61 protein-coding genes, 1 pseudogene and 1 other annotated feature (1 of these 63 running past the window's edge) are annotated in these 54341 nt (G+C 62.7%); of the genes and pseudogenes, 25 read left to right on the top strand and 37 right to left on the bottom strand.

Features of this window, described 5'->3' with window-relative positions:
• Both B7X90_RS04085 and B7X90_RS04080 read left to right on the top strand, forming a co-directional pair.
• Positions 1-334 carry the final stretch of a hemolysin family protein gene (locus B7X90_RS04085; RefSeq protein ID WP_292621911.1) on the top strand. Its footprint begins 608 nt before the window's first position, so only the last 334 of its 942 coding nucleotides appear in the window; its start codon lies beyond the left edge, outside the window; the stop codon is at positions 332-334.
• Between the two features lie 9 nt (positions 335-343).
• Positions 344-1225 carry a LysR substrate-binding domain-containing protein gene (locus B7X90_RS04080; RefSeq protein ID WP_292621908.1) on the top strand — a complete coding sequence of 294 codons (882 nt, stop codon included), beginning with the start codon at positions 344-346 and terminating at the stop codon, positions 1223-1225.
• Positions 1226-1251: 26 nt separating this feature from the next.
• Here the strand turns inward: B7X90_RS04080 and B7X90_RS04075 are convergent, their stop codons facing one another.
• Positions 1252-2031 carry an inositol monophosphatase family protein gene (locus tag B7X90_RS04075; RefSeq protein WP_292621906.1) on the bottom strand — a complete coding sequence of 260 codons (780 nt, stop codon included), beginning with the start codon at positions 2029-2031 and terminating at the stop codon, positions 1252-1254.
• A gap of 167 nt (positions 2032-2198) precedes the next feature.
• Between B7X90_RS04075 and B7X90_RS04070 the strand changes: the two genes are divergently transcribed.
• On the top strand, positions 2199-3158 hold the full coding sequence (locus B7X90_RS04070) for a helix-turn-helix domain-containing protein (RefSeq protein ID WP_292621903.1): 960 nt from the start codon (positions 2199-2201) through the stop codon (positions 3156-3158).
• A gap of 41 nt (positions 3159-3199) precedes the next feature.
• Complete coding sequence (locus B7X90_RS04065) at positions 3200-3547, top strand: hypothetical protein (protein ID WP_292621900.1); 348 nt, start codon at positions 3200-3202, stop codon at positions 3545-3547.
• On the opposite strand, the gene B7X90_RS04060 is transcribed toward B7X90_RS04065, so the two are convergent.
• Positions 3544-4479, bottom strand: a complete 936-nt coding sequence (locus tag B7X90_RS04060; RefSeq protein WP_292621897.1) for a ribose-phosphate pyrophosphokinase — start codon at positions 4477-4479, stop codon at positions 3544-3546. The genes B7X90_RS04065 and B7X90_RS04060 overlap by 4 nt on opposite strands.
• Before the next feature lie 103 nt (positions 4480-4582).
• Between B7X90_RS04060 and B7X90_RS04055 the strand changes: the two genes are divergently transcribed.
• The 3 genes from B7X90_RS04055 to gltX all read left to right on the top strand — a co-directional run bounded on the left by B7X90_RS04055 (position 4583) and on the right by gltX (position 8130).
• Entirely contained in the window at positions 4583-6250 is a 1668-nt protein-coding gene (locus B7X90_RS04055; RefSeq protein WP_292621895.1) for an NAD+ synthase, read from the top strand.
• A gap of 78 nt (positions 6251-6328) precedes the next feature.
• Positions 6329-6775, top strand: a complete 447-nt coding sequence (locus B7X90_RS04050) for a hypothetical protein (protein WP_292621893.1) — start codon at positions 6329-6331, stop codon at positions 6773-6775.
• 26 nt (positions 6776-6801) lie between these two features.
• Positions 6802-8130, top strand: coding sequence for a glutamate--tRNA ligase (gene gltX, locus B7X90_RS04045; protein WP_292621891.1), 1329 nt, complete (start codon positions 6802-6804; stop codon positions 8128-8130).
• Between the two features lie 140 nt (positions 8131-8270).
• On the opposite strand, the gene B7X90_RS04040 is transcribed toward gltX, so the two are convergent.
• The gene (locus B7X90_RS04040; protein ID WP_292621888.1) at positions 8271-8570 is read right to left on the bottom strand and encodes a hypothetical protein; all 300 of its coding nucleotides are present in this window, start codon (positions 8568-8570) and stop codon (positions 8271-8273) included.
• Between the two features lie 69 nt (positions 8571-8639).
• The gene (locus tag B7X90_RS04035) at positions 8640-9095 is read right to left on the bottom strand and encodes a peptidylprolyl isomerase (protein ID WP_292621886.1); all 456 of its coding nucleotides are present in this window, start codon (positions 9093-9095) and stop codon (positions 8640-8642) included.
• A gap of 111 nt (positions 9096-9206) precedes the next feature.
• On the opposite strand from B7X90_RS04035, the gene mgtE reads away from it, so the two are divergent.
• Positions 9207-10655 carry a magnesium transporter gene (gene mgtE / locus B7X90_RS04030; protein ID WP_292621882.1) on the top strand — a complete coding sequence of 483 codons (1449 nt, stop codon included), beginning with the start codon at positions 9207-9209 and terminating at the stop codon, positions 10653-10655.
• A 116-nt stretch (positions 10656-10771) separates the two neighbouring features.
• Positions 10772-11179: a DUF1489 domain-containing protein gene (locus tag B7X90_RS04025; protein ID WP_292621985.1), complete on the top strand. Its 408-nt coding sequence runs from the start codon at positions 10772-10774 to the stop codon at positions 11177-11179.
• Between the two features lie 9 nt (positions 11180-11188).
• Here B7X90_RS04025 and B7X90_RS04020 read toward each other — a convergent pair whose 3' ends face one another.
• From B7X90_RS04020 to B7X90_RS04000, 5 genes are all read right to left on the bottom strand, one after another.
• Positions 11189-12685 carry a SulP family inorganic anion transporter gene (locus tag B7X90_RS04020; RefSeq protein WP_292621879.1) on the bottom strand — a complete coding sequence of 499 codons (1497 nt, stop codon included), beginning with the start codon at positions 12683-12685 and terminating at the stop codon, positions 11189-11191.
• 65 nt (positions 12686-12750) lie between these two features.
• Positions 12751-12806 (bottom strand) — a sequence feature (sul1 is cis-regulatory element that is thought to sense ions involved in sulfur or methionine metabolism; They are found in Alphaproteobacteria).
• 49 nt (positions 12807-12855) lie between these two features.
• Positions 12856-13560, bottom strand: a complete 705-nt coding sequence (locus B7X90_RS04015) for a DsbA family oxidoreductase (RefSeq protein ID WP_292621877.1) — start codon at positions 13558-13560, stop codon at positions 12856-12858.
• Complete coding sequence (gene nudC, locus B7X90_RS04010) at positions 13557-14438, bottom strand: NAD(+) diphosphatase (RefSeq protein ID WP_292621875.1); 882 nt, start codon at positions 14436-14438, stop codon at positions 13557-13559. The genes B7X90_RS04015 and nudC overlap by 4 nt, the downstream gene beginning before the upstream one ends.
• Entirely contained in the window at positions 14438-15733 is a 1296-nt protein-coding gene (locus B7X90_RS04005; protein WP_292621872.1) for a serine hydrolase domain-containing protein, read from the bottom strand. Before B7X90_RS04005 ends, nudC begins: the two co-directional genes overlap by 1 nt.
• A gap of 2 nt (positions 15734-15735) precedes the next feature.
• Positions 15736-16800 (bottom strand): A/G-specific adenine glycosylase, encoded by a 1065-nt coding sequence (locus B7X90_RS04000; RefSeq protein WP_292621869.1) that lies wholly within the window; start codon positions 16798-16800, stop codon positions 15736-15738.
• Positions 16801-16829: 29 nt separating this feature from the next.
• On the opposite strand from B7X90_RS04000, the gene B7X90_RS03995 reads away from it, so the two are divergent.
• The 6 genes from B7X90_RS03995 to B7X90_RS03970 all read left to right on the top strand — a co-directional run bounded on the left by B7X90_RS03995 (position 16830) and on the right by B7X90_RS03970 (position 23262).
• Positions 16830-17420 carry a DUF721 domain-containing protein gene (locus tag B7X90_RS03995; RefSeq protein WP_292621866.1) on the top strand — a complete coding sequence of 197 codons (591 nt, stop codon included), beginning with the start codon at positions 16830-16832 and terminating at the stop codon, positions 17418-17420.
• Positions 17417-18121 carry a thioredoxin domain-containing protein gene (locus B7X90_RS03990; protein ID WP_292621863.1) on the top strand — a complete coding sequence of 235 codons (705 nt, stop codon included), beginning with the start codon at positions 17417-17419 and terminating at the stop codon, positions 18119-18121. The genes B7X90_RS03995 and B7X90_RS03990 overlap by 4 nt, the downstream gene beginning before the upstream one ends.
• A gap of 259 nt (positions 18122-18380) precedes the next feature.
• Positions 18381-19130: a thioredoxin domain-containing protein gene (locus B7X90_RS03985; protein WP_292621861.1), complete on the top strand. Its 750-nt coding sequence runs from the start codon at positions 18381-18383 to the stop codon at positions 19128-19130.
• Between the two features lie 31 nt (positions 19131-19161).
• On the top strand, positions 19162-22602 hold the full coding sequence (smc, locus tag B7X90_RS03980; protein ID WP_292621859.1) for a chromosome segregation protein SMC: 3441 nt from the start codon (positions 19162-19164) through the stop codon (positions 22600-22602).
• A gap of 116 nt (positions 22603-22718) precedes the next feature.
• On the top strand, positions 22719-23024 hold the full coding sequence (locus B7X90_RS03975; protein ID WP_292621856.1) for a BrnT family toxin: 306 nt from the start codon (positions 22719-22721) through the stop codon (positions 23022-23024).
• Positions 22984-23262: a BrnA antitoxin family protein gene (locus tag B7X90_RS03970; protein WP_292621853.1), complete on the top strand. Its 279-nt coding sequence runs from the start codon at positions 22984-22986 to the stop codon at positions 23260-23262. Before B7X90_RS03975 ends, B7X90_RS03970 begins: the two co-directional genes overlap by 41 nt.
• Here B7X90_RS03970 and soxR read toward each other — a convergent pair.
• The gene (gene soxR, locus B7X90_RS03965; RefSeq protein WP_292621850.1) at positions 23259-23699 is read right to left on the bottom strand and encodes a redox-sensitive transcriptional activator SoxR; all 441 of its coding nucleotides are present in this window, start codon (positions 23697-23699) and stop codon (positions 23259-23261) included. The genes B7X90_RS03970 and soxR overlap by 4 nt on opposite strands.
• Before the next feature lie 125 nt (positions 23700-23824).
• Here soxR and B7X90_RS03960 point away from each other — a divergent pair, with 125 nt between their 5' ends.
• A complete protein-coding gene (locus B7X90_RS03960; RefSeq protein ID WP_292621848.1) occupies positions 23825-24670 on the top strand; it encodes an arylamine N-acetyltransferase in 846 nt (281 codons plus the stop codon).
• On the opposite strand, the gene ubiA is transcribed toward B7X90_RS03960, so the two are convergent.
• The gene (ubiA, locus tag B7X90_RS03955; RefSeq protein WP_292621982.1) at positions 24649-25563 is read right to left on the bottom strand and encodes a 4-hydroxybenzoate octaprenyltransferase; all 915 of its coding nucleotides are present in this window, start codon (positions 25561-25563) and stop codon (positions 24649-24651) included. The genes B7X90_RS03960 and ubiA overlap by 22 nt on opposite strands.
• A gap of 46 nt (positions 25564-25609) precedes the next feature.
• Here ubiA and B7X90_RS03950 point away from each other — a divergent pair, with 46 nt between their 5' ends.
• Genes B7X90_RS03950 through B7X90_RS03940 form a run of 3 tightly spaced genes read left to right on the top strand, consistent with a single transcriptional unit; the run spans position 25610 to position 27968 of the window.
• Positions 25610-26299 carry a 16S rRNA (uracil(1498)-N(3))-methyltransferase gene (locus B7X90_RS03950; protein ID WP_292621846.1) on the top strand — a complete coding sequence of 230 codons (690 nt, stop codon included), beginning with the start codon at positions 25610-25612 and terminating at the stop codon, positions 26297-26299.
• Complete coding sequence (locus B7X90_RS03945) at positions 26296-27669, top strand: glutamate--cysteine ligase (protein ID WP_292621844.1); 1374 nt, start codon at positions 26296-26298, stop codon at positions 27667-27669. The genes B7X90_RS03950 and B7X90_RS03945 overlap by 4 nt, the downstream gene beginning before the upstream one ends.
• Positions 27669-27968: a putative quinol monooxygenase gene (locus tag B7X90_RS03940; protein ID WP_292621842.1), complete on the top strand. Its 300-nt coding sequence runs from the start codon at positions 27669-27671 to the stop codon at positions 27966-27968. Before B7X90_RS03945 ends, B7X90_RS03940 begins: the two co-directional genes overlap by 1 nt.
• Before the next feature lie 3 nt (positions 27969-27971).
• On the opposite strand, the gene B7X90_RS03935 is transcribed toward B7X90_RS03940, so the two are convergent.
• From B7X90_RS03935 to B7X90_RS03915, 5 genes are all read right to left on the bottom strand, one after another.
• On the bottom strand, positions 27972-29306 hold the full coding sequence (locus B7X90_RS03935; protein WP_292621841.1) for a DUF1295 domain-containing protein: 1335 nt from the start codon (positions 29304-29306) through the stop codon (positions 27972-27974).
• Between the two features lie 43 nt (positions 29307-29349).
• Positions 29350-30708: a PQQ-like beta-propeller repeat protein gene (locus tag B7X90_RS03930; protein WP_292621839.1), complete on the bottom strand. Its 1359-nt coding sequence runs from the start codon at positions 30706-30708 to the stop codon at positions 29350-29352.
• Positions 30709-30730: 22 nt separating this feature from the next.
• A complete protein-coding gene (locus tag B7X90_RS03925) occupies positions 30731-31504 on the bottom strand; it encodes a tetratricopeptide repeat protein (protein WP_292621836.1) in 774 nt (257 codons plus the stop codon).
• Positions 31505-31644: 140 nt separating this feature from the next.
• Entirely contained in the window at positions 31645-32811 is a 1167-nt protein-coding gene (locus B7X90_RS03920; protein ID WP_292621834.1) for a glycosyltransferase, read from the bottom strand.
• Complete coding sequence (locus tag B7X90_RS03915) at positions 32808-33662, bottom strand: alpha/beta hydrolase (RefSeq protein ID WP_292621832.1); 855 nt, start codon at positions 33660-33662, stop codon at positions 32808-32810. The genes B7X90_RS03920 and B7X90_RS03915 overlap by 4 nt, the downstream gene beginning before the upstream one ends.
• A gap of 73 nt (positions 33663-33735) precedes the next feature.
• On the opposite strand from B7X90_RS03915, the gene B7X90_RS03910 reads away from it, so the two are divergent.
• Positions 33736-35160 carry a protein adenylyltransferase SelO gene (locus B7X90_RS03910; protein ID WP_292621830.1) on the top strand — a complete coding sequence of 475 codons (1425 nt, stop codon included), beginning with the start codon at positions 33736-33738 and terminating at the stop codon, positions 35158-35160.
• A 127-nt stretch (positions 35161-35287) separates the two neighbouring features.
• Positions 35288-36703, top strand: coding sequence for a succinylglutamate-semialdehyde dehydrogenase (gene astD, locus B7X90_RS03905; protein WP_292621829.1), 1416 nt, complete (start codon positions 35288-35290; stop codon positions 36701-36703).
• On the opposite strand, the gene B7X90_RS03900 is transcribed toward astD, so the two are convergent.
• The gene (locus B7X90_RS03900) at positions 36700-36921 is read right to left on the bottom strand and encodes a hypothetical protein (RefSeq protein WP_292621828.1); all 222 of its coding nucleotides are present in this window, start codon (positions 36919-36921) and stop codon (positions 36700-36702) included. The two genes, astD and B7X90_RS03900, sit on opposite strands and share 4 nt — an antisense overlap.
• A gap of 110 nt (positions 36922-37031) precedes the next feature.
• Positions 37032-37505 (bottom strand): glycine zipper 2TM domain-containing protein, encoded by a 474-nt coding sequence (locus B7X90_RS03895; RefSeq protein WP_292621826.1) that lies wholly within the window; start codon positions 37503-37505, stop codon positions 37032-37034.
• Between the two features lie 209 nt (positions 37506-37714).
• On the opposite strand from B7X90_RS03895, the gene rarD reads away from it, so the two are divergent.
• Positions 37715-38605 (top strand): EamA family transporter RarD, encoded by an 891-nt coding sequence (gene rarD / locus B7X90_RS03890; protein ID WP_292621823.1) that lies wholly within the window; start codon positions 37715-37717, stop codon positions 38603-38605.
• On the opposite strand, the gene pyrC is transcribed toward rarD, so the two are convergent.
• Positions 38602-39639 carry a dihydroorotase gene (pyrC, locus tag B7X90_RS03885; RefSeq protein ID WP_292621822.1) on the bottom strand — a complete coding sequence of 346 codons (1038 nt, stop codon included), beginning with the start codon at positions 39637-39639 and terminating at the stop codon, positions 38602-38604. The genes rarD and pyrC overlap by 4 nt on opposite strands.
• Before the next feature lie 39 nt (positions 39640-39678).
• Here pyrC and B7X90_RS03880 point away from each other — a divergent pair, with 39 nt between their 5' ends.
• Entirely contained in the window at positions 39679-40413 is a 735-nt protein-coding gene (locus tag B7X90_RS03880; protein WP_292621820.1) for a folate-binding protein, read from the top strand.
• Here the strand turns inward: B7X90_RS03880 and B7X90_RS03875 are convergent.
• Entirely contained in the window at positions 40397-40999 is a 603-nt protein-coding gene (locus tag B7X90_RS03875; RefSeq protein ID WP_292621819.1) for a helix-turn-helix domain-containing protein, read from the bottom strand. The genes B7X90_RS03880 and B7X90_RS03875 overlap by 17 nt on opposite strands.
• A gap of 37 nt (positions 41000-41036) precedes the next feature.
• Between B7X90_RS03875 and B7X90_RS03870 the strand changes: the two genes are divergently transcribed.
• Complete coding sequence (locus B7X90_RS03870; RefSeq protein WP_292621817.1) at positions 41037-41921, top strand: metal-dependent hydrolase; 885 nt, start codon at positions 41037-41039, stop codon at positions 41919-41921.
• A 37-nt stretch (positions 41922-41958) separates the two neighbouring features.
• Here B7X90_RS03870 and B7X90_RS03865 read toward each other — a convergent pair whose 3' ends face one another.
• The 3 genes and pseudogenes from B7X90_RS03865 to rplU form a co-directional block, all read right to left on the bottom strand.
• The gene (locus tag B7X90_RS03865) at positions 41959-42447 is read right to left on the bottom strand and encodes a GNAT family N-acetyltransferase (protein WP_366409662.1); all 489 of its coding nucleotides are present in this window, start codon (positions 42445-42447) and stop codon (positions 41959-41961) included.
• A gap of 231 nt (positions 42448-42678) precedes the next feature.
• Positions 42679-42916 (bottom strand): annotated as a pseudogene (locus B7X90_RS03860) (bL27 family ribosomal protein).
• Positions 42917-42944: 28 nt separating this feature from the next.
• Entirely contained in the window at positions 42945-43241 is a 297-nt protein-coding gene (rplU, locus tag B7X90_RS03855) for a 50S ribosomal protein L21 (protein ID WP_084279133.1), read from the bottom strand.
• A gap of 248 nt (positions 43242-43489) precedes the next feature.
• Here rplU and B7X90_RS03850 point away from each other — a divergent pair, with 248 nt between their 5' ends.
• The gene (locus B7X90_RS03850) at positions 43490-44020 is read left to right on the top strand and encodes a hypothetical protein (RefSeq protein WP_292621812.1); all 531 of its coding nucleotides are present in this window, start codon (positions 43490-43492) and stop codon (positions 44018-44020) included.
• Here the strand turns inward: B7X90_RS03850 and B7X90_RS03845 are convergent.
• The 14 genes from B7X90_RS03845 to B7X90_RS03780 all read right to left on the bottom strand — a co-directional run.
• Positions 44017-44460: a molybdenum cofactor biosynthesis protein MoaE gene (locus tag B7X90_RS03845; RefSeq protein WP_292621810.1), complete on the bottom strand. Its 444-nt coding sequence runs from the start codon at positions 44458-44460 to the stop codon at positions 44017-44019. The two genes, B7X90_RS03850 and B7X90_RS03845, sit on opposite strands and share 4 nt — an antisense overlap.
• A gap of 1 nt (position 44461) precedes the next feature.
• Entirely contained in the window at positions 44462-44698 is a 237-nt protein-coding gene (locus B7X90_RS03840) for a MoaD/ThiS family protein (RefSeq protein WP_292621809.1), read from the bottom strand.
• Between the two features lie 4 nt (positions 44699-44702).
• Positions 44703-45707, bottom strand: a complete 1005-nt coding sequence (gene moaA / locus B7X90_RS03835; protein ID WP_292621807.1) for a GTP 3',8-cyclase MoaA — start codon at positions 45705-45707, stop codon at positions 44703-44705.
• Positions 45704-46459, bottom strand: coding sequence for an SDR family oxidoreductase (locus B7X90_RS03830; RefSeq protein WP_292621980.1), 756 nt, complete (start codon positions 46457-46459; stop codon positions 45704-45706). Before B7X90_RS03830 ends, moaA begins: the two co-directional genes overlap by 4 nt.
• A gap of 2 nt (positions 46460-46461) precedes the next feature.
• Complete coding sequence (locus B7X90_RS03825; protein ID WP_292621804.1) at positions 46462-46848, bottom strand: dihydroneopterin aldolase; 387 nt, start codon at positions 46846-46848, stop codon at positions 46462-46464.
• A gap of 456 nt (positions 46849-47304) precedes the next feature.
• Positions 47305-48252 carry a class I SAM-dependent methyltransferase gene (locus B7X90_RS03820; protein WP_292621803.1) on the bottom strand — a complete coding sequence of 316 codons (948 nt, stop codon included), beginning with the start codon at positions 48250-48252 and terminating at the stop codon, positions 47305-47307.
• Positions 48245-49651 (bottom strand): threonine synthase, encoded by a 1407-nt coding sequence (gene thrC, locus B7X90_RS03815; protein WP_292621802.1) that lies wholly within the window; start codon positions 49649-49651, stop codon positions 48245-48247. Before thrC ends, B7X90_RS03820 begins: the two co-directional genes overlap by 8 nt.
• Positions 49652-49731: 80 nt before the next feature.
• Positions 49732-50319 carry an SURF1 family protein gene (locus B7X90_RS03810; protein WP_292621801.1) on the bottom strand — a complete coding sequence of 196 codons (588 nt, stop codon included), beginning with the start codon at positions 50317-50319 and terminating at the stop codon, positions 49732-49734.
• A complete protein-coding gene (locus B7X90_RS03805) occupies positions 50319-50690 on the bottom strand; it encodes a DUF983 domain-containing protein (protein ID WP_292621800.1) in 372 nt (123 codons plus the stop codon). The genes B7X90_RS03810 and B7X90_RS03805 overlap by 1 nt, the downstream gene beginning before the upstream one ends.
• Positions 50690-51511 (bottom strand): cytochrome c oxidase subunit 3, encoded by an 822-nt coding sequence (locus B7X90_RS03800; RefSeq protein WP_292621977.1) that lies wholly within the window; start codon positions 51509-51511, stop codon positions 50690-50692. The genes B7X90_RS03805 and B7X90_RS03800 overlap by 1 nt, the downstream gene beginning before the upstream one ends.
• An 80-nt stretch (positions 51512-51591) precedes the next feature.
• Positions 51592-52221 (bottom strand): cytochrome c oxidase assembly protein, encoded by a 630-nt coding sequence (locus tag B7X90_RS03795; protein ID WP_292621799.1) that lies wholly within the window; start codon positions 52219-52221, stop codon positions 51592-51594.
• Position 52222: 1 nt separating this feature from the next.
• Positions 52223-52408: a hypothetical protein gene (locus B7X90_RS03790; protein ID WP_292621798.1), complete on the bottom strand. Its 186-nt coding sequence runs from the start codon at positions 52406-52408 to the stop codon at positions 52223-52225.
• Positions 52408-53334: a heme o synthase gene (locus tag B7X90_RS03785; protein ID WP_292621796.1), complete on the bottom strand. Its 927-nt coding sequence runs from the start codon at positions 53332-53334 to the stop codon at positions 52408-52410. The genes B7X90_RS03790 and B7X90_RS03785 overlap by 1 nt, the downstream gene beginning before the upstream one ends.
• 166 nt (positions 53335-53500) lie before the next feature.
• Positions 53501-54341 (bottom strand): cbb3-type cytochrome c oxidase subunit I (locus B7X90_RS03780; protein ID WP_292621795.1); only part of this gene is annotated, 841 nt, incomplete at its 5' end.

The following is a 54341-nucleotide window of genomic DNA, read 5'->3' as shown; positions in this document are numbered from 1 at the left end:
CCTTGTCGAAGAGATCATCGGCGAGATCGAGGATGAGCACGATGACGCGCCGGAAGAACTGCTCCGCCGCATCGATCCCGAAACCTGGGACGCAGATGCCCGTGCAGAACTGGATGACGTAGCGGAAATCGTTGATCCACGTCTTGCCGAAGTGGAGGAAGACGTGGATACGCTGGGCGGACTTGCCGTGGTATTGGCGGGCGAAGTGCCTCCAGTCGGGCGGGTGCTGGAACATCCCAGCGGCTGGCGGCTGGAAGTGACCGGAGGCGATGAACGCCGCCTCACGCGGTTGCGCCTTCACGCACCGCGCACCGAAGTTACTGTTGAAGAATAGGGCAAAACGATGATCCGCCGCCTTCCTCCCCTGCGTTCGCTCGAGGCGTTCATTCGCGTCGTGCGGGCAGGTTCGGCCAAGACGGCAGCGGCTGAACTGGCGCTCAGCCCCTCGGCCCTGTCACGCCGCCTTGGCGCGCTGGAGGATTTCGTCGGCAAGCCGATGTTCGAGCGCAAGCATCAGGCGCTGAAGCTTACCGAGGAAGGCCAGCAGCTTTACGATGCAGTTGCCCCGCTGATTGACGAGATGGCCGACCGGGTGGACCGCCTGATCGATACTGGCAAAGTCATGCGGTTGCGGCTGGGCGTGTTGCCCTTGTTCGGCAGCCAGCGCCTGTTCCCGCGGCTGGGAGAACTGCGCAAACTGCACCCGCAACTGCACATCGACATCGATTCGGGCCATGCCGCCGAAACCAAGCTGGGCGACACCATCGATGCGGCCATCGTCCTGTCCGAAGGGCCGGACGCCTCGCTCCATTCGGTGCGGCTCGATCACAACCGCGTCCACGCCATCACATCGACCGCACTGGCAGAGGAACTGGGCGAACGCCCTGATGTGGAGAAGCTTTCAAAGCAGACGTTCCTTGTCCACAATGATCTTCCGGCAAGTTTCGAGGCGTGGAAGAAGGCTCTGCATCTCGAAAAGCTGGAGCCAGCCGCAATCGACCATTTCGATTCAGGCCAGCTGATCCTCGAAGCCGCAGCCCAGGGCCTTGGCATCGCGATCATGCATGACGATCACTATCATCGCAGCCACGATTCGCGCCTTGCCCGCCTCTATGACATCGACGTGGACAGCCCCTATTCTTACTGGTTCGTCTGCCGCCCGCGCGCGCTGCAATCGCGTCCGGTGCGCCTTTTCCACGAATGGATGCTGCGCGCGGGGCTATAGCCCCTGCACAACCCGACGCGCGTGGCTCAATGCGCGCAGGCCAGTGCCTCGACCACATCATCCAGCCGTGCCGGATCGCCGAGCGCAATCACGTGGCCATCCGAGCCTGCATGGAGCGGCTCGCCGTTCCAATCAGCCATTGTCCCGCCTGCGCCTTCGACCACCGGCACTAGCGCTGCCCAGTCGTGGATCTTCAGGCCAGCTTCGCACACCACATCAAGCTGCCCCGTCGCCAGCATGGCATAGTTGTAGCAATCCCCGCCCATGACCATGCGTTTGTGATCGGTCTTGGCGGCAAGGCCCATGAAGTGCCCACCATCGTGATCATCGAAGTAGTGCGGCCCTGTGGTCGCCAACGTGGCCTCCGACAGTTCGCGGCAGAGGCGCGTGCGCACGGGCTTGCCATTGAGCGTAGTTTCCATGCCCATCGCCCCGATCCAGCGCTCCCCGATGATCGGCTGATCGATCACGCCCAGCACCGGGAAGCCCTCAACCATCAACGCGATCAGCGTGCCAAAGATGGGGCGCCCAGCAAGAAAGCCCGCCGTTCCGTCAATCGGATCAAGTACCCAGCTGCGCCCTGAACTGCCTGCGGTCGAACCGAACTCCTCCCCGATCACGGTATCGCGCGGAACTTCGGCGGTCAGGATACGGCGCATGGCTTCTTCCGCTGCTCGGTCAGCCAGCGTCACGGGCGTCGCATCGTCCTTGCGTTCGGCAGCAACTGTCCGAAAGTAAGGACGAATTGCCGCAGCAGCTGCACCGGCAAGGCGTATGGCGAGGGCGATGTCCTGATCAAGTTTCATGCCGCAGGTGTTTATGCCTCTACATCAAAGGGTCAACCCGCCAGACGAGAATTCCTGGCACCGAAGCAAGCTGTTGTATCATCCGTTGCAGCGTGACAGGACGCACAGGCGATTTGGTGTGGGGGCACTACAACGCCAATATGAGTTGCCTTGGGGGCGCAGTTAGAATGACACGGAACAGTCGGCCGGGGACGGAAAGATCACCCGGTGTTGACCGCGCGATAGCATCGCCGAACGCCACGCGTGATGGCCAGCCAATATCGTACAGCCGCGCACCAGCGGCAGATCTTGAACGCTGGGTTGGCCGTTTTTACGTGACCATTGTCAACGCCCCGCCTGAACACCGCCTCGATTGCGGATTGCTCAGCGATTTTGCTTGTATCCGTATGCAGCTGCGCGGCAACTGGCAGGCAGAAACAGCGGTCGGTCTCAAGTCCGCAGACAACGCCGCCATGATGTTCGGCCCCCAATCCCGGCGTATGCCGATCAGCGTGACCGGCAGCTTCATCAGCGTCGGTGTTTTCCTGCGGCCCGGTGTCTGCCACGCGCTGAACGGACCAAAGCTGGCGGATCTGGTGGACCGGCTTGAAACGTTTACCGATCTCGGCCTGCCTGAAGAGCGCTGGCTGGACTTATGCCACCCCAACGATACCCCCGAAGATTGGGTCAGGGCCATGGAATACGAAATGCGCAGCCTGATTGCCGATCGCGCGGTGCGTGAACCTGATCCCATTTCGGCCCGTTTCGAAGCCGCTGCGTTCGCAGATCCCACCGTAAGCGTCGCCCGCGTTGCCGAAGAATTCGGCGTAGAACAGCGCAGGCTTGAGCGTATCGTACGCCGCGATTTTGGTATGCCGCCGAAGCAAGTCCTTCGCCGTGCCCGCGCACTCGACATGGCCAGCCATCTGCGCGGCGTGGCCGACCACGCCGAGGCCGAGGCCATCGCCTTGCGCTATTACGATCAGAGCCACCTGATCCGCGAATTTACCGAACTGTTCGGCATGGGGCCACGCCAATTCGTCGAACGTCCGCAGCCCTTGATGACGCTGGGCCTGGAAACGCGCCAAACGCGCAGGCTGGAAACGATCCGGCGGCTGGAGCCGGGCGAAGTGAAGCCGTGGGAGTGATGGCAGTTGCCTGTTCGTCGTGGCCAGCCTAGGCCGCGTGGATGGCAAGAGCTGATCGTCTCGAACGTCTCGACAAGCGCCGCTCCGAACTGGAAGCGGACTACATTGAAGCACTTGTCGCCGCGCTGGAAGTGACCGCCGCAGGCAAGTGGGGCCTGTTCGATCACAACGCCGACAAGATCATGCGCGCGGCAACCGCCCCGGTGATCGAAAGCCTCACCGAACTGGCCGACGAAATCGCTGAGGCGCGCGAACAACTGTTCATGGAGCCGTTCGCGCTCCACGAAGAGTTCATGGCATCGCGCGGGAAACCGCCAGCCAATGCCGTGGGCGAGCCAAAGCAGGCCCGCGCATGGCTGGAACGGTTGAAATCAGCCAGTAAGGCTTAGTCGAACAGGCTCGAAACCGAGCTTTCATCGGCGATTCTGCGCACGGCTTCGCCGATCAGCGGCGCAATCGTCATCACGCGGATGCGGTCTGAAACTGCGGTTGCCTCGGTCGGCATGATCGTATCGGTGATCACCAGTTCTTTCAGCGCCGAATTGTTCACACGCGCCACTGCACCACCCGAAAGCACGCCGTGGGTGATATAGGCCGAAACGCCGGCTGCGCCTTCATCCATCAGCGCCTGCGCCGCGTTGCACAGCGTGCCGCCCGAATCGATGATATCGTCGATCAGGATGCACATGCGGCCCTTCACATCGCCGATGATGTTCATGACTTCGGACTGGCCGGGACGGTCACGGCGCTTGTCAACAATCGCCAGTGGAGCATTGTTGAGCCGCTTGGCCAGCGCGCGGGCGCGCACCACGCCGCCCACGTCGGGCGATACGACCATCAGTTCCTGCGATCCATAGCGCGTCTGGATGTCCGCCGCCATAACAGGCGCAGCAAACAGATTGTCGGTCGGAATATCGAAGAAGCCCTGAATCTGTCCAGCGTGCAGGTCCACCGCCAGCACGCGATCGGCGCCTGCTTCGGTGATCAGGTTGCAGACCAGCTTGGCAGAAATCGGCGTGCGCGGCCCCGGTTTGCGATCCTGGCGGGCATAGCCGAAATAGGGCACCACTGCCGTGATCCGCTTTGCCGATGCGCGGCGCAGCGCATCGATACAGATCAGCAGTTCCATCAGGTTGTCATTCGCCGGATAGCTGGTCGACTGGACCACGAAAACGTCTTCGCCGCGCACGTTCTCGTGGATTTCCACGAAAACTTCCTCATCGGCAAAGCGGCGCACGCTGGCGTCGGTCAGCGGCATTTCGAGATAAGACGAAATGGCGCGGGCGAGCGGCAGGTTTGAGTTGCCGGCCATGATCTTCATGCGTGCGATTCCCTCGGATTCGATCCCCGCCCCGGCCCTTAGCCCAAGATGACAGGTTTGCAACTCTTGCAGGCCACCTGCTTTGCCGCCTAGTGACTGAATCATGTCCGATACGCTCCGCATCACCCTCGCCCAGCTCAACCAGACGGTTGGCGATCTTGCTGCCAATGCAGCCGCAATGCTCGCCGTGCGCGAAAAGGCACGCGATGCGGACCTGATCGTCTATCCTGAACTGCAACTGATCGGTTATCCACCGGAAGACCTGATCATGAAGCCCGCGCTGGTCGCCCGCGCGGCGGTGGAGCTGGAGAAACTGGCCAAGGTTACGGCCGATGGCGGCCCGGCCATGCTCGTCGGCTCGGTCTTCGTGCGTGATGGGGCGCTGCACAATGGCGTGGCCCTGCTCGAAGGCGGGCGCATTTCCGCCACGCGCTTCAAATACGAGCTGCCAAACTACGGCACGTTCGACGAAAAACGCTATTTCATGCCCGGCCCACTGCCCGAACCGGTGCTGTTCAAGGGCGCGATGCTGGGCTTGCCGATCTGCGAGGATATTTGGCATCCTGACGTATGCCGCCATCTGGCCGAGCTGGGCGCGGAAATCTTCATCTGCATCAACGGTTCCCCCTACGAAATCGACAAGGATGTGCTGCGCATCGATGGCGTGGCCAAACGCCGCGCAATCGATACCGGCATTCCGCTCGCCTACCTCAACCGCGTGGGCGGGCAGGATGAACTGGTATTCGACGGCGCCAGCTTCGTCGTCGGCCCTGAAGGCGCGCTGTGGGTGCAAATGCCCGATTGGGAAGAATCCATCGTCACCACCGTCTGGACGCAAACCGCCGTCGGCTCCGGCTCACGTTGGCGGTGCGATGCTGGCGAAGTCCACGATCTCGCCGAACATCCTGAAGATATTTATTGCGCGATGGTCATGGCCCTGCGCGACTACGTGAACAAGAACCGCTTCCCCGGCGTCGTCCTTGGCCTGTCCGGCGGCATCGATTCGGCCATCTGCGCGGCCATCGCCGTCGATGCGCTCGGCGCGGACCGCGTGTGGTGCGTGATGATGCCCAGCCGTTATACAAGCGAAGAAAGCCTTGAGGACGCAGAAGGCTGCGCCAATCTGCTTGGCGTGAAGCTCGATACTGTGCCGATTTCCCCCGCCGTCGATGCATTCGGGGAAATGCTCGCCCCCGCCTTCACCGGCAGGCTGCCCGATCTTGCCGAAGAGAACATCCAGTCGCGCATTCGCGGTGTCACGCTGATGGCGCTGTCGAACAAGTTCGGCCCGATGCTCGTCACCACCGGCAACAAGAGCGAGATGAGCGTCGGCTATGCCACCATCTATGGTGACATGAACGGCGGCTACAACCCGCTGAAAGACGCCTACAAGATCACCGTTTTCGCCATTTCCGAATGGCGCAACCATCACCGCCCCAAGATCGGCATGGGTCCGCTCGGCCCGGTCATGCCGCAGCGGATCATCACCAAGCCGCCCAGCGCCGAACTGCGCCCGGACCAGAAGGATTCGGATTCGCTCCCGCCATACGATGTGCTCGACGCGATCCTGCTGGGGCTGGTGGAGAACGAGAAGAGCGTCGACCAAATTGTGGCTGAAGGGCACGATCGCGCTACCGTCGTGCGCATCGAACGTCTGCTGCATCTGGCCGAATACAAGCGCCGCCAGGCCCCTCCCGGCGTAAAGCTGGGCGCGCGCAACTATGGCCGCGACCGCCGCTATCCGATCACGCACAGTTTCAGGACGGGCTGAGGTTTTTGCGAACGATTCTCATTGACGGAGTGCGGCACCGCATCTAGCTTGCGAATCGTTCGCAACAAAGGATGTGCAATGCCCGCTCACCAGCCGCTCGGCGAATCCTCCACCCGCTTCTCCGCTCTGGTCGAAAGCATGGCCCGCCCGCACGATGTGCGCGGCTTGTCACTCAAGAGCCTGCACATGGTCATGGCGATGCGCCTTTGCGCCCTGTTCGATGCCGCTGGGCGTGATCCGGTGCCCGATCTTGCCCAGCGCTATCGCAGCATCGAAGCCGCCTGCGCCGTCCACGGCCTTGTCCAGACAGTGAAGCAGGTCTGGCCCGAACCTTTTCTGGTCAACCGGCCCTGCTGCCTGTCCATGACACCGGACGAAGTAACCCTCGCCACCCTCGGCCGCGCCGCGCTTTCCGCCCATCGCGGTGCATTCTCTGACACGATCGCTGGCTTCGTCCGCGCCGACCGGCATGATGCGCTTTACAACGCAACGGTCCATGCTGTCGCTCTCATCCCTTCCCCTTGAACCGAAGGCGCGGTAGGGCGCTGCGAATGACTACGGTAACCCGCTTCGCGCCATCACCCACCGGCAAGCTTCACGTCGGCAACGTGCGCACCGCCCTGCACAACTGGCTGCTGGCCAGGAAGACCGGCGGCAAGTTCCTGCTGCGCATCGACGATACTGACGCCGAACGCAGCCGCGAAGAGTATGTCGATGCGATCCGTGCCGACCTTGCATGGCTTGGCCTCACCCATGATGGTGAAGAGCGCCAATCGCTGCGCACAGACCTCTACGAACGCGAATTCCAGCGCCTCGTCGAAGCGGGCCGCATCTACCGCGCCTATGAAACATCGCAGGAACTTGACCTGAAGCGCAAGGTGCTGCTGGGCCGTGGCCTCCCCCCGATCTACGATCGCGCCGCGCTGAACCTGACCGAGGACGACCACGCCGCCAAGGCCGCTGCAGGCGAGAAGCCGCACTGGCGCTTCCTGCTCGACCACACCCAGCCGATCACCTGGGACGATGGCATTCGCGGCCCCCAGAACTTCGACGCCCGCCAGATGTCAGACCCGGTCATCCGCCGCGCCGATGGCTCATGGCTCTACATGCTACCTTCTGCCATCGACGACATAGACATGGGCATCACCGATGTGCTGCGCGGAGAGGACCACGTCTCGAACACCGCCACGCAGATCCAGATGTTCACCGCCCTTGGCGCCACACCCCCGCGCTTCGCCCATGAAGCCCTGCTGACGGGCAGCGAAGGCAAACTTTCAAAACGCCTCGGCGCGCTGGGTATGGCCGATTTTCGCGATCAAGGCATCGAACCCGAAGCCATCGTCACGCTGCTCGCCCGCCTAGGCACCTCCGATCCGGTCGACCCGTCGCTCGATTCTGCAGCGCTCGCCGCCAGTTTTGACCTGTCCCGCTTCGGCCGCGCACCTGCCCGCTTTGATGAGGCGGACCTCCACCGCGTCAACGCTCAGATCGTACACCGACTGCCCTATGCCCGTGTGGCGCACTTGCTGCCCGAGGGCATGGGCGAGGCCGCCTGGGAAGCCATCCGCCCCAACGTCGCCCACATCGACGAGACGCAGGGCTGGTGGCAAGTTCTCACCGGCCCCGTCACCGCGCCCTCCTTCGACGACGAGACCCGCACCTTCCTGACCGAAGCCGCCCAAATCGCCGCCACGCTGGATTGGCAGGCAGACCCGTGGCGCACCCTCACTACCGCACTGAAGGACAGCACCAGCCGCAAGGGCAAGGCCCTGTTCCTTCCCCTGCGCCAAGCCCTCACCGGCCACGACCACGGCCCGGAAATGGCCGCGCTCCTGCCGTTGATAGCGCAGGACGAAGCTGTGCGGCGACTCTCAATCTAACCAAATCCTCCCCGTTTTCACGAAGTGCAAATGGGGAGGGGGACCGCGCGCGCAGCGGGTGGTGGAGGGGCAGCAACCCCTCCGTCATTCGCTACCGCGAATGCCACCTCCCCATTTGTCCTGCGGAAAAACGGGGAGGACTAGTGCTTCCCCCGCCGCTCCATCACAAAAGCCACCGGCCCCGTCGCCACAATCGGCCCCATCCAGTCCGCGCACTGGTCAGCCTTCACCCAAACCCGCCCATCAAACACGCCCCACCACGGCATATTCGCGCGCAGCCCCTGCCCAAACTGCTCGATCCAGCGGTATTCCGCCTGCGAAACCTCACGCCCGATAAAGTACCCGCAGGCCAGCGCCGCACCTGCCCACCAATTGCGCGTCGCCAACCCGACAATCGCCTGAATCACCAGTGCAACCAGCGCATGTTCGATCAGGTTCATCCCACCTCCAACAGAAAAGGGGCGGCAGCCCATCGGCCCCGCCCCTCAATCCTAAAGCTTCAATCGCAATCAGGCAGCGACGATCTTCGCTTCCTTGATCACGCCCGGCGTCTTCGGCGGCTCCCCCTTGGGCAGCGCGTCGACGTGTTCCATGCCGCTCTCGACCACACCCCACACGGTGTACTGCTTATCGAGGAAGCGGGCATCGTCGAAGCAGATGAAGAACTGGCTGTTGGCCGAGTTCGGCGCGCTAGTGCGCGCCATCGAGCATACGCCGCGCACGTGTGGTTCAGCGTTGAATTCAGCCTTCAGGTCCGGCTTGCTGGAGCCGCCCATGCCAGTGCCATCGGGGCAACCGCCCTGCGCCATGAAGCCGGGGATCACGCGGTGGAACTTCACACCGTTGTAGAAGCCTTCATTCGCCAGTTCCTTGATCCGCTCCACGTGGCCGGGGGCAAGATCGGGGCGCAGCTTGATTACAACGTCGCCGGAATCGAGGGAAAGAACGAGATTTTCGTCAGCCATTGGTCGCAAGTCCTTGTTGTCTGGCCGCCGATATAGTGCCTCTCGAAATAAAGTCACGCATAGGTCTGCCAAGCGGTTGCAATTGACGGTCCAGTGGGTAACCCCGCCCCTATGCAGCGCGACGACGACATCATCGACACCCTGCTCCCCGACGCGGACGAAAGCGCCCCGCCGGTAGAACCCGCGCGTAATGCTGAAAGCCTCGACGAAGAAGACAATACCCTGCGCCCCGGCTTCGTGCGCAAGGTGGTCGATGCGCTTGAAGCGGGTGACGACGAGAAAGTCTACAACCTCGTCGAACCGCTCCATCCGGCTGATATTGCCGACCTTTTCGAACTGATCGAAAAGGACGACCGCGTCGCGCTGGCCCGTGCGATCTCGGATCTTCTCGGCGGCGAAGTCATCGCCGAACTCAACGATTACGTGCGCGAATACCTCGTCGAGGAACTGGAACCCGAAGAGGTTGCCGAACTCGCCGAGCAGATGGAGACGGATGACGCCGTCGCCCTGATCGAGGATATGGACGAGGAGGACCAGCAGGCCGTCCTCGCCGAGATGGAGCCGGAAGACCGCGCCGCCATCGAATCCGCGCTGTCCTACCCGGAAGAAACCGCCGGCCGCCTGATGAGCCGCGATCTGATCGCGGTGCCCGAGGCGATGACCGTGGGCGATCTGATTGATTACATGCGGCGCGACGATGATCTGCCCACCGAATTCTGGGAAGTGTTCATCGTCGATCCCAAGCACCACCCCATCGGCACCTGCAGCCTTTCATGGATCCTGCGCGCCCCGCGCAATATCCCGCTGGCCGATGTGATGAAGCGTGACCAGACGCTGATCCCGGTCACGATGGATCAGGAAGAAGTCGCCCTGCGCTTCCAGAAATACGCACTGATCTCAGCTGCGGTGGTGGACGAAAACGGGCGTCTGGTCGGCCAGATCACTGTGGACGATATCGTCCACATTATTCAGGAAGAAGCGAGCGAAGACATCCTTCGCCTGTCGGGTGCAGGCGATGGTGACATCAACGAACCGATCCTGCTCACCGTCCGCACCCGCCTCACCTGGCTGGTGGTAAACCTTGGCACGGCCATGCTCGCAGCTTCGGTTGTCGGCATGTTTCAGGGCGCGATTTCGCGGTTTGCGCTGTTGGCGGTACTGATGCCGATAGTCTCCGGCATGGGCGGCAACGCAGGCACGCAAACGCTCGCCGTGGTCGTGCGCGCGCTCGCCACCAACCAACTGACCAGTTCCAACACCGTGCGCATGATCCTGCGCGAACTGCGCATTGCCGCCACCAACGGCACCGCGCTCGGCCTGCTGGTCGGCAGCGCCACCGCGCTGCTGTTCTCCAACCCGCTGCTCGGCGCGGTGATCGGCTCAGCCATGATCATCAACAACCTTGTGGCGGGCCTCGCCGGAATCATGGTCCCGGTCACGCTTGATCGTCTGAAAGTGGACCCGGCTGTCTCTTCTGCCGTATTCGTGACGATGGCCACCGATGTCATGGGCTTCTTCTCATTCCTTGGCCTCGCAGTCCTGAGCGGGCTGGCGGGTTAGCCTGCTGGTGCTTCGACAAGCTCAGCATGAGCGAAAATTCGAAGTTCAACCCCACCCCGCTCGTCCTGAGCCTGTCGAAGGACGCCCGGCGCAACGCCCGAGTTTCAGGATCGAAAATGCCCCTCAACATGACCAAAGTCGCCTACGGAGCCCAATCCCTCGCGGAAATCCACGAATGGTTCTCCGAAACGGGCCGCCGTGGCGGGGCAAAACTGGCCTACCTCACCACCCGCAACCGCCCCAAGCGCGCCGAGGAAATGATCGGCGGCTCGCTCTACTGGATTCACAAACACCAGCTTGTCGCCCGCTCTGAAATCGTCGGCTTCGAAGAAGCCGAAGGCGGCGGCACCAACATCGTGGTCAGCACCAAACTCATCGAAGTCCACCCCAAACCCAAACGCGCCCACCAGGGCTGGCGCTATCTGGAAGAAGCCGACGCCCCCGCAGACCTCGGCGAAGGCGAAACGGGTGAAGTGCTGCCCGCGCAGATTGCGTCTGATCTGGCGAAACTGGGCTTGGTCTGACCCTGCGCCTCAGTGCGGCACAACGCCCAGTTCCACCCCCGTCTTGTCGTGCAGGGCAAAGCGGTCAACAATGTCCGCACTCGCTTCGTTGTAGCCGATCACTTCGACATTGCGGCCCGCGCGGCGCAATCGATCCACGATCTTGTCGAGTGCGCCGACGGCGGAGATGTCCCAGAAGTGCGCGCGTGACACGTCGATGGTGACGCTTTGTGCGCTGTCTTCATCGTTGAACGCGCGGGTGAAGCGGTCGACCGAGGCGAAGAAGATTTCGCCGCGCACGTTGTAGGTGGCGGAGGTGCCATCGACGGAGGCATTGCGCTCCACCGCAAACATGCGCTGCACTTTACCCGCAAAGAAAATGCCCGAAAGCAGCACGCCTGCCAACACGCCCAGCGACAAGTCGCGCGTGCCCACCACCACGACCACCGTCGCCAGCATCACGAACGAGGATGTGGGCGGATGGCGGCGCAAGTTGGGTATCGAATTCCAGCTGAACGTACCGATGGACACCATGATCATGACGGCGACCAGCGCGGGCATCGGCACTTGTCCGGTCCACGGCCCCAGCACGGCGAGCAGGAACAGGAGGAATGCACCCGCCACGAAGGTGGATAGCCGCCCGCGTCCGCCCGACGTCACGTTGATCACCGATTGCCCGATCATCGCGCAACCGCCCATGCCGCCGAACATGGCCGAAACGAAATTGGCCCCGCCCTGCCCGAAGCATTCGCGGCGCTTGCTGCTTTCGGTGTGAGTCATGTCGTCCACGATCTGCGCGGTCAGCAGCGATTCTAGCAGGCCTACCGCCGCCATCGCTATGGAAAACGGCGCGATGATCCGCAGCGTCTCCAGCGTCAGCGGCACGTTGGGCAGTGCCAGCGAGGGCAGCCCTTCCGGCAATTGCCCCATATCGCCCACGGTGTTTACCGGCAGGCCCAGCCACAGGCTGATCGCGGTCAGCAGCAGGATGGCCACCAGCGGCGATGGCACCGCCGTAGTCAGACGCGGGAGAAGGTAGATCACCGCCAGCCCGCCTGCGACCATCGCATAAGTATGCCATGTCACACCGGTAAGCTGCGGCAATTGCGCCATGAAAATCAGGATCGCCAGCGAGTTGACGAAGCCCGTGATGACGCTGCGCGATACGAACTGCATCAGCAGGTCCAGCCGCAACAGCCCGGCCACCGCCTGGATCGCACCCATCAGGATCGTTGCGGCAAACAGGTATTCCACCCCATGTTCGCGCACCAATGGCGTGACCAGCACGGCCACCGCAGCAGTCGCGGCAGAAATCATGCCGGGGCGCCCGCCGACAAACGCAATCACCATCGCAATCGCCACCGAGGCATAAAGCCCCACGCGCGGGTCCACCCCGGCGATGATCGAAAAGCCGATGGCTTCGGGAATCAACGCAAGCGCGACGACGATTCCGGCCAGCACTTCACGGCGCAGGAAAGCAGCATCACCGAACCATTCGCGGCGATAACGGGCAAGATTTTCAGACATAAGAATTCCACAACAAGGCGCATGGCGCGCGGTTAAGCGCGGCTGTTCAAAGGTTACATGCGTGATGTTGTCCGGCGGATCGGCGGCCGGAATAGCCACCCGGAATTTCACCGGGTCCAAGCGAATGCGCGGCCCTTAGTCTGAAACAGCACCAAAGTGCAAGGCTGGTGTCAGCCCTCGCCCTGCTCGGCAAGTGTGCGTTCGCGCGCCAGAACCTTGCGGATCAGGTCGGCATAGACCTCCGGCTCCTGCGCGCCCGGCACGATCAGCCTACCGTTGATGACCACGGCGGGAACCCCGCTCACATTCATATCCCAAGCCTGCTGCTGCCCGGCCACCACCTGCGCGTCGATCTCCGCATCGATCATAGCCTGTAGCGCACCCACGCGCGGCAACCCAGCAGCTTCCGCCACATCGGCCAGCACTTCCGGGTCAGACATATTCCGCCGCGCCTGAAAGTGCGCGTCGAACAGTGCGCGCTTCAGCCGCACCTGTTGCTCCGGCCCAAAATCGCGCAAGGTCCACGTCAGCAGCCGGTGCGCCAACCGCGTGTTCCACATCATCGGCGGCGGTGCCTCGCCCTCTCCGGTGTAGTCGAACGAATAGCCTGCCCGCGCGCCTGCCTGCTTCAGCGTATCGCGCACCCCTGCCGATTGTTCGGGTGTGCGGCCATACTTGCGCTGGATATGCGCCGCCTGCTCCTCGCCGCCCTCTGCCATATCCGGGTTCAGCTCGAACGGATGGAACCGCACCGTCGCGTCCACTTCGCCCTCCATCCCTGCCAGCGCCTTGTCCAGCTGGTTCAGCCCGATCACGCACCACGGGCACATGACATCCGACCAGATGTCGAGCGTGACTTTTGCGGGCGCGTTCATTGCGCCAACCACCACTTGAGCAAGTGATGCGCCACGGCAAACGGCGGCGGCGCGATGAACGCGCCATCTTCCGCGCCGCTCATCGCATATTGCACTTCCTTACGCGTGAACCAGCGCGCATCGTCCAATTCGGTTTCGTCGATGGTGATCTCACGCTGCGTCGTAAACGCATGGCACGCTATCATCAGCGAGGAAGGGAACGGCCAAGGCTGGCTCGCCACATAGCGCACCGCGTCTACCTTTACACCCGCTTCTTCCAGAACCTCGCGCCGCACCGCATCTTCCAGCCCCTCGCCCGGCTCGACAAAGCCAGCCAGTGCCGAATAACGGCGCGGAGGAAAGCGCGGCTGGCGCCCCAGCAGCAACTCGCCATTGCATTCCACCGTCATGATCGTCACCGGATCGACGCGCGGGAAGTGCTCCCCCTTGCACAGGTCGTTGGTGCAACTGCGCTGCCAGCCACCCTTGGCCAGCCGCGTCGGCGCGCTGCACACGGCACAGAATCGGTGCCGCGCGTGCCAATCCACCAGGCTGCGCGCGCCGCCATAAATCGTGAGATCGGCAGGTGAGAGACTCCCCATCGCACCCCAAAGCCGTGGATTGGGCGGTGCCACGCTGCCGATGATCCGCGGCGTCACTTCGGCAAAGCACCCGCGTCCGTCCTCGCTCAGCCCCAGAAACACCAGTTCAGCTTCCGGGTCCGCATCGGCCAGACTACCCCATTCCAGCCCGCCATCGGGCGCGATCACCGGATCGATCCCTTCCAGCTTCAGCAGTCGCGCACGCCAGTTCATCAGGCTTTCCAGCCGGTCGGGAGCGGCCCGGATGTGGTCGGCACGGTCCAGCCCACCGCCTGCAAATGCTATTGTCATGTCCATCAGGCTGCAGCCTTCTTCCCCGTAACGTCGGCCAATACGGCCTGCGCGAATTCCCTGTGCACCGGATAGGCTTCCGACGGCATGTACTGCGTATAGCACCCCGCGCGCAGCCCCACGCGGAAGTTGACGAAGCCAACAGTCCCCGCGGCCCCCGCCCAGCCATATGTCCCGGCATCCTCGCCCAGGCCGACCGAGCCGCCCGCGCCAAAACCGTTGCCCTTGATGAACGAGCGCGACAGATCGGTCCCTACTGGCAGCAGATTGCTCGTCCCCAGCCGCACCGCCGCCTCGCTCATCACCTGCCGCCCGTCGATCCGCCCAAAGCCCAGCAGCATCCGCTGAAACCGGTCATAATCGCGCGGAGACGACACCAGCCCCGCCCCGCCAAACGGATAGGGCGGCTGGTCCAGATAGATCGAGGTCTTGCCCGGATCGATCGGCAGCAGCATCCCGCCAACAGCCGCATAGTTCGTGGTCAGCCGCCCCGCCTCGCTCTCTGGCACGCGGAACCATGTGGAGGTCATGCCGCAGGGCGCAAACACCCGCTCGTCCAGAAACGCATCGAACGGCTTTCCCGAAGCGACCTCAATCACGCGGCCCAGCAGATCCAGCCCCACCGAATAGCTCCACACCGTGCCCGGCTCATAAACCAGCGGTAGTGTGGCCAGCACATCGGCAAATTCGGCAAGGCTCCCCAGCGGCTTGAACCCGTCCATCCCCGGCGTCGGCAATCGGCTCGCCTGGCCCGGCACGACCCCGGCCTTGATGAAGGCGTCCTTGATCGGCCCATTTTGAATGATCGAATAGCCCAGCCCCGCCGTATGCGTCAGCAGGTGCCGCACGGTAATCTGCGTCTTGGCAGGTCGCAGATCGGTGATCGAACCATCGGGCGTAGCCTGCACCATCATTTTTCCGAACGCTGGCAGCAGATCGGCAACCGGCTGATCGAGCCGCAACTTGCCCTCGTCCACCAGCATCATCGCAGCCATGCCGGTGATCGGCTTGGTCATCGAATAGATGCGGAACAGGCTATCCAGGTCTAGCGCCGGAGCCTCACCCTTGGCCAAGTTCCCGCGCGCAATGTCCAGCGGCGCCTCACCCGCACCCCAGCCGATTGCTGCGATCATGCCGGGCAGTTTGCCGGTGGATACGTAGCCATCGAGCATCCGCGCCACCGTGGGAAACTTCGCCTCCGCCGCTGCAGAACCCCACGCCATGCGCGGCAGGAACGCGGTCCCCGCCAGCGCCCCGAACGATCCCAGCAGCGCCCTGCGCGATACCGCCAAATCCCGCATTTTCAGCCAATCCTCTCAGCAATTGCCAGCCGCGCCGCCTTGGCGAACACGGTGGGCAGTCCGGCAGCCTCGATGTCGTGCACCGGCCACCACTCTCCTTCGCCAAGACTAACCGCTTCCGACGATACGCAAAGCATCAATTGCAATTCGAGATCGAAATGCGTGAACGAATGCCGCACGACACCACCCTGCCGCCATTCCCCATCCAGCGCCGCCGCGCCATCGCCCTTGGCCGACCAGCCATCATCGGGCAGCGCGCGCATCCCGCCCAGCATTCCGCGCCCCTGCCGCGTCACCAACAGCACCTTGCCATCCCGCTCGATCCAGTAGGCCCGCCCCTGCCGCGTGGGCTTGGCCTTCTTCGCTGCCTTCACTGGCAAACGCTCAGGCGCGCCCTCAGCCCGCCCCCGGCACTGCACTGAAAGCGGACACAACATGCACCGGGGGGAACGCACGGTGCAGATCGTTGCCCCCAGATCCATCATGGCCTGTGCAAAGTCTCCAGCCCGCTCGTCCGGCGTCACCTGCCCTGCCGCAAAGCGGATCGCAGCCCTGCCGCCGGGCAAAGGCTCGTCGATGGCAAACAGCCGCGCCACCACCCGCTCGACATTGGCATCCACCACCACCGCCCGCCGCCCAAAGGCAATCGCCGCCACAGCCGCTGCCGTATATTCGCCCAGCCCCGGCAATGCGCGCAAACCCTCTTCGGTATCAGGAAATACCTCCCCCATAGCCGCGACCGCCCGCGCACAGGCCAGCAGATTGCGCGCGCGGGCATAGTATCCCAGCCCCGCCCAGGCTGCCATCACATCGGCATCGTCCGCCGCCGCCAGATCCGCCACGGTCGGCCAGCGCTCCAAAAACTTCGCAAAATACGGCCCCACCGCCGCCACAGTAGTCTGCTGCAGCATGACTTCGGAAAGCCACACCTTGTAAGGCTCCTGCCGCGCCTCCCCCGGCAACTTGCGCCACGGCAGCCGCCGCGCATGAACGTCATACCAGCCGAGCAGACTAGGCGCGACTGCCTCGGGATCGAAGGTGATTTCAGCTTCCTCTCTGGCTTGCATCGCGCACCTATGGCATGGCCCAAGGCGATATGAAAACCACCCCTTCTGACGCGGACAAACCCAAAACGGCCCAGCGTGCAAAGCCCCCGGCAAAGCCCGCCGCCAAGCCCGCGCTCAAACCTTATGAACGCCCGCGCGGCGGCGAAGCGCGCCAGATTGCAGACCTGATGCCCGCCATCGGCCGCACCGCCTTCCGCCGCTTCGGCTTCGTGCAATCCAGCGTTGTCACCCGCTGGCCCGAAATCGTGGGCGAACGCAACGCGCGCAACTGTATGCCCGAATCGATCCGCTTCCCCCCCGGCGAAAAGTCTGACGGCATCCTGCAACTGGTGGTCAGCCCTGCCCACGCGCCGATGATCCAGCACGTGACCCCCGAAATCATGGAGCGGGTAAACCGCTTCTTCGGCTATCGCGCGGTGGCCAAGGTGAAAATCAGGCAAGGTGCGGTTCAGGCACCAAAGGCCAAAGACCCTGCGCGCGCGGCGCCTCCTTCGCTAAAACCGATTCCGATGGAATTGGGGGATTCGTTGCGCGATATCGGTGATCCCGAACTGCGCACCGTGCTCGAATCACTGGCACGCAGTCTCGATAGTGCCTCTGGGGGAAACAGGAACGGATGACCCGCAAACTTGCAACTGCCACCTTCGCAGCCCTTGCCGCACTGGCGCTGACGGGCGCGACCAAGCCCGCGCGCCCTGCAGGCGGCGCCAACTGGGCGGTCGCCTCATCTGTCACGCCGGAAGGCCACCACGTCCTCGGCAATCCCAAGGCCCCGCTTCGGCTGGTTCAGTACGTCAGCTACACCTGCCCGCACTGTTCTGCGTTCGAAGTGGAAGCCGAAGGGCAACTGAAACTCGGCATGGTCGGCCCCGGCAAGGGCGCGGTCGAAGTGCGCAATTTCGTGCGCGATCCGGTCGATGTCACCGTCGCGCTCATCACCAACTGCGTGCCCGCCAACCGCTTCTTTCAGGTCCACACCGCCTTCATGCGCGCCCAGCCGCAATGGATCGGCCCGCTTTCAAATTCCACCGCCGCGCAGCGCCAGCGCTGGACAACCGGCCCCTTCACCACTCGCACTCGCGCCATCGCCTCGGACTTCAAGTTCTATCAGTTCATGGCCGCCCGCGGGATGGACCGCCCCGCCATGGACCGCTGCCTCGCCAACGAACCGTTGGCCAACAAGCTGGCCCAACAGACCAACGATGCGGTTGAAAAACTCGGCGTGACCGGCACCCCCAGCTTCATGATCGACGGTGTTCTCCTTGCCGGCACCCACAGTTGGGACGCCCTGCGCCCACAAATCCTCGCGCGGACAAAGTAAGCACCGCGAAATCCCCTCCCGCAAGCGGGAGGGGTTGGGGGAGGGCATGTTACCAAAGCCAGTCCGCTCATGCTGAGCTTGTCGAAGCATCCCACGCTGTGCTGGCGTCCTTCGACAGGCTCAGGACGAGCGGGAACGGGACTTTGAATTAGCGCGCCTGTCGAAGGACCATCCACAACCCAAACCCTGCCCCCCTTCACCACCCCGCCACAATCGGCTAGCGTCCGCCCAAACCGCCAGACACGGGAATATCCACACGATGAAGCTCGCCCGCGCCCTCCTGCTTGCCGCCCTGCCCCTCACGCTCGGCCTTTCCGCCTGTGACAACAAGGACGCCGCCGCCACAGGCGAAGTCGCCAGCAGCGAGCCCATCGCCAAGATCCCCGCCCCCGCCGGCACATCGTGGACCGAAACCTTCTCCACCACTGCCGATGGCGGATATTTGATCGGCAACCCCGATGCCCCGATCAAGATCATGGAATTCGGCGCGCTTTCCTGTTCGCACTGCGCGGAATTTTCGGAAAAGGGCTTCCCCAAGCTGCGCGATGAATACATCGCATCGGGCCGCGTGTCGTTCGAACTGCGCCTGTTCCTGCTCAACATGCTCGATATGCCATCGGTCCTGCTCGCCACCTGCGGCACGCCCGAAGCGGTGATCCCGCTGTCCGAACAATTCTGGGGCTGGCAGCCGCAGATGTTCACCAACCTTCAGGCAAACAACGACGCGGTGCAACAAGCCGCTTCGCTTCCGCCCGAAAAGCGCTTCGGCGGCATTGCGCAAGTTTCCGGCATGAGCGAATTTTTCGCCTCGCGTGGCGTTGCCGCAGCGCAAGGGGCCACCTGCCTTGCCGATACGGCCAAGGCCACCAAGCTTGCCGAACTGAACGAAAAGTGGAGCAAGGAATTCGACATTACCGGCACGCCTACGTTCTTCATCAATGGCAACAAGACCGGCGTTGCGAATTGGGAAGAACTTGAACCGATGATCCAGAAGGCTGGCGCACGCTAAGCGCGGGCGCGGCAGCCGGGGGGCCTGAGGCGTGCTTTTCAAGCGCTTGAAACTGTCCGGTTTCAAGAGCTTCGTAGAGCCTGCCGAACTGCGCATCGAACCCGGCCTCACCGGCGTCGTCGGCCCCAACGGCTGCGGCAAATCCAACCTGCTCGAAGCGATCCGCTGGGTCATGGGCGAAAGCTCGGCCAAATCGATGCGCGGCGGCGGCATGGAAGACGTGATCTTCGCAGGCACCGCCTCCCGCCCCGCCCGTGCCTTTGCCGAAGTCCTGCTCACCGCCGAAACCGATCCTGACGGGCCGTTCGGCGCTGAACTCGAAGTCGTCCGCCGCATCGAACGTGGCGCAGGCAGCGCCTACCGCGTCAATGGCAAGGATGTGCGCGCCAAGGACGTCGCGCTGGTCTTCGCCGATGCCGCCACCGGCGCGCACAGCCCTGCCCTCGTCAGCCAGGGCCGCATCGCCGCTGTGATCGCCGCCAAACCCACCGAACGCCGCATGATGCTCGAAGAGGCCGCCGGAATCGCCGGCCTCCACGTCCGCCGCCGCGATGCAGAGCAGAAGCTGCGCGCCACCGAAGTCAATGTCGCAAGGCTCGAAGACCTTCTCTCCGGGCTCGAAGGCCAGATTAACACGCTGCGCCGCCAAGCCCGCGCCGCCGAACGCTACAAGGCGGTCAGCGAAAAAATTCGTCTCTCCGAAGCCCGCCTCGTCTTCGCCCGCTGGCGCGATGCCGCCGCCGCCGCTGAAGCCGCACGCACACAGGCCACAGCAGCCGAAGAAGCGGTAAAGGCCGCGGCCCTCCTCGCCAACCATGCCCAGGCCGCCCAGCACAAAGCCGCTGCCGCTCTATCCGAAGCGCGTGACGAACTGTTTGATCGCAGGCAGGATGCCGCCGCCCACGGCCAGCGCATGGCCTCGCTCACCGCGCAATTGGAAGCCGCCGAACAGCGCGTGGCTGACATCGACCGCCAACTGACACGGATCGAGCAGGACCGCGCCAGCGCCGACAAGCTGACCGAAGACGCCGCCGCCGCAATGGCAAAGCTCGATCAAGACCTTACCGCCGCCGAAGCAGCCCTTGCCGAAGACACCGCCCGCCGCCCCACCCTCGCCGCCGCAGCCGACGACGCAGACCGCGCCGCCCGCGCCGCCGAAATCGCCCTCGCACAGCGCGTGGCAGAGCAAGCCGGGATCGACGCTGAATGGCGCGTGGCCGAAGCTGCCGTGGCCGCCGCCCGCCAGCGTCTGGTCCGGCTCGATGCGGATGCCTCACGCATTGCCCAGCAGGCTGATGCCTTGGCGCGGGAGGCTGATCCCGCCGTGCAAATCGCTGAAGCAGAGGCAAAAAGTGCTGACGCAGCAGCCGCCATCGCCAAAGCCGAAGCTGAGCGCGCCGATCTCACTACGCAGCGCGAAGCCCTTTCCACTGAGCGCGATACTGCCAGCAATGCGCTAGCCCAAGCCCGCGCTGACCTTTCCGGCGTGGAGCGAGAGGCAGACGCTTTGGCCCGCGACAAAGCAGCGCGCGAAAAAGCGCGGACTGCCAAAGGCTTGGGCCAATCAGCCATCGCCGGCACCCGCGCCGCGCCGGGCTATGAACGCGCTCTGGCTGCCGTACTAGGCCGCGACGCCAGCGCACCGGTCGGCCCCGCCCCGGCAGACGCGGAAGGCCGCTTCTGGACCGGAGCGCAAGCGCCCACACCCTTGCCCGATTCTCTCGCCCACCACGTCCCGCAATGCCCTCCAGAACTCACCGCCAGACTCGCGCTGGTCCGCGTGAGCGACAGCGATGATGGACAAGTCCTTCAGCCGGGCGAATGGTTGGTCACGAAAGTTGGACGGCTCAGAAGGTGGGATGGATTTGTCGCGCGGGGTGAAGGCGCGGCAGAAGCGGCAGCGCTCGAAGCGGAAAATCGGCTGGTAGAACTTAAAGCGATTTTGCCCGCGCGCAAAGCGGCTGTCAGCGCCGCGCAATCAGCACTTGAAGGCGTGCAAGGGCGTCTTGGTGTCATCGTGGTGCATTTAGGTGCAGTTCAAAAATCCATCACGGAAGCGTCGGATTCCGAACGTGCGGCGTTGCGTGCGCTGGATGCGGCAGAGGCGGCGCGAGCAAGGCTGGACCAGAGAAAGGCCGAAATTTCAAGGACTCAGGCAGACCTTACTGACCAACGCCAAACCGCGCAGGGCGAACTTTCCGCTGCCGAAGACAAGCGCAACACCCTACCAGACCCCGAAGCAGGCCGCGCCGCCCTCGAAGCCGCCCGCGCCCGTAACGATGCAGCGCGCACATCGTTGCAAGCAACCACAGCGGCAGCGGCCTCGCTCGATCAGAACATTGCCGTTGGAAAAGAACGACTTGCTGGCCTTCGCGGCGATATCCGCGCATGGCAGGCCCGCGCCGGAGACGCCGCCAAGCGCCTCGCCGAAATGACCGGACGGCGCGAGGAACTGGAAGCCGAACGCGCAATTTCCGCAGCAAAACCAAAGGGTTTGATCGCAGAGATCGAGCAAGGTGAGAGCATCCGCACCCGCCTTGCCACAGACCTCACGGCTGCCGAAGCCGCGCTGTCAGCTGCAGAAATTGCATCAAAACAATCAGATAGCGCGCTATCCTTGGCCAACGAAACATTGGCCACCGCCCGCGAAGGTCGCGCCGGTGCCGTCGCCCGCGCCGAGAACGAAGACGCGCGGCGGCAGGAAATGGCTGGAATCTCAGGAGAAAGGTTCCAGTGCCCGCCCCCGCTCCTGCCCGAACGCTTCGGCTTCGCGAGTGCCGAAGTCGCCAGCGCGGGCGAGGAATCCGCCGCGATGGACCGCCTCAACGCAGAGCGCGAACGCATCGGCCCGGTCAACCTCGTCGCCGCCGATGAACTCGCCGAAGCAGAGGAACGCCACGGCACCAGCGTGGCCGAACAGGCCGAACTTACCGAGGCTGTTCATAGACTTAGAGGCTCAATCGGCAATCTCAACCGCGAAGGCCGTGAACGTCTGCGCGCCGCATTCGAAGCGGTGGACGGTCACTTCCGCAACCTATTCTCCCGCCTTTTCGGCGGCGGCGAGGCCCACCTCGCGCTGGTCGACAGCGATGATCCGCTCGAAGCCGGCCTCGAAATCTTCGCACAACCGCCCGGCAAGCGCCTGCAATCGCTCACTCTTCTGTCCGGGGGCGAACAGGCGCTGACCGCAGTAGCGCTGATCTTCGCCCTCTTCCTCACCAACCCCGCCCCGATCTGCGTCCTCGACGAAGTCGACGCACCGCTGGACGACGCCAACATCGAACGCTTCTGCGATCTGCTCGACGCAATGGTCGCCCAAACCAGCACCCGCTACCTGATCGTCACCCACAACGCCGTCACCATGAGCCGCATGCACCGCCTGTTCGGCGTAACGATGGTGGAACGTGGCGTCTCACGGTTGGTCAGCGTCGACCTGGGTGGAGCGGTGGAACTGCTTGAGGCGGCGGGTTGACTTTTGCATTTTTGTAGTTACATAAAAGACAACTGGGCTTCGGCCCGCCTGGGGCATTGCCCCACCTTGCTGAGCCCGTTTAGCCAAGGGAAGGATTCGAATGATCTGAACTTATTGTGCAGGGGGCAGTATTGAAGGAACGTTTCAACTTACGTGTAACCTTTGATCCTGCAAAACGCGCGAGGACCATTGAAGATCGGGGGCTAGATTTTGCTGATGCAGGCAAGATTTTAGGTGGCCCAGTATTCACTCTCCATGATGACCGCTTCGATTACCCTGAACCAAGGTTCCAGACTTATGGTTCATTGGACGGAAGATTGGTCATGTTTGTGTGGACACCGATCGATAGTGGAGTTCATGTTATATCGATGCGGAAATGCAATGACCGAGAACAGCGCAAGTTTGCCCACCGACTGGGATGACGACGATCTTCCTGAATGGACGGACGAGCAGTTTGCTCGCGCCGAGTTTTCGGTTGGTGGCAAAGTCGTTAGAGCCGCTCAGGGCACGCTGACCAAAGCTGGGCGACCTTTTGCCGAAAACCCCAAAAAGCAAGTCACCCTTCGCCTCGATCCTGATGTGATCGAGAAGTTCCGTGCGACTGGCAAAGGCTGGCAATCGCGGATCAATGCTGAACTGCGCAAGGCGCTCGGGATTTAATCCAGCACGAAGCGTGGCCCTGGCCCACCTGCCGCCGCGCGATCTTCCTTGTTGTAGAGCGCGCAGCGGTCGAGGCTGAGGCAGCCGCAGCCGATGCATTCATCGAGCTTGTTGCGGGTGCGGGTGAGGAGCTGGATGCGGCTGTCGATTTCCTTGCGGAGCGAGCGGCTGATCTTCTGCCAGTCCATGATGTTGGGCGTGCGGCCCTGCGGCAGGGAGGTGAGTTCCCGTTCGATCTCGGCCAGGCCCAGACCCAGCTTCTGCGCGATCTGGACGAAGCTTAGCCGGCGGATATCCGAGCGCAGGAAGCGCCGCTGGTTGCCGCCTGTGCGGACCGACGTGACAAGACCGCGATCTTCGTAATAACGGATGGCGGAAACCGCGAGGCCGGTGCGGCGCGACAGGGTGCCGATGGGGATCAGATCGTTGCGGTGCATCTGCACTCTCTTTGGCGACTGCGGACAAGAACAGCTGATCTGAAGCTAACTTGAGGTTGCAGAATGACAAGTATCGATTGCAGAGTGCGCCCGAAAGGGATTCGATTGATGCTGGTCGCTCGCACATGACAATTGCACCGCTGAACCAGCAGCAGCTTGCCGCCTATCTGGCGCGGATCGGGTTCGACGGGGCCGCACAGCCCGATCTCTCGACGTTGAAAGCGCTTGTCGGTGTGCATGTGCAGGCGATCGCGTTCGAGAACATCGACGTCCAGCTTGGGCGTCCTTTGAGCACCGATCCCGCCGCTGCCTTTGCCAAGCTGGTCGAGGCGCGGCGCGGGGGGTGGTGTTACGAACACAACGGCGTGCTGGGCGCGGCGCTGGCCGCCATCGGGTTCGATGTGATGCGCATGAGTGCGGGTGTGATGCGGCAATTCCGCGGGGACGAGAGCATGGGCACGCACCTGTGCTTGCAGGTGCAGTGCGAAGGGACATGGCTGGTGGATGCCGGATTTGGCAGTTGGTTGGGTGCGCCGGTGCCGCTTGAGCATGGAACATGGATGCAGCCACCCCTGCCGGTCAGCCTTGGCACGACGGACGATGGGTTGTGGCGCGTTGCGGTGGGTTTGGGCGAGAGCGCCATGTCTTACGACTTCCGCGCCGAAGCTGCGGATGAGGATCAGCTATCAGCGCTATGTCATTGGCAGTGCAACGATCCGGCTTCGGTGTTCGTGCAGAATCTGACGGTGCAGCGGCGGGATGGCGAACGCTATCTTATGCTGCGCGGGAAAGTGCTTTCAGACGTTGGCGCAAGCGGCGAAGCGCGGCGGGAACTGGCTTCGGCAGGTGAACTTATGGACGTTCTGCGCGAAGTATTCCAGCTCGATGTGCCGGAAGCTGCAACGCTCTGGCCAGCAATCTGCGCGCGGCATGAGGTGCTGTTCGGCGCTCAGGCGGCTCCGACGACGTAGCAGGCGGCGGCCATCAGCAGGCCTGCGGTGCGGTTCGAGCGGAACTTGACGAGCGGATCGGTGCCGTCTTCTTTCAATGTCAGGACCTGCCAGGCCAGATGGACCGCGACCGGCAGCAAGGCCAGCAGCGCCAGCGGATCGGGCCGCGCCAGCCACACGGCTCCGGCCCAACAAGCCAGCGCCAGCGCATAGAGCGCGGCAACGCCAGTCTTTACATGCCGCCCGAACGACAGCGCGGATGAACCGATGCCGACAAGCGCATCGTCTTCACGGTCCTGCAGCGCGTAGATCGTGTCATAGGCCATGCACCATGCCCAGCACCCGGCGTAAAGCGCGGCCAGCGGGGCGAGATTTTCAAGGCCGGTGGCCTGCACCCAGCCGACGGGAGCGCCCCAAGTGAAGACGAGGCCCAGCCATGCTTGCGGCCAGCCAGTGATGCGCTTCATGAAAGGATAGGCGGCGACGAGGGCGAGGCTGCCGAGGGCAACCAGTTGTGCCTCCCAGCGCAGTTGCAGCAGGACAATGAGGCCAACGCCGCATAGGCTGAGCAGCCAGATCCACGCCGCGCGCTTGCTCACGGCACCGCTGGCGATAGGGCGCAGCGCGGTGCGGGCAACGCGGGCGTCGAGGTCTGCATCTACGATATCGTTATAGACGCAGCCAGCGCCGCGCATGGCGATCGCGCCCAGCAGCATCCATGCGAGGACGCCCCATGTGCCGGTGGCACCACCGAGGAACAGGCCCCATGCACAGGGCCAGAACAGCAGCCACGAGCCGATGGGCCGGTCAAACCGCGCCAGCAACGCATAATTGCGCCATGGCTGCGGCAGGCGGGCGACGAGGCCCTTGTGCTCGCTGTCGGGGACGATTTGCGCAGGTGCCGTCTCGATCATGGCGTAAGCCTTACCGCGCCGCGCGAATTGCGCTAGGGGCGAAATCATGCCCGCTGTTCCCGCTTGGCCGCCCAAATCGGCCCCTCGCCTGTTTGTCGAAACGCCGCTGTCCGAAGGGCAGCGCGTGGAAAGTGAGGGTGGGCAAGCGCACTATCTGGGCAAGGTCATGCGCGTGGCGCCAGGCGATGCAGTGGTGCTGTGCGACGATGTAACCGGGGAATGGCTGGCGCAGGTGGCCGAGGTTGGCAAGCGTGCCGTAGTGCTGGAGGTTGAGCGGCAGCTCCGCGCGCGCGAGGATGTGCCGGATTTCTGGCTTTGCGCGGCATTGCTGAAAAAGCCGAACTTCGATCTGGTGCTGGAAAAGGCGACCGAACTGGGCGTGGGCCGCGTGGTGCCGCTGGTGACGCGGCGGTGCGTGGCGGACAAGCTGAACCCCGAGCGGGCGCGGACGATCATGGTGGAGGCGGCGGAGCAATGCGCGCGCACAGCGCTGCCGGTGCTGGGCGAGACTGTGAAGCTGGACGCCTTGCTGCGGGATTGGCCCGAGGGACGCGTGCTGTTCTTTGCTGACGAGAACGGTGGGGAGCCGGTGGCTGAAGCCTTTGCTGCGCACAAGGGACCGGCGGCGCTGCTGGTGGGACCGGAGGGCGGCTTTGACGAGGCGGAGCGGGCGGCAGTCCGTGCGCATCCGGCGGCGGTGGCGATTTCGCTGGGGCCGCGAATTCTGCGCGCATGAGCACGCGGCAAGTTTCAGATCGCAACGATCCTATCATCGAAAGCCGCGACATGCTCGTGGCCCCCATGCAGAAGGGCGAAAAGCCCAAGTCTGCGTGGCGGATCGGCACCGAGCACGAGAAATTCGTGTATCGGACCGAGGACCGTCGCGCGCCTTCGTATGAAGAGCAGGGTGGCATTCGCGACCTGCTGATGGCGCTGACCGAATATGGCTGGAAGCCTATTCTGGAAGGCGGCAAGGTGATTGCCATGTCCGGGCCGGACGGGGCGGTGAGTCTTGAGCCTGCGGGCCAATTGGAGCTTTCGGGCGCGCCGCTGGTGAATCTGCACCAGACTTGCGCGGAAACCGGGCGGCATCTGGCGCAAGTCAAGACGATTGGGGACAAGCTGGGGTTGGCCTATCTCGGCCTTGGCCTGTGGCCCGACAAGACTCGCGAAGAGCTGCCGATCATGCCCAAGGGGCGCTATGACATCATGCTGCGGCACATGCCGCGCGTGGGATCGATGGGCCTCGACATGATGCTGCGGACCTGCACCATTCAAGTCAATCTCGACTATTCGAGCGAGGCTGACATGGTGAAGAAGTTCCGCACCAGTCTGGCATTGCAGCCACTGGCCACGGCGCTGTTCGCCAATTCACCGTTTCTGGAAGGCAAGCCCAACGGGTTCCTTTCCTATCGCAGCCACATCTGGACCGATACCGATCCGGCGCGCACGGGGATGCTGTCGTTCGTATTCGACGAAGGGTTCGGCTACGAGCGTTATGTCGACTACATGCTTGATGTGCCGATGTATTTTGTGTTCCGCGATGGGAAGTACATCGATGCATCGGGACTTTCCTTCCGCGATTTCCTTGATGGCAAGCTGTCGGTGCTGCCGGGTGAGAAGCCGACGGCTTCCGATTGGGTGGACCACCTTTCGACCGCTTTCCCGGAAGTGCGGTTGAAGTCGTTCCTGGAAATGCGCGGGGCCGATGGTGGGCCGTGGAACCGCATTTGTGCATTGCCAGCGCTGTGGGTCGGCCTGCTTTACGACCAGACGGCGCTGGATGCGGCGTGGGATCTGGTCAAGGATTGGGACATGGACGGGCGCGAAAAGCTGCGTGCCGAAGTACCCAAGCTGGGGCTGGACGCTTCGCTGCCGGGCGGCGGAAAGTTGCGCGATATTGCCGCCGAAGTGCTGGCGATTTCGCGCAGCGGACTTTCGGCGCGGGCCATGCTGAACGAGGCGGGCGACAACGAGACCGGTTACCTGCAGCCGCTTGACGAGATCGTGGCTGCGGGGAAGACCCCGGCTGAGCGACTGCTCGACCTCTATCACGGCGTGTGGGGCGGCGATCTTTCGCAGGTTTATGGCGAAAAGAGCTTCTGATGATTATCGTGATGGGCACGTTTCGCGTTCCGGTTGAGAACATCGAGGCGATCCGGCCAATGATGGCCAAGGTCATCGCGGCGACATTGGCCGAGGACGGGTGCATCCGATATGCCTATGCGCAGGACGTGCTTGATCACGAACTGATCCATGTTGCCGAGAAGTGGCGCGATAAGGCCGCACTCGATGCGCATTTCAAGGCCGCGCACATGAAGGTGTGGGCGCAGGAGCGCGCCGGACTTGGGCTGTTTGAGCGCAAGATTCGCGTGTTTGAAACCGACGAGGGCGTCGAAGTCTGACGCCTACTCGGCGGGTTGGGCGGCCGGTGATCTTGGCGTCAGCGCGCGGGTGAGCTTGCGCAGGGTGCGCGTGATCGGGCCATGCTCTGCCATCCATGCATGGTATTCGCGGTACTTGGCATCTTCTGCCAGCAGATGCTTTTCCTCGGTGCGAGCGCGCCAGTAATAGACGCCGCTGACGATGGCGAGCAGCGCGGTGTTGCGGATGGCATCGACCCATGAGCCGCTGGTGGTGAGGAACGGCAGGCCCGCCAGCCACCAGTAGGCGTTTTTCGACAGGTAGGCCGGGTGACGGGTGAAGCGGTAGGGACCGTTGGTCAGCACGCCTCGATAGGTAAGGTTCGAAAAGCGCAGGCCGAAGGCGACCGTGGCCCAGGCATAGATGCCGGTCAGGATCACCAGCGCTACGGCCCAGATCCACAGCAGCACGTCTTGCCCGGCCAGCCAGTGCGGCCATTCCGCGCCGTTGTGATGGTAGTCCAACACCCCGCCGCCGCCCATGAGGATGAACGGGGGATAGCAGATCAGCGCGGCGACCCATGCCGCGAGGTGCGGGTTGGCGGTGCGTATCTGCGCGTCGAGCGGCTTCATGGTGACGAGATAGCCAACCATGGCGATCTGCACGTCGATCATGAACATGGTTTCGATCAGCAGCGAGGCGAACTCTACCGGATCGTGGAAGGCGTGGCTCCAATCGAAACGCACGACCGCGCCAAAGCCGCCGGGGACGATCGAGATCATGAAGGCGCAGAAGAAGCCTTTGACCAGCCACGACAGGGCATGGCGCTTTACTTCGGCGGCCTCCCATGGCTCGCGGCCGATGAGCATCGCGCCGAAGTGCCATGAAGCGTCACGCGGATTGACCAGCACGCGGTCGAGCCAGAGGACATAGGGTATAGCGCCGAGGAACAGCACCGGCACGACGGTTTCCAGCACCTCCATCGCGAAGACATATTGCCCGCGCCAGTACCAGCGACCGAGGCAATAGGCGAAGCCGATCACCGCCCAAGTGGCCCACAGGCCTGCGATCTTGGTGATCGAGATGTCGAGAATTTCGCGGATCGGGCGCGGAGCGCTCCAATCGATCCCGGTGCTGGTGCGCCGGTGGACCTTGTCCACCAGCAGGGACCAGCCGACCATGCCGGTGCCGGAGAAAACCAGAGCCATCATCGCCGCGCCGGGGCCGTCCATCACTTCATGCGGGGCGTTGAGGCCGAACGCATCGACGATCTGCGGCCATGAGCGGCAGACCATGATCCAGAAGAACAGGCCTGCAAGGCCCGCGAGGCCGACGCCTGCGGAGACGTCAGATTGCGGAAGTGAGGGACGCGCGGTCATGCCTTTGACCGTTACGCCCGAAGGGTTAGGAAACCGTTTGCGATCAACGGAAAGCGGTGATCTTTCCGCCGTCATCCAGAATGTAGAGCGTCTGGTTGGCGACCACGGGGGCGAGTGTGACGCCCGAACCGAGTTCGGTGAACATGCTGGCGGTGCCATCGGTGACCGAGGCGGTCATTACTTCACCACGCGAATTGGCGATCCACAGGCGGTTGCCCGCCAGAATCGGGCCAGTCCACAGGATCGGGTTCTTTTTCTTCTTTTCGTTCTTGAAGCGCTGAAGCTGCGTCATCCAGCGGACTTTACCGTTGGACTTGGCGATGCACAGCAGCTTCGCTTCATCGGTCAGGGCAAAAATCCAGTCGCCCGCGATGGCCGGGGTGGAAATGCCGGCGAGGTTCAGTTCCCAGATACGCTGGCCGGTGACCAGTTCGTAGGCAGCCATGCGCCCGCCCTGCCCCAGCGCATAAACGCGGCCGTTTTCGATGATCGGATCGGCATCGATATCGGTCAGCGTGGAAACCGAGGTGGCGATGCTGGTGCGTGCAAGGGCATCGGCCCAGAGCTGGCGGCCGTTTTCATAGCGATAGGCCACGAGTTCGCCCGAGGAATAGCCTGCAACGATGGTGCCTTGCCCTGCTGCGGGAGAGGCGACGCCGAACACGTTGGTCTGGCCTACGGATGCGTTTTCGTTCCACAGGACCGCGCCATCAGACGCGTTGAGCGTGACGATCTGGTTGTCCTGCGTCATCACCATGACCTGTCCGAAGGCGACGGTCGGTGAGCCACGCAGCGGGCCAGCGGGCTTTACCCGCCATTTGATTTCGCCAGTCCCGGCATCAAGCGCGGCGACTTCGCCCACGCCGTTGGTGACATAGACCACGCCATCATCGAACGACGCGCCGCCACCAAAGGTGGAGCTTGAATTGCTCTTTTCCGCGCGGACGGAGGTTTGCCAAGCGCGGGTGCCACTGATCGCATCAAACGCGTGGACCATGCCTTCGGTGTCCATCGCATAGAGCTTTCCACCGCCGATAACCGGAGAAGCGGCGAGGCGCTGCGTGGCGGACGAACCGCGAATGCTGACGGTCCAAGCCTTGGTCGGGCCTTCAGCAATGGCGGCATGGCCATAGGATTTGCTGGCGTTGCCGCCGCCCTGTGCAAATTCGGTGTTCACTTCGGGCGCGGGCAGAACGACCGTCATCAGCCCGATCGACTCGTCAACCTTGGTGCCCGCTTCGATCTTGGACAGGATCGGTTCGCGCTGGCCCAAAGTGGGTGTGGTCTTGGCCTTGTCCTTGCCGCCGAAGATGCCGCATCCGCCCAGCGCAAGCGCAAGGACCAGCACGCTGGCAAACGATGCGCGCCGGAAGCTGGGGCGGAAGGTGGTTTCGGGCTTCATTGGCAATGCATCCTCAAAAATATCAGTTTGCCGCAGGCGTGGTGGCACGCTGGATAACCTTCGCGGCACCCGGATCCTCGACCGCGTCGACGCCGAGCAGGCCCGCCATCTGGCGGGTGCGGCGGCGCAAGCTGTCAGGCACAGTTTCATCCTTGGCAATCTGCGCAAACATTGCGCCTGCCAGATCGTTCTTGCCCTGCTTCATGTAGGCAATGCCAACCAGTTCGCCCGCACTGCCGAACCAGGCGTTGCCGGGGACAGCCAGTGGCTTGACGCGTTCGACGACCTTGTCAGCGCCGATCTTGTCGAACGTGAGTGACACTTCGCGGATCGTGGCGAGATCGCGATAGGCCTGAGGGACTTTCGCATCGGCGGCGATGGCAGCAAAAGCCTTGGAGGCTTCGTCGTTCTTGCCCTGTTCGGACAAGATGCCGGCCTGCAGCATTCTGGCCGATGCATTGAAGCCATCCGTCCCGTCCTTGACGATCGGAGCGACGTCTTCGCTGGCGGCCTTGAGATTGCGCACTTCCAGCTTGTCGAGCGCCTGCGTCAGCACTTCACCCTGTTCGCCAGCCAAGGTATTCTGGTGATTTTCATACCACAGCCAGCCGCCGAGGCCGAGCAGGCCCGCAACGATCGCCGCGCCCACTGGCTTGCCAAACTTCTGGAAGGCCGTGAGGACCTGATCCTCACGCAGGGCATCATCCACTTCGCGCAGGAAAGCGTCACCCTGAGCGCCAGAACGCTCGGCCAGTTGATCAGTACGGGATTGCGGACGGTCAGGACGGAGAGCCAAGGCAGCGCTTTCAGGGACTAAAGTGGAACATTGCTAGCGTTTGTCTGGCGCGGTGTTTAGCGGATGGGACCGCCTTTTCAACCGAATTGCTTGTTTGCGCGCGGCGCGTGAACGCTTGCTGAAGCAAGTTGTGCCGAATGTCAGTCGAAACTGCTTCGCCCCAGCGCCTGCGTGTATGCGTCGGCATAGCGCTTTGCCATGATGGCTTCATCAAATTCAGCAGCAGCGCGGGCGCGGTTGACCTTGCCGATGCGCTGGCGCAGCGTTTCGTCTGCCGCCAGCGTGGCAACAGCAGCCGCGAGCGCGGCCTCGTCGCCCGGCGCAGTGATGAAGGGGCGGTTTTCCGCCGAAACCATCTCTGCCACGTCACCCACGGCCGGGCTGATGATGGCTAGACCGGACGCCATGGCCTCTATCACCGAAAGCGGCGCCTGCTCACTATCGGACGAAAGGGCGAAGAGATCGAACAGGCCGATCGCCGCGGAAGGATCAGCGACATGGCCCGGAAGGTGGACGCGGTGGGCGAGTTGCAGCCGGAGTGCCTCAGCAAGAATCGCTTCACGCTCAGGCCCTTCGCCAAGGATCACGAGGTGCCATTCGGGCGGCAGGTTTTGCATAGCGCGAACCATGCGGGGCAGGTTCTTGACCGCACGCAGGCCCGCCAGCGTACCGAGCCACTTTTCGCCGGGGCGTTTGACCAGCCGAGGCAGCACATCGGGCTTGGGCTTTTTGGTATAGAGCGCAGTGTCAATGCCATTGGCGATACGTTGCACCCGCCCGCGCGGCTGGCGCCAGACATTGAGCGCAATCTCCTCAAGCTGACACGACGGAACCATGAGGGCGCTCGCCCGCGAAAGTGCAATCATGCGATACCAGTTGCGATGGCGCTTCAGCCCGCCCGCCTCGTCTGCGTTAAATCCGTCTTCGTGGTGAATCAGCGGGGGCAAGCCCATGCTCGGCGCAAAGATTGCGTGCGCCATCGCCGCGTCCATCGCGCCCCAGTTGTATGTCAGGATCAGATCAAAACCCTGCATCGCGCGGGCGAGACGCTGGAGTCTGCCGATCCGCAGCTTTCCGGCAAGCGGAGGGAAACCGAAGGGAAAGAACGCCTTGACGCGCTTGTCGATCAGGCTTTGCGCGCCCATCGCCGAGGGCACGGCAGAAACGATGTGGTGTTCGAGGTTTTTGCCGAAAGGCGCTTTGGCCCAGCGGTTCATCAGCGCGACGACGCGACGCTCCTTCCCTCCTGCATCGAACGTCGAATGCAGGTGCAGCAGCTTCAGCGGGCGCTTGGGTTCGCGGCTCATACTCTGGCGAGCAGGCGTCCGATCGCGGCGATGCTTTCGGGCTCATCAAGCGTGGGGGCGTGGCCGATTCTCGGAATGGTGACGAGTTCCACGCCGGGGCGAGACGCCATCTTCGCCGCGGTATCAGGGGTAAGAATATCCGACGTTTCCCCTCGCAGGATCAGCACGGGCCGCGTGGCCAGCGCATCGAACAGCGGCCACATATCGACTTGCGGCGTTGCGCCCTCCGGGGCCTCAAACGGTTCGGCGATCTTCATGTCATAGTCGAACGCGATGCGCCCGCCGGTACCCAGCACCATGATGCGTTTGGCATAGCGCAGCCACTGGGTGATGTCCCAATCGGGATAGACATCGCCGCTGCTTTCCTGAAGCGCGCGGGCGGCGTGCATCCACGTTTCGAAATTGCGCCCCTGCCCCACGTAACCGCGAATCCGTTCAAGCCCGGCGGGGGAAACTTCGGGGCCGACATCGTTGAGCACGGCGGCGGCGATGCGCTGCGGGTTGGATACCGCCAGCAGCATCGTCAGCAATCCGCCGAGCGATGTGCCGATGGATACGAAACGGTCGATCCCTTCTTGGGCCAGCAACGCCTCCACATCCTGCAGATAGTGCAGCGGGGTGTAGGTCATCGGATCCTTGGCATAATCGCTGTCGCCACGGCCGCGCATTTCAAGGCAGAGCACGCGCCAGTCCCCGGCCAGCGATGCGGCCAGATCCTCAAAATCGCGGGCATTGCGCGTCAGCCCCGGCAGACAGAGCACTGGCGGGCGTGAAGAATCGCCTTCGTAGTGGCGGAAGTGCAGGCGCAAACCGTCGCTGCTGGTCCAGTAGCGATCTTCGTAATCTGCCATGATCTTTTGATATTCCGCGTGAATCCGGTGGGGCCTGCTTGCGGACAGGCAATTAGATGCCCACTATTGCCGGATGCCAGCTTTGCCGCAAGACGCGATCTATCGCCCTTCCCCCCGCATCATGGCGCTGGCCGACTGGATCGGCGATCCGGTAAAGGCGGCGGACTTCCCCGAAACCCGGCTGCGCTGGCGCAATGATCGTGCGGCACAAGGCATTGGCCTTGCCGGATTGAGCGACGCGGACTGGCTGCGCCATTTCGGACGCTTTGATCCGCTGCCGGACAATATGCCGGGGCCATTGGCACTGCGCTACCACGGCCACCAGTTCCGCACATACAATCCCGATCTTGGCGATGGGCGCGGATTTACATTCGCGCAGATGCTCGATGCGGATGGGCGGCTGATGGATCTGGGCACCAAAGGGTCTGGGCAAACCCCGTGGAGCCGCGCGGGCGACGGGCGGCTAACGCTCAAAGGCGCGATGCGCGAAATTCTGGCGACGGAGATGCTGGAAGCGCTGGGAGTGAACACCAGCCGGACGCTTTCGGTGATCGAAACGGGCGAATCGCTCTATCGCGGGGACGAGCCTTCACCCACGCGCTCGGCTGTGCTGGTGCGCCTGTCCCACGGGCACATCCGCATCGGTACATTTCAGCGGCTGGCCGCGCTGGAGCGGGAAGACGAGATGGCGCAACTGGTCGCCTATTGCCTTGCCAATTTCCCCGGCCCAGAATCTTCGGGAGGCGCGTTTCCCGATGCGCCGCACCCTGCTGCGCGCTTCTTCAACCAGGTGGTTGAGCGCATGGCCGATATGGCGGCGAGCTATATGGTGGCGGGCTTCGTCCACGGCGTGCTCAATTCCGACAACATGAACGTCAGCGGCGAGAGCTTTGACTATGGCCCTTGGCGCTGGCTGCCAAAGTGGGAGCCGGGCTTTACTGCGGCCTACTTCGATCACTCCGGCCTCTATGCCTATGGCCGACAGCCCGAAGCGATCCATTGGAACTGCGGGCAACTGGCCGTGGCGCTGCGATCCCTGGTAGATGCCCCGCCGCTGATCGAGGCGCTGAACCGCTACCCGGAACTTTACCAGCAAGCGATGACCCGGCGGTGGCTGTGGCGGCTTGGCGTGGAGCCGCGCGGGCTGGAAGAGGACACTGCGCTGATCGGCGCATGTGAAAAGGTAATGGTCGCGCAAGGCACCGGGCCGGATGCGTTTTTCTTTGCGCATCGCGGCGGGCGCGGCCCGTTTGCGGAAACGCCCGAAGGTGCGGCATTCAAGGATGCGCTGGCACCCTATGTTGGCGTGGACAGTAGCCATCCGTACTGGTCCGAACCAGCGCCGCAGTCCATGCTGATCGATGAAGTAGAGGCGATCTGGCAGCCGATTGCAGAAGGCGATGAATGGTCGGCGCTTGACGCGAAGATCGCAGCCGTGCGGAACATGGGCGTGGCAATGGGTCCGAAACCGCCGCCAATGGGACATGTTGCGGGCTGAAATGCGCTATCTAGGGTAGTTCGGCACATGAATATTGTTTAATCGGTAACGTCTGGCGCGTTACGGTACAGGCCGGGAACCGGAACCCACCGTTCGCAAGAACACTTTGGAAGAGCAGGCAATATTCGTGGCAGCTGCCGAAATCGTATCCTATGAACCAGCCACCGGCGCCGAAGTGTGGCGCGGCAAGGTTGGCGATGTTGATGATGTGGTGGCGCGCGCACGGCGGGCATGGCCGGCCTGGGCCGCACAACCGCTGACCACGCGTATCGAACTGGTCCGCCGCTTTGCCAACGAAGTGCGCAAGGATGCCGACAAACTCGCCACGATGATCGCGCGCGAAACGGGCAAGCCCCTGTGGGAAGCCCGCGCCGAAGTGGAAAGCGTGGTTGGCAAGGTCGAGATTTCGGTCCGCGCCTATGCCGACCGCACATCGCAGCGCAAGCTGGACTCGGCCATGCAGGGCACTTCTGCGCTGCGGCACAAGCCGCATGGCGTGATGGCCGTGCTGGGACCTTACAACTTCCCTGCGCACCTGCCCAACGGCCATATCGTGCCCGCGCTGATCGCCGGGAACGTCGTGATCTTCAAGCCTTCGGAAAAGACCCCGGCGACAGGCGAGATGCTGGCGCAATGCTTCCACCGCGCAGGCATTTCCGCCGCCATCGTGCAGGTGCTGATCGGCGGCCCGGTTGAGGGCCAGGCGCTGGTGGCGCACGACGGTATCGATGGCGTGCTATTCACCGGATCTGCCCACGCCGGCATCGCGATCAACCGCAAGCTGGCGTCGAATCCCGGCAAGATGGTGGCGCTCGAAATGGGCGGAAACAATCCGATGGTGGTGTGGGACACGCCGAAAATTCAGGACGCGGCAACGCTGATCGTGCAATCGGCCTTCACCAGCGCCGGGCAGCGCTGCACGGCAGCGCGGCGGCTGATCGTCAAAGCTTCGATGTATGACGAGATCATCGGCGAAGTGAAGCGACTGGCCGACCGCATCATCGTTGGCGCTCCATTTGACGAACCTTCGCCCTTCATGGGACCAGTGATCGACAATCGCACTGCCGATGGCTTGACCGAAAGCTTCGTCTATCTGCTGTCCTCAGGCGGGCGGCCGATCAAGCACATGGTGCGCCTGAAGGACGATCTGCCGTTCCTTTCACCTGCGATCATCGATGTGACTGCCGTGGCAGAAAGGCCCGACGTGGAACTGTTCGGACCGCTGTTGCAGGTGATAAAAGTCAGTGATTTCGACGAGGCGATTGCCGAGGCCAATGCAACCCGCTTTGGCCTTTCCGCTTCGCTGATCGGCGGTGATCCGCAGGACTACAACCGGTTCTGGGCGAACATCCGTGCAGGTGTTGTCAACTGGAACCGACCGACCAACGGGGCGTCTTCGGCAGCACCGTTTGGCGGCGTGGGGCTTTCGGGCAACCATAGGCCCAGCGCCTACTATGCTGCGGACTATTGCGCCTATCCGGTGGCTTCGAGTGAGTTGGACCAGCCGCGGGCGAGCATCGGCGTGGGGCTGCGCAGCGATTAATTCGCCGGATCGGGAAGCGGCAAGGCGGGATCAATCGGGCCGCCCGGAATAATCGCAAGATTGCGCATGTTCTGTTGGCTAAGGTCAGGATCGACCATCAACTGGCCCTGCAACGCTTCAGCCATGACCGGATCGAGCGGCGCACCGTCCTGTTCGACCTGCGGTGAACCGCAGGCGACAAGGGTAAGGCATAGGACAGGAACAACGAAAGCGCGCATCAGCACCTTCTAGAGCCGTCATGGTTAAGAAAAAGGGAGCACCCCGCAGCTTGTGCGAGACGCTCCCATGCCCAACCTTTCAGTGCGACCCAAAGGGCGGGTGAATTCGTTTAGCGGCAGCGGCCACCACCACGATCAACTTCGCGGCCCAGCAACGCACCACCAGCTGCACCAAGGACTGCACCCAGCGTGCGGTCACCCCGGTTTCCGGCCACTTCGCGGCCCACCAGTGCGCCTGCCACGCCGCCGATCAGGAGACCGGTGGTGCCATCATTGCGACGGCAGTAGTAGCGCCCATCATTGCCACGCCAGTAGCCACGGTTGTCGTTCCAGTTGCTGCGCTGATTATAGCGACGGTTGTCCCAACGACGGTCGTCGCGTCCACGGCGATCATTCCAGCCACGACGGTCATCCCAGCGGCGGCCATCCCAGCCGTTCCACTGCGCGCCCAGATCGATGTTGGCCGAAGTTTCGATGTTCGTCTGCGGAAGGACGGCAGCCGATGCGGGAACAGCGATGGTAAGGGTCGAGGCGGCGGTCATGGCTGCAACAAGACCCAGTGCGGTGTTCTTGAAAGTGAACATGGTCTTCTCCTCCAGTGCTTGGAGAGCAGCCTTCAGTCTTTGGCTGGTCCCGTTCTTTCGTGATGGTTCATGTTTACAGCGCCGAACCTGAACAGATCGCAACCATCGCGTCAGATTCGGCGTTTGCGACGGGCCGATGTAATCGCGCGATGAAATGCAGCGCGAATAGGCACTTGGCCCAGGGTGCCATTGCTGGCAGGGCGTATCGAATGACGCCATCCGAGAGCTTCCGTCGTGGCCTTGCCTCAGCGCTGGGTGCCTATGTCATCTGGGGCCTGCTGCCGCTCTACTTCAAGGCGCTGCACAATGTCCCGCCGCTTGAGTTGGTAGGCTGGCGCGTGGTGTTCACGCTGCCCGTGTGCCTTGCGATTGTGTGGGTTCGCCGCCAGTTCCCGGAATTGCGGTTGGCCATCGTCAACCGCCGGGTACTCGGTCTGATGACGCTGAGCGCTTTGCTGATCGGTTCGAACTGGCTGATCTACGTGATTGCCATCAACAGCGGCCATGTGCTGGCGACCAGCCTTGGGTACTACATCAACCCGCTTATCAACGTCCTGCTCGGCACGGTTTTCCTTGGCGAACGGTTGAGCCGTGTGCAGTGGGGCGCCGTGTTGCTGGCCGCGCTGGGCATCGCCCTCTTGCTGGCAGGCGCGGTAGAGACACTGGCCGTTGCCTTGGGGCTGGCCTTTACTTTCGCGTTCTACGGCTATGTCCGCAAGCAGGCGCCGGTAGGGGCCGTGCCCGGCCTGACGATCGAAACCGCAGTGCTATTGCTGCCCGCAATCATAATCGCGGCGCTGGCAGCGCAAAGCCCCACAGGTAGCAGCCTGTTCGCAGGCGGATGGACGACGCCGCTGATGATCGCATCGGGGATTGCAACAGCCGTGCCGCTGCTGCTCTTTGCCGTGGCCGCACGCAGCCTGCCGCTCTCGACGCTCGGCTTCGTGCAGTTCCTTTCGCCGACGATCAGCTTCATTCTGGGGCTGACCGTGTTTGGCGAAACGCTGGATACGACGCGGCTTGCCTCGTTCGCGCTGATCTGGCTCGCCATCGCGCTCTACAGCTGGGACATGGCCAAGCGCGCGCGCGCAGCGCGTTAGGCCAGCCGCCAGCCGAGCGTTTCGCCCGCGTGGAACGGCACAATCATGGTGCCGTTGCAGTCCAGCACCTCAGGCACATCCACCGGGGCCTTTTCGAGCGTGATCATGTCTTCGTTGACCGGCAAACGATAGAACGCCGGGCCATTGAGCGAGGCAAAGGCCTCGAACCGGTCGAGCGCACCTTCTTCGTCAAAGACGGTGACATAGCTTTCAAGCGCAAAGGGTGCGTTGAAAATGCCTGCACAGCCGCAGGCAGTTTCCTTCAGGTGCTTTGCGTGGGGAGCCGTGTCTGTGCCAAGGAACACGCGAGTGCAGCCGGAAGTTGCCAGCTTGCGCAAGGCAAGGCGGTGCTTCTCCCGCTTGGCCACGGGGAGGCAGAAAGCGTGCGGACGGATGCCGCCCACCAGCATGGCATTGCGATTGATGTGAAGGTGCTGCGGAGTGATCGTTGCAGCGATGTTCGGCCCTGCACTTTCCACGAACTGCGCGGCCTCTTGCGTGGTGATGTGTTCGAACACGATCCGAAGCGCGGGCATATCGGCCACAAGCTGAGTCAGGGTACGCTCGATGAACACGGCTTCCCGATCAAAAATGTCGACATGGCTGTCGGTCACTTCGCCGTGGATCAGCAAAGGCATACCGATGCGCTGCATGGCTTTCAGCACCGGATAGATCGTGCGGATGTCGGTAACGCCGTGGGCAGATCCGGTAGTGGCGTGCGCCGGGTAGAGCTTCGCCGCTACGAACACACCGTCGGCAAAGCCGCGCTCGACTTCGGCAATGTCAGTCGAATCAGTGAGATAGAGCGTCATTAGCGGCGTGAAATCGCTGCCTGTTGGTAGCGCCGCCAAAATCCGGTCACGATAGGCAGCAACCCCGGCCACGTCTGTCATCGGCGGCGCAAGGTTGGGCATAACGATAGCGCGGGCGAACTGGCGTGCGGTGTAAGGAGCCACACCAGCCAGCACGTCGCGGTCGCGCAAGTGGGTGTGCCAATCGTCGGGGCGCCGGATCGTGAGAGTCGTGTTCGTCATGGCCTTCCCCTTAGCGATGGCGGTGCCTATCTACCAGTCATGACCCGTCTATTTGAACGCGCCCTGATCCGCCTGTCCCCGCTGGAGACAGGCGAAGACGTCCCCGGCTTTCTTCAAGGCCTCGTTACCAACGACGTGAAAGGCGCGCTGCCGGTCTGGTCTGCGCTGCTGACCGCGCAGGGCAAGGTCATGTTCGACTTCTTCGTGTGGCCGGATGCGTCTGGTGGCCTGCTGATTGATTGCGAGGCCGCACAGGCCGATGCACTGGCAAAGCGGCTCACGCTATATCGCCTGCGTCGCAAGATCGGGATTGAGCGGGCAGATGGCCTCGGCGTGTTCTGGCAGAATCACCCCGGCGATGGCGGCGCGAATGATCCGCGCCTTGCCGCTCTTGGCCAGCGGTGGATTGCCGCTGTTTCCGAAGATGATTCGCCGGCCGACGAAGCTTGGCTTGCCCACCGGCTGTCGCTTGGGGTGGCAGAGGGGCAGGCCGAACTTGGCAATGGCGAGGTGCTCTGGCTGGAATGCAACGCGGTGGACCTGAACGGGGTCAGCTTCACCAAAGGCTGCTATGTGGGGCAGGAGAATACCGCCCGCATGAACTGGCGGCAAAAGGTCAACCGCAGGCTGGTGGTCGTGCCGCTGGCCGAATCAGACCCGTCCCGGCAACGGGCGGCATACCCGGACCTTGGCCTTGCAGTGGACCATCGCCGGGTCGAGGACATTGCGCCTGCCCTTGCCCCTGCATGGATGTCGCTTACGGTTGCTGACTAGAGCACTGTGCTCCAGCCTGGGCTTGCACGATTCCTTCAACCAGCATCTTTTCGGCACGGTCCCGCGCTGCATCGCGCGGAAGTTCCAGCGCCTGCGCCAACGGCCCGCCCATCAACGCGTCGCCCAAAGCCATCAGCGTCAATGCCAGCGTGGTGCTGCGCTGCGTGTCTGACTGATACTCGTCAAGATCGACCACCAGATCGTGGATTGTGTCGACAATAGGATCGAGCGCATCCTCGTTGCCCGAAAGCAGCATCCACGATGCGAGCGCACCTGCACCCTCTTTGTCAAACGCATCAAACGTCAGGTCCACCACATCGCGTGGTGAGCCAATGCCGGAGCGGCTGGCAATCACAGCCTCACGAATTGTGGCGCAGATCGTTTCGGCCAGATGTTTGGCCAGCGCCTTTTGCAAGCCTGCCGCCGAGCCGAAGTGGTGCAGCAGGTTGGCATGGGTGCGTCCGATCCTCCCCGCAACGGCCTTAAGCGTCACGGCCTGCGGCCCGGTTTCAACAAGCAACCCACGCGCAGCCTCAAGCGCCGCCATACGGCTTTCCTCGGGCGGGAGACGCTTTCTTATTGACATTGGTGTAAGCACGCCTACATTTTGGCTCATGACAGCCATGACCCCAACCATCGCACTAGAGCGCAGCGCCCCAACCGGCAAGGCTGTGCCCACTCCTGCAGATCTGACGATCACGATACGTGACCGGCGTTTTGGCCGCAATGAACCTGCTGGCCGGTGGTGGCTGAACAATGATCCCATCGCAACCGCGTGGCACAACGCGCTTTCAGCCACCTTTCCGCGCGGTGAAGCGTTTTTCATCGAAGCGGTAAAGGCGCACCGCGATGGTGTGCCGCCCAAGTTGGAAGCCGAAATTCGTGCCTTCGTCCGGCAGGAAATCAATCACACGCGTGAGCATGTTGCGTTCAACCGCGCGGCGGAGAATGCCGGCTATGACATTGCGCGCATCGACAAGCGCGTTGAGGAAATGCTGGCACTGACAAAGGATCGCCCGGTCATCCTGAACCTTGCCGCCACGATGGCGCTGGAACACTACACCGCGATGATGGCGCACGAATTCCTCGCCAACCCAGCCCATTTTGCAGGTGCGGAGCAGGAACCTGCGGATATGTGGCGTTGGCACGCGATTGAAGAGATCGAGCACAAGGGTGTCGCCTACGACACTTGGCTCCATGCCACGCGCGATTGGAGCCGGTGGAAGCGCTGGAAGGTGAAGAGCCTGATGATGGTTATCGTCACCAAGAACTTCCTGACCCATCGCGTGGAAGACACGCTTGATCTGCTGGAACAGGACGGCCTGACCGGCGCGAAGTGGAAATGGAAGCTGGCCACCTATCTGCTGTGGAAGCCCGGCGTCATCCGCCGTATTTTCCCGGCCTGGCTCAGCTATTTCATGCCAGGCTTCCATCCATGGCAGCACGATGACCGGGCGCTGATCGGCAAGGCAGACAGCGAGTTTCGGGACGCAGTACTGCCGGGTTGAATTGTGAAGGGCTCCCCAAGGGGAGCCCTTTTACCTTTCAGGCTGCGCGGCGCATTGACGCAAAGCCGCCGTCCTTCGGTCCATCGCAATCAAGCGGCGCTGCCAGATCGACAGCATGGACCATCGCAGCCATCGGCTCGCTCCGCGCTGGACTGCGAATCTTGCGGACTTCCCCGGTGGCGCGGAACCCGGACTTGGCAAGCACGCGCGCGGAACCGGCGTTATCGGCAAAGGGTGTGGCGATGACGCGGCGGTGGCCAAGCGAACGCGCAAGGCTCAGCACGGCGCGGGCAGCCTCAGTTGCATAGCCCCGCCCCCAGTGCTGTCGGCCGATCCAGTATCCCAGTTCGGTTTCCTGCCCGTATTGTGCCAGACCAACGCAGCCGACCAGACGCGAACCGTGCGCTCCGGGAAGCGTGACAAAGAAGTGCGGGTGGCGGTTCGCTTGCGGCAGCGCGACAAAGCTCTCCAATCCTCCGGCCAGCCGGGCCGCAGGAACAGCCGTTCGCTGCGAATGAACATACAAAGTCTCCGTTCTCGGCGCCTCTGTCACGCGCAGCTAAACACCTGCCGTGACAAAGGTATTGCGCCCTGCGCCGGATCGGACGGGGAATGCGTCCGATTGCGAGGAAGCGCGGTTGACGTCCGAGGGAGACATGAAAAGAGGGAGATGGGCGGGGCCCTCTCCCTCTATCGGCCAGCGTTGAAAAGCCGGCGGGGCCACCCCATCAGGATGGCCCTTTGGATGACCATCCGGTTATTCTGCCGCTTCAGCCATCACGTCGACCGACACATATTTGCGGTCGAGCTTTCCGCCGTGAAAACGGACGCGGCCTTCGGCCAGCGCGAACAGGGTGTGATCCTTGCCCATGCCGACGTTTGCGCCCGGATACACCGCCGATCACTTCCTGACCGCCGAACTTCTTTACGCCAAGGCGGCGGCCTGCTGAGTCGCGACCGTTGCGCGAAGAGCCGCCTGCTTTCTTATGTGCCATCTCAGATTACTCCGAATTCCGTTTGCGCTCAGGCGACCGACACGATGCGCAGCAGGGTCATCTGCTGGCGGTGTCCGTTGCGGCGACGATAGTTGTGGCGGCGACGCTTCTTGAAAACGATCACCTTTTCCGACTTCGCCTGGGCAATGATCTCTGCCGAAACAGTGATCTTGGCGGCGTCAGCCAGCGAATCACCTTCGCCAGCGAGCAGGACTTCACCCAGCGTGATCTTGTCGCCGGCTTCGCCTGCCAGCTTCTCGACCGCGATCTTGTCTCCGGCGGCAACCCGATACTGTTTGCCGCCCGTGCGCACGATTGCGAACATCGTTCTGTGTATCCGTTCCAAAAGCCTACGGTTGCCCGAGGCGATTCCAAATGAGGCACCCAACGCCTGCGAATCGCTGACAACGGGCAAAATGCCGTTTCCCCGCTGCCTGCAGGGTCCCGGAAAGAAGGGCGCGGATAGTCAAACACACGCGCCCTGTCAATGCGATCTTGCCTGAAATCAGGCGTATCACTGCACTTGCATATGCAAACACTGGCGACTGGTGCCGGTCATGCTATGGCGCGGGCATGATCAAGCGCAATTCTCGCATCGCTGCAATGGCCTCGCTGGCTTCCGCACTATTAATTGCCGGCTGTGCCGAGCGCAGCGATTTTCCCTCGCTTGCGCGCCGCCCTGCCGAGGATGCCTATAGCGCCGCGCAGGGCTCCCTCCCGGTACCTACACCACCCGCCGTGGTCAGCGAAGGCCTGCCAGAACGCCTTGCAGCCTTGCTGGCAAACGCTGACGCCGCCCATGCGACTTTTGAATCGCGTCAGGCTGCTGCCACGCGAACGATCAATGCCGCAGCGGGTGCGGCAAAGGGCACAGAAAGCTGGTCGGTAGCCTCGGTCGCGCTGGCCGGGCTGGAATCTGCCCGCTCCCTCGCCGCCATGCCACTTGCCGATCTGGACCGTCTTGAAGCTGACGCCAGCAACCGTGCGGTCAATGGTTCGGACGCTGATCTCAAGGCTGTGAGAGCCGCGCGCGAGAAGGTGGACGTTTTGGTTGAGGCTGAGACACGGGCGATCGATTCGCTACGCAGCCGCCTCGGAGCCTAGCCCCAGCGCGAAAGGTCTTCGCGGTCCTCAGGGCGCGGTTCGATCCAGCGCCAGCCCTTGGCGGTCTTCTCACGCTTCCAGAACCACGATTCGCTCTTGAGGTGATCCATCGCGAAGTCGGCTGCCGCAAAGGCATCGCGGCGATGGCGCGCGGCGGCACAGACCAGCACAATGGCATCGCCGGGATGCATCACGCCGCTGCGGTGCAGGATCAGCAACCCCTCCACCGGCCAGCGCGCGTGGGTAATGCGGGCAAGCTCTTCCATGCCCGGCAGCGTCATCGGTGCATAATGTTGCAGTTCCAGCGCCTCAACACCGCCCGAATCGCGGACTTGACCAAGAAACGTGACGATCCCGCCAGCATGGTGGTGGCGTGTATTGAATGCCGCGATTTCCGTTGCGGGATCGAAGGCATCGAGCGCCAGCCTGACGTCAAGCATCTCAGCCCCCGCTAACAGGCGGAAGAAACGCCAATTCATCACCCTCGGCCAGCACCACGCCGCCCACATCTGTCAACAGCGCGCCGTTGAGCGCCATGCGCACTTTCTCGCCCAGCAATTGCACCGCGAGCGCAGGATCAAGCGAAGCGAGCACATGCTCCACAGGCCCCGGCTGGACAGACATCTCGCCCATCCCGGCAACGTCTTCCAGCCGCCCCAAGAACACCAGCTTTGCCATCACATCAGCCGCCCGTGGTCGACATGTGGCGCGAAACAGCAGGCGCACCGCCCGGCTTGTCGATCACGAAGCTGTGCCGCTCCTGCTTCTCGCCCATGGCACGGGCAAAGCATTCCGACAGCGCGCCATCGGGATCATCAGAGCGCAGCGCTGCGCGTAGATCCACGCGGCCTTCCCCGCCCAGGCACATGTAGAGCTGCCCTGTGGCAGTCACGCGCACGCGGTTGCAGCCTTCGCAGAAATTGCCTGTCAGCGGCGTAATGAAACCCAGCCGCCCTCCGGTTTCGGCAATATCGACATAGCGTGCAGGCCCGCCAGAAGTCGCGTTGCTTGGCGTCAAGGTCCAGCGCTGTTCCAGATCACGGCGCACGGCATCGAGCGGCAGGTAGTGGTCGAACCGGTCACCCTCAACCTCGCCCAGCGGCATGACCTCAATCAACGTCATGTCATGCCCGGCCCCATGCGCCCAGGCGATCAACGAAGGCAGCTCCGCCTCGTTGATGTCCTTGAGCGCCACGGCGTTGATCTTGACCTTCAAGCCCGCCGCCTTCGCCGCAGCAATGCCTTCGAGCACCTGTGGCAGCATGTCGCGGCGCGAGAGCTTGGCAAACCCGTCTCGGTCCAACGTGTCCAGCGAGACGTTGATCCGCTTCACACCAGCAGCGGCAAGGTCATCGGCAAATTCGGACAAGCGCGTGCCGTTGGTGGTCAGTGTCAGCTCGTCCAGCCCATCGCCCAGCTTTCGGCCCAGCGCTCGCACCAGTTCCATCATGTCCCGCCGAACCAAGGGCTCGCCCCCGGTCAACCGGATCTTGCGCACGCCGCGCGCGATGAAGTGGAGTGAAAGGCGGTGCAGTTCTTCCAACGAAAGCACTTCGGCCTTGGGCAGGAACTCCATCCGCTCGGGCATACAATAGGCGCAACGCAAATCGCAGCGATCCGTCACCGACAGACGAAGGTAGGTGATTCGCCGGGCGAATCTGTCGATCAAGGGCGCGGAGGCGTTCACTTGCCCATGTATACGAAGTCTCGCGGGTAAGATTCAAGGCTTGCGCCCGCATCGACAAACAAAGTCTGCCCCGTCACCGATTTCGCGGTCGCAAGGTAGTGGACTGCATCGGCAATCTCGTCCGCGCCGGGCAACCGTTTGAGCGGCATGACCTCTTCCAGCCTGCGCCACTGTTCGGCATCGTAATCAGCCGTTGGCAGGATCAGCCCCGGCGCCACGCCATTGACCCGCACTTTGGGGGCCATAGCGCGTGACATTGTGCGCACCGAGGCGTGCAACGCCTGCTTTGAGATCGTATAGCTGATCTGGTCGGGCACCGGGTTCATCACGCGCTGGTCGAGGATGTTGACCACCGAACCTTCACGCTCGCTCAGCGCCTCGGCAAAGGCGCGGGTCAGCAACAGCGGTGCAAACACGTTGACGCGGAAATGCTGCTCCAGTTCAGCCGAGGTGATCGTCTCGACCCGGTCATCGTGAAACAGCGAAGCGCAGTTAATCAACAAGTCCGGCGAACGACCCGCCGCAGCAGTGACATCTGTTAGCAATTGCGGAGGATAGGCAGGGTCCTCCAGATCGCCGGATAGCGGGAACACCGCCGCGCCCAGCCACTCCAGCTGTGCCTTGAATTCCGCGTCGAACGTGCCTGCATGGTGTGCATGGAGCGCAAGGTCCCAGCCCTCACTCGCCAGCTTGCGCGCAATCGCCCCGCCAATACGCCGCCAGCCGCCGGTCACCAGCGCAAGCGGCCGCACTGTCAAACCAGAGCCCCGTTGGGCCGCTCGCGCTTTAGCGTGATCCCGATCTCTTCGCCATTCTCGCTGATCGCCAGCTTCACGATCTTCACTTCCACCCACGTGATCCGGTCATCCTGCACCATCAGCGTTTCGATGATGTGGTCTGCCACGGCCTCGATCAGTTTGAAATGCACCCCCTTGGGCAAGCCATCGGTCGCTGCAAATTTCAGGTCCATGTAGTTCTTGCTGGCGGAAAGCGGGCAATCGGCGGTGTAACGCTCCTGATGCTTCAGCCCCACGCGCATGGTGATGCGCAGCGGCTGCGGCCGCCCGGTCTCTTCCGAGTAGATCCCGGTGAGTACGAGCGTTTCCAGATTGGCGACTTCGAGGATCAGGCTGTCAGTCATGGCTCGCGCGTCTGACATCGTGACGGCGCGTTGTCCACACCGCTTTTTCTGCTGAGCTGCAAAGGCAAACGATATGGCTGGACCATTTTGCAACCCTCTTGAGGAGCAAAGTTGCTCCAGTTTGGCCCGGTCAGGTGACCGGGGCGAGACAGCCTTGTTTTCTCAACTACAACAACCCTGCGGCAATCGTGCCGCAATCCAATGGAGGAAAGCCAATGTCGTTTGGTGACTTATGCCTCTTCCTTGGGGCCATGTTCGCTTTTGCCACCCTGATCTTGAAGGTGGTTGAAGTGGCAGGCCGCAAGCGAGGCTGACGGGCGGGGGATGCGCTGCAACGCGTCCCCCAAACGAAAAAGCCCCCACCGCTGCAACGGTGAGGGCTTGTATCCAATGGCGCTAGCCAATGTCGTTTGGTGCATAGCACATAGCACCAAAAAGTTGCTTCTTCAATCCACGTCAGTTTTTCCAGCGCGCGAAGATTGCCGTGGGGAGCAGACGGCCACCCTCACCCTGTTCGCGGATCGCCAGGTCACCATGCTCGATGGTGCCGCCCATATCCTTCAGCGCCTCGGCGAGCAGCCCCGCAATGGCGAGTGAGGACATGCGCACCGCATAGACCGTCAGGAACAGGAAGCGGCTGTCGGCATCGAGCAATTGCGCGCAATCGGCAACCAGCCCCGGCAGGCTTTCCTCCAGCCGCCAGACCTCGCCATCTGGCCCGCGCCCGAACTTGGGCGGATCGAGGATGATCCCGTCATAGCGCTTGCCGCGCCGCACTTCACGCGCGGTAAACTTGGCCGCATCGTCCACGATCCAGCGCACCGGGCGCTCGGTCATCCCCGAAAGCTGCGCGTTGGCACGCGCCTGCGCGACCGACTTCTTCGATGCATCAACGTGCGTCACCGGGCCGTGTTGCGAAAGCGCCAGCGTGCCAACGCCGGTGTAGCCGAACAGGTTCAGCGTGCTTGCATCCCCGCGAAGGCGGGGATCTCCATCGGCATAGGCTGCGCTATCCGGCCCAAGGTCCCCGCCTTCGCGAGGACGCAGCAATTGCTCCCCCATCCAGTCCCACACCGGGGCCATGTCGGGGAAGAACCCAAGGTGCCGAAAAGGCGTACACGAGGCGGTGAATCGCACATCGTTCCAGCCCAGTTCCCAGCCATCGCGCGGCACGGAGGCATCGAACATCCAGCGCCCGCCGCCGTCCTCATCAGACCCGGGCACGAATTCGGCATCCGCCCGCCAATCCGCCAGACGCGGCGTCCACATCGCCTGCGGTTCCGGGCGGACGAAGCGATGCGGACCGTATTGCTCTAGTTTCCGCCCATGGCCGGAATCGAGCAGCGCGAAGTCCGCCCAGCCCTCACCCACCATCAGTTTGGGCTGGAGATCCAGTTCAGCCATGTTTGGGAGTCGCGCGTTCGGCCACGTAGGCAGCAACGGCGTCGTACTCGCCAGGCAGGCGGTCGCAGCGTTCTTCACGCTCGAACAGATCGCCTACGCGTGCAGGCAGGCCAGGCCGCAGGCCAGTCGCTCGCTCCACCGCATCGACGAACTTTGCCGGGTGCGCCGTTGCCAGCGTGACAATCGGAACGCCCGCCGGGATGCCTTCAGCCACGCGCGCAGCGTGCAAGCCGATGGCCGTGTGCGGATCAAGCACTTCACCGCATTCCTCGAAGGCCCACCGCATGGCATTGGCCATATCGCCCGCATCGGCGCGCGCCGAGCTGAACAGCGCTGCTGCCGATTCGCGCTGCGCATTGGTCAGTTGCATCGCCTTGGTCGCTTCGAAGTGCTTCATCTGCTGGGACAGCGCCGCCCCATCTCGCCCGCAACCGTCGAACAGCAGGCGTTCGAAGTTCGATGACACCTGAATGTCCATCGAGGGCGCGGCCGTTGCCGTAACCGTGCTGGCCGAATAGTCGCCGGTCGACAGCGCGCGGTGCAGGATGTCGTTGACGTTGGTCGCTACGATCAGCCGCTCAATCGGCAAGCCCATCTTTGCCGCGACATAGCCCGCGAACACATCACCAAAGTTCCCGGTCGGCACAGCGAACGCCACTTTGCGCTGCGGCGCGCCCAGTTGCAGCGCGGCGTAGAAATAATAGACCACCTGCGCCATCAGACGCGCCCAGTTGATCGAATTGACCGCCGCGATGCCGAACCGCCCGGTCATCGCCGCATCGTTGAACATGCGCTTCACCATCGCCTGTGCATCGTCAAAGCTGCCATCGATGGCGATGTTGTGGACGTTTGGCGCGATCACCGTGGTCATCTGGCGGCGCTGCACATCCGACACCCGGCCATGCGGGTGCAGCATGAAAATGTCGACCTTGGCCCGGCCCGCCACCGCATCGATGGCCGCAGAACCGGTATCGCCCGATGTCGCGCCGACGATGGTCAGGTGATCGTCACCTTTCGCCAGAAACTCTTCGAACAACAGGCCAAGCAGTTGCAGCGCCACGTCCTTGAACGCCAGCGTCGGGCCGTGGAACAGTTCCAGCACCCATTGCGTCTCGTCCAGCTGCTTGAGCGGGGTGACCCCGGCGTGGGCAAAGCGGCCATAGGCCTGCTCGCACAGTTCCAGCAGGCGTTCTGGCGTCAGACAATCGCCCACGAAGGGCTGCATGATCGTCTGCGCCAGCTTGGCATAAGGCAGCCCGGCCATCGCCGCGATCTCGTCCGCGCTGAACTGCGGCCACGTCTCAGGGACATAGAGTCCCCCGTCGGAGGCAAGGCCTGCGAGCGTGACGCCCTGAAAATCGAGCGAGGGTGCCTGCCCCCGGGTGCTGACGTACTTCATGGGTTTGCGCGGTTAACGGCCAAGGGCGCTTGTGGCAAGGATTCTGGGCATCCTGCGGTGACTTCGGCAGCTTGTGCTGGCTATGCCCGCTCCTGCCAGCGCTTGCGCAGTGCCAGCCCATAAATCATCAGCGCCACGATGGCGAAGAAGAACCACTGCACCGCATAGGCCAAATGGTTGTTCGGTACATCGGCCGGATCGGGCCGGGCACTGGCGGCAAAGCCCGGTGCTGGCGGATCGGCAATCAACCGGGCAGCACCGTCAGTGTAAGGAGCAATCAGCCCGGAAACCCGGCCGCCGGACCAATCGGGGTGCTGAGGCCCCTTGGTCCACCCGGCCTGCACCGGCGCAGAACGCCGATCACCGATCTGGCAATTGGCAAGGTGCACATAACCGGACTCACCTTTTGAATTGCGCCCGGCGATTGAGTTCCACGGACCGGAGATCGACTGGCAATCCACCTCAGACCGGTGGAACAGCGCCTGTTCGACTGCCGCTGCGTCATCACCCGGAAACGCCACGGTCGAGCCTTCTGCCATTGCCACTGCATAGCGCGACAGCATTGCCTGCTTCTCGTCGAGACGCTGCAACTGCCACACGCCCAGCGCGATCATCGTCGCCACAGCAGCGGCTACAACAATGGTCGAAACAATCGGCACGCGCCGCATCAAATCATGCCTTCCTTTTCGAGTCGCGCCATCAGCGCCGCGGCTTTGGCAAAGCGCAGAGCGACGGTGACCACCAGCGGAACTAAAACGCCCCAAACGGCAATCAGCGCCCAGACCGGCAGTTGCACCATGTCGTCCAGCTTCAATGCCGACAGTACCAGCAGCACCGTCACGGGCAGGACCACCAGATACATCCCCCTACCGCGTGGCTCGTACCGCTCAAACTCAAGCCCGCAAACTGCGCACCGTTCGGCCAGCGCGCCCAGCCCTGCCCAGACTCCTTTGGCCGCGCAACGCGGGCACAAACCGAAAAGGGCAGTCGCGGTAAGCCCGGACTGCCCTTTCGTATCTTGGCTATCGCCGTTCGGCATCAGTGAGTCGGGTAGCCCCAGCTGCCCCACACGTAGATCGCGATGAACAGGAACAGCCACACCACGTCAACGAAGTGCCAGTACCATGCAGCCGCTTCGAAACCGAAGTGCTGGCGCGGGGTGAAGTGGCCCTTGTAGGCGCGGATCAAGCAAACGATCAGGAAGATCGTGCCGACGATCACGTGAAAGCCGTGAAACCCGGTCGCCATGTAGAACGACGAACCAAACGTGTTGGCGCCGAACGCGAACGGAGCAGCGGCATATTCATAAGCCTGAATGGCCGAGAACACCGCGCCCAGCAGGATCGTGGCCCACAGCCCCTTCTTGAGGCCATCGCGGTCACCGTGGATCAGCGCGTGGTGCGCCCAGGTGAGCGTGGTGCCCGAGCACAGCAGGATCAGCGTGTTGAGCAGCGGCAGATCGAACGGATCCATGACCGCTTCGATTGCCTTTGGCGGCCATTGACCGGCGACAACTTCAGCCAGTTCCGATGGGAACAGCGAGAAGTCGAAAAACGCCCAGAACCAGCCGACGAAGAACATCACTTCCGAAGCGATGAACAGGATCATGCCGTAACGCTGGTGAAGTTGCACTACCGGGGTGTGATCGCCTGCGTGTGCTTCCTTGATGATCTTGCCGAACCACGAGAAGAACGTGATGATCACGCCCAGCAGGCCGAGCGAGAACACCGCAGTGCCGCCAGCCATCTCGTGCATCCAGAAGACGCCACCGACAGCCATGGTCAGCGCCGACATCGCGCCGACGAACGGCCAGATATCGGGCGGCAGAATGTGATAATCGTGGTTCTTAGCGCCGGCCATGATCGTCGAAATCCCCCAGTCAGGTCTGGTCATCAATGTCATGCCTGGCAACACGCCCGGCACGCAGTTCGTCTTGGCCTTTATCGCCGGGTTTGCGCCGGGTCCAGAGGCTTTTCCATCGGTTGCGAAACAGGCTTGCGCTGCCGTGCAGCCACGCTCTCGTGCGTTTCGTTGAAAGTATAGCTCAGCGTGATCTCGGCAATGTCCTTAGCCGCAGGATCATCGAGAATCGCCGGATCGACGTAGTAGATCACCGGCATCGGGATCTTTTGCCCCGGCTGAAGTGTCTGCTCGGTAAAACAGAAGCACTGGATCTTGTTGAAATATTTACCTGCCTGTTCGGGCGATACGTTGAAAATCGCCGTACCCGTCACCGTCTGGTCCGAGAGGTTTTGCGCCTCGTAGCGCGCCATCTGGCGTTGACCGATGCGCACTTCCTGCTTCACCTGCATGGGCTTGAATTGCCACGGCATATCGCGCGCGACGTTGGCATCGAAACGGATCGTAACAGACTTGCCGGCAACTTTCACACCTGCGGCAGCGGCGGCATCGGCGCGCTGCGTAGTGCCGCCATAGCCGGTTACCTGACAGAACAACTGATAGAGCGGCACTGAGGCATAGCCCAAGCCGAGCATCGCCAAGGCACCGCCTGCGGCAAGGATGCCGACTTTCCGATTCTTGGCACTATCGGGGACAACGGTGGAAACCATGTCAGTTCGCTCCGTTCACCTGCGCTGCGATCTTGACGATCGAAATCGCAAAAAACAGCACTGCCAGCGATCCCAGAACAATTCCGATAACCTTGTTCCGCCCGCGCTGGCGTGCGCGGTAAAGGTCGGACTGCTCCTTCGAGAGATGCTCAGGCTGAGGCGTCTGAAAGTTCTTCGGATCGTTCATCATTGCCAGCCTTGCACTGTGGCGAGCCGGTCAAATGCCAGCATACCGAAAAGCACGAAAAGATAGAGGATCGAATAGCCGAAAAGCCGCTTTTCCGGCAGCATCTTGTCATCCGGTCCGGTATCGCGGAGCCCGACCTTTATCGAAAGCGCAACGAAGACCAGCCCAAGCACGAGCGCCGACAGGCCATAAACCCAGCCCGTCCCGCCAATGAACCCCGGCGCGAGGGTAACCGGCAGGAGCAGCACCGCATAGATCAGGATCTGCCGTCGCGTCGACTTCTCCCCGGCAATCACTGGCATCATTGGAATGCCGACCTTGGCGTAGTCGGTCTGAACAAACAGCGCGAGTGCCCAGAAGTGCGGCGGCGTCCACATGAAGATGATGAGGAATAGCAGCACCGGCATCAGCGTAATGTCACCCGTCACCGCCACCCAGCCAATCAGCGGCGGAAAAGCCCCGGCGCCACCACCGATTACGATGTTCTGTGGCGTACGCGGCTTGAGCCAGACAGTGTATATCCAGGCATAGTAGAAAATCGAGAAGGCCAGGATGACAGCGGCCAGCCAGTTGACCCCAAGACCCATGACAACCACCGAACCGCCCGAAAGCACAAACCCGAAGTCGCGTGCAGAGGTTGGGTCCATGCGGCCAGATGGCAAAGGACGCGCAGCAGTGCGCTTCATCCCGGCGTCGAGATCAGCCTCCCACCACATATTGAGCGCTGCTGCGCCTCCGGCACCGACGGCAATGCACAGGATCGCGGTGAATGCGATAACGGGGTGAATGGCTCCCGGCGCAGCCAGCAACCCGCACAGGCCGCTGAAGATCACCAGTGTCATCACGCGCGGCTTGGTCAGCGCGAAAAAATCGCGCCACTCAGCTGGCAGGGCTACGGTCGAAGTTGCGGGCGTTGCAGAATCCATGATTGGCCGGGCCTATACGCGCAGGTGACGTTCAAGGAAAGCGAAACGGGACGAGATGTTGCGGTGGCCAAAGGTGATGGTCGCCGGACGATTGCGCAGCAACGAAAAAGGCCCCCGGATCGCTCCAGAGGCCTTTCACATTTCAGCCTTGCGGCCAACAACTGGCTCAGTGTGCGTGGGCCGCGTCGTCGATCACCGGAAGGGTTTCGAACTGGTGGAACGGCGGAGGCGAGGACAGGGTCCACTCCAGCGTCGTTGCACCTTCGCCCCAGTAGTTGGCCGTAGCCTTCTTGCCGGCAAGGAATGCGTAAGCGATGTTGATGAAGAAGATCACCATCGAGCCAGCCATCACGAGATAGCCGTACGAAGCGATCTCATTCCAATAGGAGTAGGCCAGCGCATAGTCGGGATAACGGCGCGGCATCCCCTGAACACCCAGGAAGTGCATCGGGAAGAAGATCAAGTTCACGCCGACGAAGAACACCCAGAACTGCAGGTGGCTCAGGAACTCGGAGTGCATCCGACCGCTCATCTTCGGGAACCAGTAATAGAACCCGGCAAAGAGCGAAGTCACCGCACCCAGCGACAGCACGTAGTGGAAGTGCGCGACCACGTAATAAGTGTCGTGCAGGTTGTCGTCCACGCCGCCGTTCGCCAGCACGACGCCGGTGACGCCGCCCACGGTGAACAGGAAGATGAAGCCGATTGCCCAGACCATCGGCGACTTGAACTCAAGGCTGCCGCCCCACATCGTCGCGATCCACGAGAAGATCTTGATGCCGGTCGGCACTGCGATCACCATGGTTGCGGCTGTGAAGTACATCTTCGTGTTCACGTCGAGGCCGGTGGTGTACATGTGGTGTGCCCACACGATGAACCCGACGACGCCAATGGCAACCATCGCGTAGGCCATGCCGAGGTAGCCGAACACCGGCTTCTTCGAGAAGGTCGAGATGATCTGGCTGATGATGCCGAAGCCCGGCAGGATCATGATGTACACTTCGGGG

This window comes from Novosphingobium sp. 17-62-19 (assembly GCF_002256775.1).
GTDB lineage: Bacteria > Pseudomonadota > Alphaproteobacteria > Sphingomonadales > Sphingomonadaceae > Novosphingobium.
This window is presented reverse-complemented; position numbering and strand designations above follow the sequence as displayed.

What these genes read in the sequence shown, in the direction of transcription:
- B7X90_RS04080 (WP_292621908.1), top strand. Translation starts at nt 344, where the DNA reads ATGATCCGCCGCCTTCCTCCCCTGCGTTCGCTCGAGGCGTTCATTCGC.
- B7X90_RS04075 (WP_292621906.1), bottom strand. Translation starts at nt 2,031, where the DNA reads ATGAAACTTGATCAGGACATCGCCCTCGCCATACGCCTTGCCGGTGCA.
- B7X90_RS04070 (WP_292621903.1), top strand. Translation starts at nt 2,199, where the DNA reads ATGACACGGAACAGTCGGCCGGGGACGGAAAGATCACCCGGTGTTGAC.
- B7X90_RS04065 (WP_292621900.1), top strand. Translation starts at nt 3,200, where the DNA reads ATGGCAAGAGCTGATCGTCTCGAACGTCTCGACAAGCGCCGCTCCGAA.
- B7X90_RS04060 (WP_292621897.1), bottom strand. Translation starts at nt 4,479, where the DNA reads ATGAAGATCATGGCCGGCAACTCAAACCTGCCGCTCGCCCGCGCCATT.
- B7X90_RS04055 (WP_292621895.1), top strand. Translation starts at nt 4,583, where the DNA reads ATGTCCGATACGCTCCGCATCACCCTCGCCCAGCTCAACCAGACGGTT.
- B7X90_RS04050 (WP_292621893.1), top strand. Translation starts at nt 6,329, where the DNA reads ATGCCCGCTCACCAGCCGCTCGGCGAATCCTCCACCCGCTTCTCCGCT.
- gltX (WP_292621891.1), top strand. Translation starts at nt 6,802, where the DNA reads ATGACTACGGTAACCCGCTTCGCGCCATCACCCACCGGCAAGCTTCAC.
- B7X90_RS04040 (WP_292621888.1), bottom strand. Translation starts at nt 8,570, where the DNA reads ATGAACCTGATCGAACATGCGCTGGTTGCACTGGTGATTCAGGCGATT.
- B7X90_RS04035 (WP_292621886.1), bottom strand. Translation starts at nt 9,095, where the DNA reads ATGGCTGACGAAAATCTCGTTCTTTCCCTCGATTCCGGCGACGTTGTA.
- mgtE (WP_292621882.1), top strand. Translation starts at nt 9,207, where the DNA reads ATGCAGCGCGACGACGACATCATCGACACCCTGCTCCCCGACGCGGAC.
- B7X90_RS04025 (WP_292621985.1), top strand. Translation starts at nt 10,772, where the DNA reads ATGCCCCTCAACATGACCAAAGTCGCCTACGGAGCCCAATCCCTCGCG.
- B7X90_RS04020 (WP_292621879.1), bottom strand. Translation starts at nt 12,685, where the DNA reads ATGTCTGAAAATCTTGCCCGTTATCGCCGCGAATGGTTCGGTGATGCT.
- B7X90_RS04015 (WP_292621877.1), bottom strand. Translation starts at nt 13,560, where the DNA reads ATGAACGCGCCCGCAAAAGTCACGCTCGACATCTGGTCGGATGTCATG.
- nudC (WP_292621875.1), bottom strand. Translation starts at nt 14,438, where the DNA reads ATGGACATGACAATAGCATTTGCAGGCGGTGGGCTGGACCGTGCCGAC.
- B7X90_RS04005 (WP_292621872.1), bottom strand. Translation starts at nt 15,733, where the DNA reads ATGCGGGATTTGGCGGTATCGCGCAGGGCGCTGCTGGGATCGTTCGGG.
- B7X90_RS04000 (WP_292621869.1), bottom strand. Translation starts at nt 16,800, where the DNA reads ATGCAAGCCAGAGAGGAAGCTGAAATCACCTTCGATCCCGAGGCAGTC.
- B7X90_RS03995 (WP_292621866.1), top strand. Translation starts at nt 16,830, where the DNA reads ATGAAAACCACCCCTTCTGACGCGGACAAACCCAAAACGGCCCAGCGT.
- B7X90_RS03990 (WP_292621863.1), top strand. Translation starts at nt 17,417, where the DNA reads ATGACCCGCAAACTTGCAACTGCCACCTTCGCAGCCCTTGCCGCACTG.
- B7X90_RS03985 (WP_292621861.1), top strand. Translation starts at nt 18,381, where the DNA reads ATGAAGCTCGCCCGCGCCCTCCTGCTTGCCGCCCTGCCCCTCACGCTC.
- B7X90_RS03970 (WP_292621853.1), top strand. Translation starts at nt 22,984, where the DNA reads ATGACCGAGAACAGCGCAAGTTTGCCCACCGACTGGGATGACGACGAT.
- soxR (WP_292621850.1), bottom strand. Translation starts at nt 23,699, where the DNA reads ATGCACCGCAACGATCTGATCCCCATCGGCACCCTGTCGCGCCGCACC.
- B7X90_RS03960 (WP_292621848.1), top strand. Translation starts at nt 23,825, where the DNA reads ATGACAATTGCACCGCTGAACCAGCAGCAGCTTGCCGCCTATCTGGCG.
- ubiA (WP_292621982.1), bottom strand. Translation starts at nt 25,563, where the DNA reads ATGATCGAGACGGCACCTGCGCAAATCGTCCCCGACAGCGAGCACAAG.
- B7X90_RS03950 (WP_292621846.1), top strand. Translation starts at nt 25,610, where the DNA reads ATGCCCGCTGTTCCCGCTTGGCCGCCCAAATCGGCCCCTCGCCTGTTT.
- B7X90_RS03945 (WP_292621844.1), top strand. Translation starts at nt 26,296, where the DNA reads ATGAGCACGCGGCAAGTTTCAGATCGCAACGATCCTATCATCGAAAGC.
- B7X90_RS03940 (WP_292621842.1), top strand. Translation starts at nt 27,669, where the DNA reads ATGATTATCGTGATGGGCACGTTTCGCGTTCCGGTTGAGAACATCGAG.
- B7X90_RS03935 (WP_292621841.1), bottom strand. Translation starts at nt 29,306, where the DNA reads ATGACCGCGCGTCCCTCACTTCCGCAATCTGACGTCTCCGCAGGCGTC.
- B7X90_RS03930 (WP_292621839.1), bottom strand. Translation starts at nt 30,708, where the DNA reads ATGAAGCCCGAAACCACCTTCCGCCCCAGCTTCCGGCGCGCATCGTTT.
- B7X90_RS03920 (WP_292621834.1), bottom strand. Translation starts at nt 32,811, where the DNA reads ATGAGCCGCGAACCCAAGCGCCCGCTGAAGCTGCTGCACCTGCATTCG.
- B7X90_RS03915 (WP_292621832.1), bottom strand. Translation starts at nt 33,662, where the DNA reads ATGGCAGATTACGAAGATCGCTACTGGACCAGCAGCGACGGTTTGCGC.
- B7X90_RS03910 (WP_292621830.1), top strand. Translation starts at nt 33,736, where the DNA reads ATGCCAGCTTTGCCGCAAGACGCGATCTATCGCCCTTCCCCCCGCATC.
- B7X90_RS03900 (WP_292621828.1), bottom strand. Translation starts at nt 36,921, where the DNA reads ATGCGCGCTTTCGTTGTTCCTGTCCTATGCCTTACCCTTGTCGCCTGC.
- B7X90_RS03895 (WP_292621826.1), bottom strand. Translation starts at nt 37,505, where the DNA reads ATGTTCACTTTCAAGAACACCGCACTGGGTCTTGTTGCAGCCATGACC.
- rarD (WP_292621823.1), top strand. Translation starts at nt 37,715, where the DNA reads ATGACGCCATCCGAGAGCTTCCGTCGTGGCCTTGCCTCAGCGCTGGGT.
- pyrC (WP_292621822.1), bottom strand. Translation starts at nt 39,639, where the DNA reads ATGACGAACACGACTCTCACGATCCGGCGCCCCGACGATTGGCACACC.
- B7X90_RS03880 (WP_292621820.1), top strand. Translation starts at nt 39,679, where the DNA reads ATGACCCGTCTATTTGAACGCGCCCTGATCCGCCTGTCCCCGCTGGAG.
- B7X90_RS03875 (WP_292621819.1), bottom strand. Translation starts at nt 40,999, where the DNA reads ATGTCAATAAGAAAGCGTCTCCCGCCCGAGGAAAGCCGTATGGCGGCG.
- B7X90_RS03870 (WP_292621817.1), top strand. Translation starts at nt 41,037, where the DNA reads ATGACCCCAACCATCGCACTAGAGCGCAGCGCCCCAACCGGCAAGGCT.
- rplU (WP_084279133.1), bottom strand. Translation starts at nt 43,241, where the DNA reads ATGTTCGCAATCGTGCGCACGGGCGGCAAACAGTATCGGGTTGCCGCC.
- B7X90_RS03850 (WP_292621812.1), top strand. Translation starts at nt 43,490, where the DNA reads ATGATCAAGCGCAATTCTCGCATCGCTGCAATGGCCTCGCTGGCTTCC.
- B7X90_RS03845 (WP_292621810.1), bottom strand. Translation starts at nt 44,460, where the DNA reads ATGCTTGACGTCAGGCTGGCGCTCGATGCCTTCGATCCCGCAACGGAA.
- B7X90_RS03840 (WP_292621809.1), bottom strand. Translation starts at nt 44,698, where the DNA reads ATGGCAAAGCTGGTGTTCTTGGGGCGGCTGGAAGACGTTGCCGGGATG.
- B7X90_RS03825 (WP_292621804.1), bottom strand. Translation starts at nt 46,848, where the DNA reads ATGACTGACAGCCTGATCCTCGAAGTCGCCAATCTGGAAACGCTCGTA.
- B7X90_RS03820 (WP_292621803.1), bottom strand. Translation starts at nt 48,252, where the DNA reads ATGGCTGAACTGGATCTCCAGCCCAAACTGATGGTGGGTGAGGGCTGG.
- thrC (WP_292621802.1), bottom strand. Translation starts at nt 49,651, where the DNA reads ATGAAGTACGTCAGCACCCGGGGGCAGGCACCCTCGCTCGATTTTCAG.
- B7X90_RS03810 (WP_292621801.1), bottom strand. Translation starts at nt 50,319, where the DNA reads ATGCGGCGCGTGCCGATTGTTTCGACCATTGTTGTAGCCGCTGCTGTG.
- B7X90_RS03805 (WP_292621800.1), bottom strand. Translation starts at nt 50,690, where the DNA reads ATGCCGAACGGCGATAGCCAAGATACGAAAGGGCAGTCCGGGCTTACC.
- B7X90_RS03800 (WP_292621977.1), bottom strand. Translation starts at nt 51,511, where the DNA reads ATGGCCGGCGCTAAGAACCACGATTATCACATTCTGCCGCCCGATATC.
- B7X90_RS03795 (WP_292621799.1), bottom strand. Translation starts at nt 52,221, where the DNA reads ATGGTTTCCACCGTTGTCCCCGATAGTGCCAAGAATCGGAAAGTCGGC.
- B7X90_RS03790 (WP_292621798.1), bottom strand. Translation starts at nt 52,408, where the DNA reads ATGAACGATCCGAAGAACTTTCAGACGCCTCAGCCTGAGCATCTCTCG.
- B7X90_RS03785 (WP_292621796.1), bottom strand. Translation starts at nt 53,334, where the DNA reads ATGGATTCTGCAACGCCCGCAACTTCGACCGTAGCCCTGCCAGCTGAG.